The organism is Mangrovibacillus sp. Mu-81 (assembly GCF_036867415.1).
GTDB lineage: Bacteria > Bacillota > Bacilli > Bacillales > Bacillaceae_B > Rossellomorea.
Genome location: NZ_JBAJHU010000003.1, coordinates 519044 through 576714 on the forward strand (window position 1 = coordinate 519044; position 57671 = coordinate 576714).

Here is a 57671-nt window from a genome sequence, read left to right on the forward strand (position 1 = left end):
GTCAAATGTCTATACAATACGCCTATTTTTTGATAGTTTTCAAAAAACTATTAATCCGCCTAGTAATTTTTTTTGAAAAAATAGGTATTTATTCTATACCAAATTCATTCTCGTCCATAGGATATAGTGTGATATAAATATTCATTTAGAAGAAAGGAAGATTTGTTTGAAAAATCGTAAACAAATTAGGGGTTCCCAGACTCCGACACCATCACCGTCACCGATTCCTCTAGACCCGAACGACCTTGCTCCAGAATGTATTCGCGTTGACAAAGTTTATGACTGGGTGTTCTTTGCAAACAAGTATGAGAACAAGAACTTCATTCCGGATGAAGCTTGCCGGGCAGCAGTGAGTGCAGCATTGGCAGCAGGTCAAAGAGTAGAGGTGCAAACAGCTCCAGTGGATCCTGCTGATGTCAGCGTAAGCGGTACAATCATTGAAAATGGCAATCCTGGAAGAGTACTGATTGTCTGGACAGTCCCTGTTGAAGTAACCATTCTTATTGACGGAGTTGCTGAGTGCTCATTTACTGTACGGACTCAATTCACTGATGAAATCGCACTTTGTGTACCTACAGGTATCACAAACGCAAACCTTAACATCAGAGCAACTCAAGTCATTGCTACATCAACTGGTGGAGTCTTAATGGGACCAGACCCATTCGGACCGATGATTCCATTGCGTGTCGTACTTTGTAAAGATGTTCAAGTAGAATATCCTGTAAAGCTTGAAGTCCTGGCCAAGTTCTGTTTCCCTCGTCCAAATAACATTCCTCTACCTAAAGAAAGACTTGAATGTGACTTAAGCCTGCTTGAATTCCCTCGTCAATGCCCTGGCTTATTCCCTGTAGACAACTGTGAATGTCAGGCAACTGCCCTAGCTAGAAACGAAGATACGGATGCTACATTCGGAACTGGCGGGGATGCAGAGGTCGTTACCGGTCTATCAACATTAAGAGCAGAAATTTGTCAAGAGTGTTCATTGGCTGACAGCACATGGTCATACTCATTCACAGATACTGAAGTTGGTCCAACACCAGCTCCGACTGCTACTGGATTCCAGCCTGATTTCAGCTTCTCTTTCAATCCGTCAACCATTGACAGAGTGACTTGTGGAGAAGATGCATTGACTGCTGTAGGTGAAGGTGTCCGTTACTTTGACGGCGTGCCTGAACAATTATTCTATGAACTGCAAATCTTTACTGGTTTAGTGGGCATCGTTACTGAAGGCTTCCGCTTAATCTTAAGAAACTCAGCAAATGCTGTAATCTTTGACAGTGGTGTCGTAGAAGCACTAGTAGAATTTGGTGAGTGTGACACATTCGCTGACTTACTAGGAGAAATTGATGACTAATTGAATTAGGAGAGAGGCAACTCTCTCCTTTTTTTAACATGTGAACAAACTGTACATATGATATTACAAAATAAGATGGTGGAGGTGAATCTAATGTTGAATCCTGAAGAGCGGGAGAGTATCCAAGAGGACCAGTACCACGATGTATTGAATGATTTTCATCAGATTTCAGATGAGATACAGTCTCTATATCATAACTATTCAAAAAGGATAAAAAGTGCTTCCGAAGAATTATCCAAACAAAAATCAAAGCATCATCTTTATGAGATGGAGATTTCTGAAAACCACAATACGATTGAAGTATTAACTGCACAGATCGAGCACTTATTACATGACCGGGTTACAAGCAGACAGATGATTACTCAATTTAGAACTGAACTTAATAATGACAATAAAGAACATCACGGAATTGAGGGCATTCTTGACAACGAGTCCAAAACTGTACCTGAGGAGTGTTTTCCCGAGGAACCTGTCGAGTATGATCCAGGAGATTTTCCTTCAGTAAATATCCTTCCGACATCCATCCCGGATATAAGAATTATTTATGAAAGTACACTGGATGAGAAAAAAAAGCTATTGGAACAAATGACAAAGCGTCTACTGACATTAATCATTCAATCACATGAACATTTAGCTATCTCAAACAGCGAGCTGGATCTGACTCCTTATATAAAGGCTATTAATAATGAATTGGAGCTGATCAGACTGTACAAGAAATACTCTGTAAAAAAAGAAAGGTGGTATATGAAAGTGTGGAAATTTCTATGGGGTAAACAAGAGGAAGATAATAATCCTGAAGTATTAAAGAAACTTGAAGAAATAGAAAGGCATTTGACGGACTATGCTGACAAATTCAAAGAAGTGAATGAAATGCTGAAACTGGGCAGTGAGCAGGACGAGACAACAAGAAGCTATCTGGGTAAGATGAATTCTCTTCATACTGAATTGAAAAAAATTGAAGGATATTATGAAGAGGAAATTGAAACGTTAAAAACACAGTTGGATGAATATAAACAAAGAGAATCCGAGCTTGAATCAAAGCTGTCCATTCTGGACGAAAAGTATAAAGATAAATCAAAAACCCCCAGTGTGCGGGAGTCCCAACTGGAAGAAGAATTAAAGAAACTTCGCAGTGAAATACAGGCGCAGTCAAACAAGAAAAATGATCTCTACAAAAAAATCAAACATCCATCCACCCCTTCAAAGCCGAAAGTTGCTCAAAATAATCCTGAATTTGATCAGTTTGGGAGCGGCTCTATCCCGTTCGCGGCAGAATCGAAAAAAACGATGTTCAATCCAAATAATTATTTACGCTAATTGAAAGGAGGGGAGAAAATGCAGCATAATGATTTAAATAAAATTTATAAGAAAAGTAAAAGTATGCCCATTGGAATCAAAAAAGAAGAACGTCAAAAGATTGCCGTACAGAGAACGAAATTTAAATTTAAAGGGTGCGGGTGCAACGCATAAGGTAGACTGCGTTTTACTGCCTAAACAACTATATCATTCGCTGATGGGTGAATTGAATAAAGAACTCCCGAATGAAGCTTGCGGTTTGATTTCAGGGATTGCCAATAGGTGCATGACACTGTGGCCGATGAAAAACATCGAACCTTCACCATATTCCTTTGCGATGGACGTCGATGAACAGGAAACAGCCGTGAAAAATATGAAGGCTAAAAAGGAAGCATTCGTAGGTATCTATCATTCCCATCCATATGGCGTTCCTGTGCCCTCAAGGGATGACGTGGCATTTGCCAGCCATGAGGCCTATTATTTCATTGCTTCGGTCGGGATGAAGAGAGAAGAACTTAGATGTTACAAAATAATTGACGGCAAAGTCAGACCCATTGAAATAGTCATCTTGTAAAGGAGTGCTTGAGGCACTCTTTTACTATTTGAGCAGCCCGGCAGCAACTTATGCCACCAGCACAAAATTGTCGGGAATGATAATTTCAGCAGGTAGTACCGGATAAGGATTACTAACAATATAGAATAAAAGAAAGGGGGAAGAAGATGAAAGTTTCAATAATCATACCTTTTTACAATTGTCCTTTTATAGGACAGGCAATCAAAAGCGCTATTAATCAAACGTACAAAAATATTGAAATCATTGTGGTAGATGACGGATCGACGAAGTATGTAGAAAAAATAGCACCTTTTAAAGACAAGATCATTTATTTAAGGAAGCAGAATGGCGGGACGGCGTCTGCGTTAAACCGGGGGCTGCAGCATGCAACCGGCAAGTATTTTGCATGGTTGAGTTCAGATGACATGTTTATTCATAATAAAATTGAAAAACAGCTGGGTTTCATGCAGTCGGTTCAGTCCAAATTATCATATACTGCATTTAAAACGATCGATTCGACTAATAATATCGTGAACGAAATCCGTTCCAGAAGGATGGGAGTGAAAGCTTTTCAAAAAGTTTTAGTAAAAGGATGTCCTGTAAATGGCTGTACCGTGATGGCTGAAACCGACTTGATCAAAAAGGCAGGCTGGTTCGATGAAAAGCTGAAATACACACAGGATTATGAGATGTGGTGCAGGCTAAGTCTTCATACAACCATGCATTATCTGGATGAAACACTCGTCTTATATCGTGTCCATCAAAATATGGGTTCAGCCAAATATGGAAATGCTCAACAATTGGAAGTGATGGCCGTCAGAAAAAAATACAGCAGGTTATTCGCCCTTGACCATAAGAAAAAATAATGAAAAAAGAAGGTATTCTCTATATTCAAGCTAATAGAAAATACCTTCTTTGCTAATGGAAAGATTGATATGTCTTTCTGATTCCTTCTTCGATCTCGTGGGCGGGTTTCCAGTTTAACGTTTTCATGGCTAATCTGTTATCCAGGCAACTGTGCTTAATGTCACCAAACCTGTCGTTTGTATGATAATACTCAATCGGAACAGGGTGAATTTGCTGGATTAAGTCAATCAACTGGAGAATCGTGGTAGTGCATCCAGTACTGACTTGTACGGTTGCATTCACCTCGGTCTGGCAGGCGGCGATGTTCGCCGTGACAACATCACCGACATATATAAAGTCGCGGGTTTGAAGTCCATCCCCATTCACCTTTAGTTTTTCATTATTCTTAAGTTTTTCCAGAAATACAGCAATGACCCCGCCTTCCCCTTTTGAAGTCTGTCTCGGTCCATATACATTTCCGTAACGGAGTATGGTATAAGGTATTGAGAAGGAGTCATGGAATAGTTTAATGTAATATTCAGCTGTCAGCTTTGACAATCCGTAAAACGAGATAGGGGAGGCAATAGTCTCTTCGTTAATCATCTCACCACCGGTATTTCCGTAGATTGCCGAAGTAGATGAAAAGATGAATTTTTTCACTCCTGATACCCTGCAGGCTTCCAATAGATTGACCGTTCCCGCCACGTTTGCTCTCAAATCCTCTGCAGGAAATGCCGTCGATTTTGATACATCAGCCTGGGCAGCAAGGTGAAAAATATAATCTGGCTTCACCTTGACGATCAAATCAATGACTTTCTGGGAAGTTAACTCAATTTCATGAAATTTGGCAGCGGGGTTTACATCACGAAGTTTACCGCTGGATAGATTATCGATTACATGTACACAATCCCCTTTATCAATCAACGCATCTACCAAATGGGAGCCGATGAATCCGGCTCCGCCCGTAACAATCACTTTCACTGTTATGATCACCTTTTCGCTATTTTTAATAGCTTATGCCCCGTATGATGATTTTGATAGAACAGTTACCTATTATTTGTAAGAAACCCACCGATTATATGCCCAATCTTTTTAACATAGCAGTGAAATTTCTGCGATATTGGTCATGGCTGAATTGTGTTTTAAGATGGAGCAGGGCATTTTCGATAATGTACTCTCTCAATTTCTTATTATTCATGAGTTCCTCTGCCTGAGTCACGGCATGTTGAATACTGCCGATTTGATAATATTTACCGGATTGATTATGAAGGATCGAACTTCTCACCCCATCTGAGTCTGTGGTAAGGACCGGGCATCTGCAGCTCATTGCCTCCAGTAAGGAATAAGGGGCTCCCTCGACCTTGGATGTTGAACATAAGAAACCGCCAGAGTCCCCTATCATTGAAAAATAAGTTTGCATCTGCTGATGCGGGACGTTTTGGAAAAGAGAGAGATGACCGTCTAAATTGAGCAAGCGTTTTAACTGAGTGAAGTCATTTCGTTCCTTGGTTGTGGAAAGACTTGGATCTTCAAACATATAAAGTTCAATTGCTGAATTTCTTTTTACAAGTTCATGTCCGATATGCAGAAACTCCTTCCAGTTTTTATTATCTTCCAATCTGCCGATCCAAGCGACGATCGGTCTATCTTTTTGGGGAAGAGATTTATAGGTGAATGCAAGATGATTGAAACAGTTATTAAAGGCGAACTTTGGGGTGGAAGGGAAAAATTCATCAAAAATCATCTTAATATGGGGGGTTTTAGGATATAACAGTCCATTACAATATTTTGTGACATATGGAATCGCTTTTTGCATTTCAGTCCTTGCAACATGTTTAGGGCCAAATCCTTGAATCTCCAGGATGATTTTTCCCTTATACCCTAATTTCCTTAACCTCTCCATTCCTGAGTAATCCGATGTGATGATGATGGCATCATATTTTCCTTTAATCAATATTCTGCTTATTTCTTCATCATTATTGGAAATGAAGACATTCGCATCCTCATGATTGATCAATTCCCTTCGCTTACTATAATATAAAAAATCACATGTGATTCCAGCTTGCCTTAGGGCGGCTGCCCTCTCCCTATTCAGGGTCTCGACACCGCCGCTCGGTACATAAAACACAAATAGCAGCTTCAAATTCAAATCCCTCCAAGTAGTCATAAAGTGTATTCCTATTACTTTATATATGTAAACATAATTGATTTGTAGAGGGCACGGTTACTAATAGATGGAATAAACCCCTAAATTTAGTATATATGATGTCAAATGAAACAAGCTTTACATAGAATATGTAGAAAGATATTCAGTCTAAGGCAGGTGAAAATATGGTTTCAAAAGTATCAATCATCATTCCGTTCTATAATTGTGAATATGTCGATCAAGCAATCAATAGTGCCCTTGGCCAAACGCATCCCAATATTGAAGTAATAGTAGTAGATGACGGTTCTTCAAGATACCAGGACAGGATCACTCCATTTAAAGATCGGATCACTTATCTATACAAACAAAATGGCGGTACTGCAACGGCGGTCAATTGGGGTATAGATGCTTCTACGGGAGATTATTTCGCCTGGTTAAGCTCAGATGATCTCCTGCTTCCTGATAAAATATCACTCCAAATGGAAGATATGTTGAAGCATGGGGCAGATCTGTCTTTTACTGATTTTGATGTAATCGATGAAAATAACCATATCGTTTACGAAAGCATCAGTTTAAAATTTTTAAATGATGAAGACATATATGAAGAAATCTTCAATCGTAATCCGATCAATGGATCGACTGTGATCATGAAGAAATCATTAATCCGCGAAGTTGGTTTCTTCGATCCGAAATATAAGTTTACCCATGATTACGACATGTGGTTAAGGCTGATAACGAGGAATTACAGACTGCATTATTTTAATAAAGTGTTAACAAGGTTCAGGACACACCCAAACTCGGGTACAAACAATAACCAACGGAAAATGAAAGAAGAGATCGCTAACCTTCGCGCATATTATAAACGATTTAAAAGGTAACATCGATTGAACGATGCAGCGGAGTCCTGACTTTCTCAAGAATAACCTGGAATTGACTTATAAAAAGTGAGGTGAATAAAATGAACGAATTCTATCTTGTCGGAGCTGAACAAAACTCAGAACACATGAAGGAATGGCAAAAATATAAAAAAGGTGTGGTTTTTAAACTAGATATTCAAACGCAGCTGTTACAAAAAGTATTGGATTATGAATCTCCAAAGGAAGTCTGTCCAGAAGAACCCTCCATTCAGTTTACAGCTGCCACAATGAAAGAAGGGAAATTGTTTGTGGGGACCCAGACAGAAGTGCTGGTTTATAACATCGCCTCTGCAATCCGTGAGAATTATATCTCCCTTCCCGTAATGAACGATATCCATCACGTTAAACCGAGGGTGAATGGGAATTTGCTTATTGTAAACACTGGATTGGACATGGTCATTGAATGTACATCTTCAGGAGAAATCGAGACCTTATGGAATGTACTGGGTGATCCACCATGGAGCCGATTTGATCCCAAGAATGATTATAGGAAGGTGGGAAGTACGAAACCGCATCAATCCCACCCGAACTTTGTATTTGAGCTTCATGACCAAGTATGGGTAACGAGATGTCTGCAAAAAGATGCCGTCTGTTTAACGGATCCATCGAAACAGATAAACATTGGAAGACAGCTCATCCATGACGGGGTTGTATATAAAGACCAAATTTACTTCACACAAGTGGATGGAAGGATCGTGATCGTAAATACATCTACATTAAAAGTGGAGAGGGAAGTCAATCTGGTTCATATCAGCGGTCACAAAGAAAATATTGGTTGGTGCCGGGGGATCAGGCCGCTCTCGAAAGAAGTTATGCTCGTCGGATTTTCCAGGATCAGGCCGAAAAGCAGAAAAGCCGAAAATGGATCGATCAGCTATGAAGGGGATTATGGGGTACTGCCGACACGAGTCGCCTGCTTCAATATCAAAGAGAACAAGTTAATGTGGGAGAAAAATGTTGAGGGTGCCGGCCTGAATGCAATTTACTCAATCAACTGAGGTTTATGATAAAACTAGAATGAATGATGGAGTGAAGAATATGCTGCCAAGAAAGAATTACTACTTACGGGGGTATCAAACGAAATCTATTCCGATCAATAAGAAAGTTGGGGTGGAACCGGTCATAACAAGAAGATCAAATCTTGTCATCCCGGACCCGCGTATAAAAAGCGTACTCGATCATTTTACAAGGGTGGATAATGATGAAGATACTGATCGCGACCGCATTTAAACTGCCCGGGGGAGGGATCTGGTCTTTCGTCTCCAATTTGGAAAAAAGCTTGAGGAAATTCGGGCATGTAGTAGATATTTTATGTTTTGACCAGGAAAATTCTAAAATGATCATCTTGAATGAAAATAAATCTGAAGACCTATCTCCGTATAGTCCACATGTGGTGCAGCAGTTGAACATATCATGTCCGGGGCTGGGGGGGCATCCCTGGATATACAATGCTGAAAAGAATAGATATCTCTTTGAACAGGGTCTGTCACGCTTTGATTTAAGCAAGTATGATATCATCCACGCCCAGGATGTCATTTCAGCGCTTGCTATAAGCCGCATCAAGAATTCTGCTACACCGCTTATTACAAGTGTCCATGGTTTCCTCTCCGGTGCAGTCTTTCATCAATTACAAACATCCTCCACAGCCGGCAGCCTTCAACTCTGGAACACATTTCTCCTTCAATATTATTCGAGGATCGAGAAGGTAGGTTATCAATCAAGTGATTTCATTCATACGTCCAGCAACTGGATGCGGGGGATCATTGAAAAAGAGTTTCAAATTCCTTCCTTTAAGATAAATACTTTTCAATATGGGGTGGACTTGTCTGATTTCGTCCAAGGGCCGGACCAAAATAGAAACCGGGATAGAAAAATTATTTTATCCATAGCCAGGTTAGTCTATTTAAAAGGTCTGGATTACTTAATCGATGCGTTGTCACTTCTGAAAAAGGATCAGGATAATTGGGAGTGCTGGATATTGGGAGAAGGGGAGATGGAGCATAGTCTGAAAATGAAAGTGAAAAAAATGGGTCTGGAGGATAAGGTGATATTCTGGGGGAAAACGTCCAAAGTCAAAAATATCCTTCTGCAGGCAGAAATGCTTGTCCTTCCAAGTCTACAGGAAAATCAGCCTTTTGCTGTAATCGAATCGCAATTGATGGGAGTTCCTGCAATAGTCAGTAATGCGGGGGGACTGCCTGAGATAGTGGAAGACGGAAAAAATGGATATGTCGTTCCAAAAGAAAACAGCTATGAATTGTACAGGAAAATACAGTATTTGTTGTCAAATCCCAATGTGCGCGAACAAATGAGCCAATATGGAAGGATGCAAGGAAGACGAAATTGGAATATCAACAGGACAAGAAAAAACATGATCGAGTTGTATTCTTCAGCACTTAATGCAAAATCAGGAACAAACATTAGATGAAAAAGAGGTGATTTTTGTTGAGTGTAAATTATGCGGTAGATAAGCTGAAAAAACTTCACAGGGCGCCTTTATATCATCCGGCGCTGCCTGTTGTTCTGTTATGGAGTCCAAAAGCAGGCTGTACTGTGTTGACGAAATGGTTCTTTTTTCAGATTGGTCTTCTGGACAAGGCGCTTCGTTATCATACATCTATCCACATATATAAAGGGCTCTATCTTCATAAAAGAAATTATTTGCATGCTTATGCAAGCGGGAACCCTGGCAAGAGAACGATTAAATTAGTAAGAGATCCGTATAAAAGAGCGGTAAGCAGCTACTTCACGATAGCCAATTACTGTTACAACAAAGGGTTGCCAAACAATCCCATGAACAAGGATAAAGAACGGATCATGGCTAAATTCTTTCCACATTCCCCTTATGAAGGCATTTCCTTTAAACAATTTTTATATTATTTATCAGACCTGGGAGCAGACTATACCATGGTGGATGGCCATATATCCAAACAGTATTGTCAGGAAGAAGAATACTTGTCGCCCAGAATAATGAAACTTGAAAACTTCAATAAAGAAATTAGAAGACTTGAAGAAAAATATAATTTAAAACGATCTCCCCAAGAGATATTGTCTGCTCCTCATTCTTATGCCTCTTATTCTGTAGCAATTGATTTCAACTCAGATTCCATTATGACCCCCGTACAATTCCGAAATGGACCAATGCCACAATATGAAAGCTTTTTTGACAAAGAAACGATCCAATTGTGCAACCATGTCTTTAAAGATGACTTTACGAAGTACAACTATTTAAGAAGGAAGCCGTAAGTATTGGGCGACCTGACTAACAGAAAAAGGAGGGTAGATTATGAAAGATGATTTGACGATATTTTTGCATATTCCCAAAACAGGAGGGACTACGTTAAATAAAATTTTTCAGAAGCAATTTTCCCAAGAAGAATTATTCGACCATAACAGATTCAATGGGGAAATTACGAAGTTGGAATTATTGACATTAGAAGAAAAAGAGAAAGTGAAAGCTGTTTCGGGTCATTATATATTCGGGATCCATCGACACTTCTCATTACCTTTTAATTACTTTACGATGTTAAGGGATCCTGTGGAAAGGGTTGTATCTTCTTTTTACTTTTTACGTGATTTTAAGGGTTATGAGCATCTGAAAAATTCATCTCTAGAAGAATTTGTAAAATTTGATCCGCAGGCGCACAACCTGCAAACTCTTATGGTAAGCGGGATTCATAATAGTCCTGATTTACCCCTGGCTATCCAGAATCTTAAGACATTTAAATCAGTCGGCATAACCGAAAGATTCGATGATTCCCTATTTCTGCTGAAAAACGTATATGGATGGAAAGATATTCACTACACGAAGCAGAATATTACGAAACAACGCCCTTCCATAAACGAAGTTCCCGAACACATCATAGAGCTTATCAAGAAAAATAATGACTTGGATTTCGAACTCTATAAGGTTGCCAATAAACTGTTGGACGACCAGTTAAAAAAGCTTACAGCTGTTGAACGTTCACAACTGGACAAATATAAAAACGAAAGAAATAGTTATTAACGAATTTATTCAAACAGTGAAATTGATTGAGCTTATGGCCTTCTATCAAATTGTATAGAAGGCTGTTTTTCATTTTATTGCTTCCAAAAGGCTATAGCCTTTTTTGAAAACAGGGAGAGTAGTCTAGGACAGCTTATCCGAGTTGGCATAAATATAATAAGAGCAGGAAAAAGGAGAGGTGAACATGAAAATCGTAACAGTTCTGGGAACGAGACCAGAAATAATCAGATTAAGTCTGATCATGAAAAAGCTGGATCAACTAGCAGACAAACATATAGTCGTCCATTCTGGTCAAAATTTCACCCATACATTGAATGGGGTCTTTTTTAAAGAACTGGGAATCAGGAAACCGGATTACATCCTGGCGAGTGAGCAGCAATCACTCGGGGAACAACTTTCTTCCCTGTTTGTAGAATTAGAAAAGATCCTGATAAAAGAAAAACCAGATAAATTATTGGTCCTTGGAGATACCAATAGCGGATTAAGTGCAATACTTGCAGAAAGATTAATGATCCCGGTCGTCCATATGGAAGCTGGAAACCGCTGCTTTGACCTGAATGTTCCGGAAGAGAAAAACAGGAAAATCATCGATGCTGTATCCTCATTCAATCTCGTTTACACTCCATACAGTAAAAACAATCTGTTAATGGAAGGAATGACACCAAGCAAGATCATCATCACGGGCAATCCCATTTATGAAGTACTCACACACTACGAACAACAAATTAATGAAAGTTCCATTCTTGATGAATTAAGACTGAAACAACAGGATTTTTTCCTCGCTACCATTCACCGCGCAGAAAACGTAGACAATCCTTCACACCTTTCATCCATCATAAATGCTTTGAATATGGTTGCCGAACAATACAAAAAAAGGATCATTTTCAGTACACATCCACGCACAAGGTCAAAGCTTGCAGCGGGGATTCATTTGAATCCTTTGATAGAGCTGCATGAGCCCTTCGGTTTCTTCGACTTTATTTCGCTTGAGAAGAACGCTTTCTGTGTTTTGACAGACAGTGGGACCGTTCAGGAAGAATGTTGTATCTTCCACGTACCTGCCATTACTGTCCGAAAGACGACCGAGCGGCCTGAAACGGTGGATTGCGGGAGTAATTTCATCTCTGGTCTGAATGAAAACACCATATTAAATGGGGTGAAAGTCATGTGTTCAAAACCGGCAAACTGGATCCGTCCAGTGGAGTATCTTGATGAAAATGTTTCAGATAAAGTGATTAATATTCTATTAGGGGGTTCGGAAATTGTTTATTGATAAGACAATTCTAGTGACAGGGGGTACCGGTTCCTGGGGAAATGAACTTGTATCTCAATTGCTTGAAAAAAACCCAAAAGAAATCCGTGTTTTTTCAAGGAATGAAACGAGTCAGGTATTGATGAAACAGAAGTTTGAGAATCATGAAAAGTTGAAGTTCGTCATCGGCGATGTACGGGATAAAGAAGCATTGATGGAAGCAAGTGAGGGAGTGAATTACGTCTTTCATCTTGCAGCCCTTAAACATGTACCTGTATGCGAATTTCAACCACTGGAAGCGTTGAAGACCAATGTGATCGGTACACAGAATGTGATAGAATCGGCGATTGAGAACGGCGTTGAAAAAGTAATCAACATTTCAACAGATAAAGCAGCCAATCCATCGAACTTCTATGGATTTACGAAAGCAATGGGAGAGAAACTGATCATTAATGCAAATGTATTGACTGATAAAACCAAATTTGTCTGTGTACGTGGAGGCAATGTCCTCGGAACGAACGGAAGTGTGATTCATGTGTTCAAACATGGAATTAGAAGTAAAGCGAAGATCGGCATCACAGACAAAAAAATGACCAGGTTCTTCCTGACCATTAAAGATGCAATCAACTTATTATTTAAAGCGACATACGAAAGTCACGGCGGTGAGATATTTGTCATGAAGATGCCGACATGCAAGATCATTGATCTGGCACAAGTGCTGATTGACGTATACTCACCCGATAAAGAAGTAATTGTAGAGGAATCAGGTGTACGTCCGGGAGAGAAATTACACGAATTGCTTCTCACCGAATTTGAAAGCCACAACACAATCGTATATGACAATGAATACTTTGTCATTTTACCGACCATACCGATCGATGGCTTGAATGACTTCTATAAGGATTATCCGATGGTGGACCTGGACACCTATTCATCAAGCGATAATATCATTGACTATGATGAGATCAAAACCATGTTGAAGGATGGAGGTTTTCTGGAATGAAGATTCTCGTTCTGGGAGGCAGTGGAATGGCTGGACATGTGATCGCAAGTTATTTAAAGCAAAAAGGACATGACATTATGTACACGGTTCGAAAAGAAGACCCTGAAGGAATAAGACTCGATGTTAGGAACCTTGAACGCGTGAGAGAACTTATATTAAAGGAGAAGCCCGAAATCCTTATCAATGGTGTCGGACTGCTGAACGACCAAGCAGAGAAACATGTTATGGATGCCATTAAAGTAAACAGCTTACTCCCACATGTACTGACAGAAATCCTGGATGAATATGGAGGGAAATTGATCCACATCAGTACCGACTGTGTGTTCTCTGGGGAAAAGGGCGGCTATATGGAACAATCTGAAAGAGATGGAACCACTGTCTACTCTAAATCCAAAGCATTGGGTGAAGTGGACAGACCCCCTCACCTTACTGTCAGAACTTCCATAATCGGCCCCGAATTAAAGGAAGATGGAATCGGTCTTCTGGGGTGGTTCTTAAAACAGTCTGGTACCATCAATGGCTATGAGAATGTTTATTGGAATGGTGTGACGACGTTGGAATTGGCAAAAGCAATCAATCATTTCATCATGGATGGAGTAACTGGACTGTATCACTTATGTGCAAACGAGAAAATATCAAAATTCGAATTGCTGAAACTGTTTCAGGAAATCTTCAATGCAAAAAATAGTAAGGTAGTACCAGTGAAAGAGCCTGCCCATGACCGGACTCTCATTCAAACCAGAAAGGATTATTCTTACTCCGTAAAAGGATATAGGGACATGCTTGAGGAACTGAATGAATGGATGAAAGGCTGATGAAGAAAATCTTCATTACGGGTGCAACCGGTTTTACAGGTATGCATGCTTGTGAATACTTTCTTCAAAAAGGGTTTGATGTATACGGCGGAGTAAGGCAGAAAAACCACCCATGCAATAAGGTGAAAAGCATCCAGTATGATTTGACTGATGCAAAAGGGCTTGAAAGGATAATGGAATCCATCCTTCCCGATTTCATATTGCATTTAGCTGCTCAAAATCATGCAGGTATGTCAAGTATTGACCCGGCTGCAACTTTTCAAGTTAATTTGTTTGGTACGTTAAATCTGTTGGAAGCAGTGAGAAAAAAAGCACCAAAGACGATTACGCTCGTAACAGGTTCTGTCATCGACTTTAAGCCTTGTGGTCCAGAAATTCCTGAACACCCGTATGGTCTTTCTAAATATATGCAGATTCTCTTGTCATCAAGCTGGTCTTCAATGTATGGGCTGGATATCAGAATAGCGAGACCGTCGAATTTAATCGGACCGGGACCTTCAAATGGGATATGTTCACTCCTTGCACAGAAGTGTTTAACAAGTGGCAAAAATGAAAAAGGGAGATTCCACTTTACTAACATCCTCGATCAAAGGGATTTTATCGATGTAAGAGATGTCCTGCGGGCGTATGATTCCATCTTGACTTATGGAAAACAAGGTTTTCCGTATACGGTTGCCAGCGGCAATAACAGGACGTTTCTAGAGGCAGCCAGGGCAATAAGGGCATTAGCGAAAAGTGATATCAGTCTTACTACAGATCGTTTTGAACAAACGAAGAGCGAGTCTTTCGATATTACCGAGATCAAATCTTTAGGGTGGGAGCCTTCCATTCCATTCGAACAAAGCCTGAAGGATATCATACAGTATGTTAATGACGAAACGTACTCAGAAGAAAAGAAGGCAGAGTAAAGGGGCGATATTATGAAAAGCCAGCCTCCAAAGGTATCGGTCATTTTTCCGGTACGCAATGAAGGTAAAAATGTGAAAATGACACTTGATTCTTTGTTTTCCGTAAAAACGAATATTGAGATTGAAGCTATCATAGTCGATGATGCTTCAACCGATAATTGCTGCAAGTTTTTATCTCTCTACCGATTCAAGGAAAAGGTCACCTATATCAGAACAGAGGGGGTCGGCCCGGCCAATGCGAGAAATTTAGGAGCATCCAGAGCTTCATTTCCATATCTGGCATTTTGCGATGCACATATGACCTTCGAGAATTTTTGGCTGGACCGGCTTGTATTTTATTTAGCCAGCGGTGCATCGGATGCAATCTGTCCTGCCATCGGTTCGATTGATGATCCGGGAGTAATCGGATATGGACAATCTTTAACCCCTTCATTGAAAATCAGGTGGCATCAAAAGAAAAAAAGACTATTTGAAACCGCCATACTCCCAGGAGCATGTATCGTTACCTCGAAAAAAGCCTTTCAGGATATAGAAGGGTTTGAAAACGGATTCTCCTCCTGGGGACATGAAGATGTGGAGTTATCCTTGAAATTATGGCTGTTCGGCTACCGGTGCCATTGTGAACCAAATGTTAAAGTTCTGCATTTATTCAGGGTCTCTCATCCATATAAAGTCAACTATGAAGGAATCTATTACAATTTAATGAGGATGGCATACTTGCATTTTGATGATAACAGAGTAAAGAAGGCTAGAACCCTTATTCATTATGCAGCACCATCTAAAATAGAGAAAAATGTAATCAATGATGGAGTATTAATAAAAAGGGCTCATTATTTTAAAAAACGGAAAAGGGATATTGAAGAGGTATTCAATAAATTCAATATTTACTTTTGATGAACAACTAAAAGAGAATCACATGACAATCTAATTCGGTTGTCATGTGATTCTCTTTTAAATGCTTTTAGACGATATATTGCAAGTGCAAAGAAAGGAAGGATTGATCAGAATTTCTTTATTATATGTGAGCGGATTGAGGGTGGAAAAGTTCACTACTTTGCCGCCTGCTTCCTCTACAATTATCTGTCCTGCAGCGGTATCCCATTCCATCGTAGGTGCGAGTCGGGGATAGCAGTGAGCTGCTCCTTCGGCAATCAAACAGAACTTCAATGAACTCCCGATTGATATATAATCCATTCTTCCTTCATAAACTTCCAATTCACTTACATATTTCCTTGTTTCCTCTGTTAAGTGAGATCGGCTGATCACAACCTTTTTCCTGTCTGCTTGAGTGTCGACGTACAGTCTTTTCGGCTGTTGTCCATGGAGGTCATTTGCATTTAACTGTTTATATGCCCCCTTCTTTTCCTCAGCATAATAGAGAATATCCAATGCTGGGGCATAAATTACGCCAAGGACAGGGGAGCCTTTGTGAATCAGGGCGATATTGACGGTGAATTCATCATTCTTTTTGATGAATTCCTTAGTGCCATCCAGAGGATCCACTATCCAGAACGTTTCCCAAGCTGATCTTTCGTTATAAGGAATTACTGCCCCTTCTTCACTGAGTATCGGAAAGTGGGTGGGGAGATTTGATAACTCATCATGAATACAGGTATGTGATAGTTGATCGGCAATCGTCAGAGGGGAAGCATCTTTTTTGAAATCCACTTGAAAATCTTTTTTATAGATGTCCATTATACAGTGTCCTGCATTCTGCGCAATTTCTATTATCTTATTAATCATTTCTGCACCCCTTTTATGAAAAGAAATCATGATCGTGTAAATAGGCCAGTATTGTTTCAACTGATTCATCAACGGTGAGCGATTCGGTATCAATGACGATTTCCGGGGAATCAGGTGCCTCATAAGGGGAATCAATTCCAGTAAAACCCTTAATTTTACCCTCCCTGGCTTTTTTATAAAGTCCTTTGGGGTCCCGGCTTTCACAAGCTTCGATACTGGCATCTACATGAATCTCGATGAATTCTCCATCATCCATCATCTCCCGAACTGATTGGCGGTCAAGTTTGAAAGGGGAAATAAAAGCACTGAGCGTCAATATTCCTGCATCGACCATCAGCTTGGAGACTTCACCGATTCTCCTGATGTTTTCGTTTCGTTCCTTTTCAGAAAATCCAAGATCTTTATTTAAGCCGTGACGTATATTATCACCGTCCAGCCTATACGTTTTAAATCCTATTTCATACAGTTTCTTTTCAAGTTCGACAGAGATAGTCGATTTACCTGAACCCGATAAGCCGGTAAACCAGAGTATTGCACTTTTATGGCGGTTTAATGCTTGTCTATGTTGCTTTGTCACTTTTCCTTCGTGCCAGGTAATGTTCTTGTTATCCATCACATTCACCTCCTTGCATCCATGCTGAAGAATAGAAAAAGTACACAGTGGAGAACTTGCATAGAGCCCCAGAGTATCTTTCCATTCCAAATCGTGAAATTTTCCCCTATGAATCTTTATTTTTCATTTCATTAATTAATACCTCAATCACTTCTGGTCTTGAGAATTCCTTAGGGGGTACTTGTCCTTTATTTAACATGGAACGAACTTTGGTTCCGCTCAGGTGGATGTGAACATCATCACCGTGAGGACAAGATTTCGATGTTGCCATTGAAGCACATTTGGTACAGTAGAAAGCATGCTCGAACTTGAGAATTTCAATTTCCAGCTCTTCCTTCAAGAATTGGTTGAAGATTTCCTGTGCTTCGTAGGTACCATAATAGTCGCCAACCCCTGCATGATCCCTCCCGACTATGAAATGGGTACAACCAAAATTCTTGCGTACAATGCTATGGAAAACAGCTTCCCTTGGACCGGCATACCTCATGGCAGCAGGAAAGACAGAGAGACGTACACGGTCTTGTGGATAATAGTTTTCCATCAGGACTTTATAACTTTTCATCCTGATATCTGCTGGGATATCATCTGACTTCGTGTCACCTACCAAAGGATGGATCAATAACCCGTCAACATTCTCCAGAGCTGTTTTTTGAAGGTACTCGTGCGCCCTGTGGATGGGGTTGCGTGTCTGAAATGCGACAATTGTTTTCCACCCAAGTGATTGAAATGTACTTCTTACTTGCTGTGGAGTTTGAAAGTGGTCTGTGAAGATGGTTTCAGGCTTATTCAGTAACGTCACTGGTCCTGCCAGATAATAATCGCCTTTATCGAACGTCTTTTTAACCCCCGGATGATTTGGATCAGTTGTCTTATAGACAAATAAAGCTTCTGTCTTTTTACTGTATTCATAGATTTCTTCAATATCCATTAATCCATAAACGACCCCATCTTCCCCTGTTAAGGAAATGGTCTGCCCTATAGAAAGCTGTTCTTTTATTTCTTTCGAAACTGATAAGTTGATAGGCAGGCTCCAGATTTCGCCGCTGCTTAACCTCATCTCTTTAAGAACTTGCAGATAATCTTTCTGTTTCATAAATCCCTTCAGCGGACTGAATGCCCCGATTGAAATCAGAACCAGGTCCGAGAGACTCCAAGTATCCAGCTTTATTGAGTAAAGAGATTCCGAGATTTTCAATAAATGAGTCCTTTTTTCATCCACTGCAACCCGGTCGATGAGGATTCCTCCATGTGGAGTGATCATGTGAACATTTCTCCTTTCTTTATGAAATGCAAATATACTCTTTAATATTTTATGATGCGAACAATATTAGGAGAGGGCATCCGGTAAAAACAATCAAATACCTATACCAGTGAAAGGTTCATAAATAAAAAAGAAGAGTCATAAGATGGAAAGATACTAAATTAAAGAAGCAGGGTGATAATCTTGAACGTGAAGCTAGTACTGAATGGTGAAGAATGTGGGGAGTTTCCCTATGATTCAATCCCTGCACTGCAATACTATTGTGCAGAAAATAATCTGAAATTCAATTTGACCGAACATACACAAACGGTTGACATAAGCAGCAGCCTTATCGGGAAAAAAGTCTGGTTGAATGTACAGAATGATACATTTCCTGTTAAAGATCGTTTAAGCGAATTTGTAGATACCTATTTACTACCATATGGAATCAGTGTTTTAACAGACGCTGGAAAAAACCTGAACAAGAAAGAAGGGGACTTATATCTGGAGGTTTCTCTTTCGAAAGCGGAAAGGGTGAAACCTGCCATTAATATTGGGTTAAATAGCAAGTTGAATTCAATTGACTATTCAAAAATACTGAATATCTACAAAGACCATATTGAATTTAATGGTTATAAATTATTATCGGATACCGGGCAAGTTCCTCACCTCAAATGCACAGTACAGTTATCAGATACGAATGATGAGCTGTTGAAGCAGTTAGGTTTCTTATTAACAAATTGTGTAATTAAATCTTTTATTCAGAACAGGACGGCACATCAGTTAGATTTGAATTTAAGCAGCTTATTTAGTGCAGAAGCTATGAAAAAGCCAAACAACCCCCTCAATCATGAAAAAGAAAAAGTACTGGATAAAAAGGAAGTGGAGGTTAGCGAAAGTGAGTACGAACAAGCAAAAATAAGAAGAAAAAATAAAATGAATCCGCCGAAGCAGCCACAGGCAGAAGTTTATTTTGACTTTAATCTGATGCCAAACCGGAAAACTGAAAAATATTCAATAAAAGCCGATTTCATCATCAAAAACACTGGTAATACAATATTGTACAATCCAAAAATCTGTTTCAGGGTAAACCCTGCCGAGAAAATTGAAATAGGGGGACAGATCCTCCCTCCTGAAATGAGTGAGATCTTTTCCGTTCAAGGGGAGACGGGAGCAGAAGGGTGGAAGTACAGCGGAAAAGACTGGCTGGAAAAAGCCTATGCGACGGGAGAGTATTGGATTGAACCCATCCAAGGTCTAGAAATCCATCCTGCAGAAACAACCGGAATTGAAGGAATTCACTTTACATTGGAAAATCTGAATGAACAGGAGGTGTCGACAATCATTGGGTTCGTGTATTTCGAAGAGGGGAATTTTCAGCTAAGTTCAAATAACAAGATCATGATAACATTTTGAAAAACAGAAGGTGCCGTATCAGTGAATTCACCGATACGGCACGATTTGTTTAGCTTTCTTCTTTTGATTGCACTGCATTGTGTTCAGAAGTGGTCCGCACTGGCCGGTTCTGAATGATATGAGTCCCGCTTCTTTTCTGTTTCTCTACCATATGTTTCAGTTCAAAAAGCTGATCGGTCATTTTTTGATTTGAGTCCCTGATACAATCAATTTCATCTATGAATTCCATGAATTTACTTTCTACATCTTCAAATTGATTAATGATTTTCTTATTTTGTTCTGTGAATTGAACTTCTTGTTCGTATTCGATTGAATCAAGCCGTTCTTCCTGTTTCTTGGTCCGATGATCGATGTCGGCAAACTGAGTTGAGAACCACCATTCATTATCTTCAATTGTTTTCTTGTATTGATCCAGCATATCTCTTATATACTGCATCTTTTCTTTTTCTGCTCTAATCAGCTGTTCTTTAGCTTCTTCCAGTGATTGCAAAGTGTGTTCACGTTCTACTAAAAGTTTCTCTAATTCTTCCGTTTTAGATAAGAGGTCGAAAAATACTTCTTTTTTCGTATCCTCAGACTTTGCCAATGCCTTGTTTAGATCACTGATATGAGTTTTCTGGCTTTTGATTTGAGATTTCATCCCTTCGGATTTGATTATCAGGTTTTTGTTATCTTTCATCAGCTGATCATTTTGTGAAGATAGTTTTTTATTGATGTCTTCCAACTGAGTCAAAGTATTTACCAGGTTCGTATTGTTCAGTTCAGATTTAAGAAGGTCTTTTTCAAGGCTGTGTATCGATTCAGTTTGAGATTCGATCACAGCATCTTTATCATGAAGTGTTTGATGAAGCGTCAAGACCTCCCCTTCCATTCTTTCTTTTCCTTCCTTAAACCTGTTCCTTTCCAGGATAAGTTCTTTTTCAGTGTTATCATTCAATCTAATAAGACTGTATAAATTCTCGATCTCCTTTTCGTTCTTTTCAATGATCCCTTTATAGTGCTTGGCCTCCGCAAATAAAATGCTATCTTTTAAGTTCTGGATGTTATTTTTCAATTGGTGTATCTGAGATTGAAGATAATACTTCTCCTGATTCTCGATAGTATACATGGGAGACTTAATATGTTCCTCGATTAGAATCTCCTCCTTGGGTATTTGTCTTACTTTACGTTATGCGTTCATTTTACGTCAAGTTCCTCAATTTAAGCCCATTTTTGGAGGGTGTGATGAAGTTGGGAATAAATTTCGACAGTTCTGCCTCTCTATTGTATAAGCCTTGAAAAACCTTTATACTGTTATAATGTGCAAGTGTGATGCAATGCTTTAATAATACGAATTTTATAATAGAAGAAATCGATTTATTATTCGTTTGTTATAGAGTTGGAAAGGGGAATTTTCATGAACGAAGAACAACGTAAACATGGACAGCAAGCGAAGTCGGATACTCCAGCGGACAAAAAATCCGAGAAGGATTACAGTAAGTACTTCCAAAGCGTCTACATTCCGCCATCTTTGAAAGATGCAAAGAAACGGGGAAAAGAAGAAGTAAAGTATCATAATGATTTTACAATCGATGAACAATATAGAGGTTTGGGAAAAGGAAGGAAATTCTACATCCGGACCTATGGTTGTCAAATGAATGAACACGACACCGAAGTGATGGCCGGGATATTCATGGCACTTGGTTACGAAGCGACCGATTCAACGCAGGATGCTGATGTTATTCTCTTGAACACCTGTGCGATTCGCGAAAATGCTGAAAATAAGGTTTTCGGGGAGTTAGGTCACTTAAAGCATCTAAAGCGCGAGAAGCCTGATCTGCTGATCGGGGTGTGCGGCTGTATGTCCCAGGAAGAAGCGGTAGTAAATAAGATATTGAAAACGTATCAACAGGTTGATATGATTTTCGGAACCCATAATATCCACCGGATCCCTCAAATATTATCGGACGCATATATGTCTAAAGCAATGGTAGTCGAAGTATGGTCGAAAGAGGGGGACGTCATTGAAAACCTCCCGAAAGTCCGCCGCGGCAATATTAAAGCATGGGTGAACATCATGTATGGATGTGATAAGTTCTGTACATATTGCATCGTACCTTATACCCGGGGGAAAGAGCGCAGCAGGCGTCCTGAAGAGATTATCGCAGAGGTTCGTCATCTTGCTGCACAGGGCTATCAGGAAATCACGCTTCTTGGACAAAATGTCAATGCTTACGGAAAAGATATCGAAGACATTGAGAATTATGGTCTTGGCGATTTAATGGAAGAACTCCGGAAAATTGATATCCCGCGCATACGTTTTACAACGAGTCACCCAAGGGACTTTGATGATCACTTAATCGAAGTTCTCGCTACGAAGGGAAATCTTGTAGAGCATATCCATCTGCCTGTTCAATCAGGGTCTACCCCGGTATTGAAAATCATGGCAAGAAAATATACCAGGGAACAGTTCCTTGAATTGGTCAGGAAAATAAAAATCGCTATGCCTGATGTTGCACTGACAACCGACATCATTGTAGGCTATCCGAATGAAACAGATGAGCAATTTGAAGAAACCCTTTCACTATACAGGGAAGTAGGGTTCGAATCTGCATACACCTACATTTACTCTCCTCGAGAGGGTACGCCGGCAGCGAAGATGAATGATAATGTACCGATGGAAGTGAAAAAAGACCGTTTAAGACGCCTGAATGAAGTAGTACGAGAGAATTCTGCAAAAGCACTTAAGAAATATGAAGGAACTACCGTCGAGGTCCTTGTTGATGGAGAAAGTAAGAAAAATCCTGAAGTATTAGCAGGATACACCCGTAGAAATAAACTGGTAAATTTCAAAGCACCAAAAACAGCAATCGGCAAAATTGTCAAAGTGAAAATTTTGGATGCTAAGTCCTGGTCTTTGGATGGGGAAATAATCGAAGTGGGCCGAATTGGTTCAGAATTTCTAGAAGCAGCAGAGGTGAAATAATATGGCAAAATATACAAAAGACGATATTATGAAAAGAGCAGAAGAGTTGGCGGGAATGATCGCTGAAACGGAAGAAGTAGATTTCTTTAAGCGTGCCGAAGCGCAGATTCACGAAAATCAAAAAGTGCGTGAGATGATTGCAAGCATAAAGAGCTTACAAAAGCAGGCTGTCAATTTCCAACATTATGGAAAATCCGAAGCCTTAAAAATGGTCGAGGCAAAAATCGAAAATCTTGAAAAAGAAATCGATGAAATCCCAGTCGTGCAGCAATTCAAAGAGTCCCAGACTGATGTGAATGACTTACTCCAAATCGTGGCATCCGTCATTTCTAATAACGTAACTGATCACATCATCGATTCAACAGGAGGAGATCTCCTTCGTGGAGAAACAGGTTCCCAAGTAAAAAACTCCACTCCGGGCAGCTGTTCATAATTTTATACTAGAAAGACACTTAAGACCTGTGCCATGAAGACAATCATCTTCATGGCACAGGTCTTTTTTAGAATTATCCTGACGAACTCCCCAAAATAGCTTTTAGGGAACATTCAATGGGTATTCGCATACAATACATTATCTCGCAACAATTCCATTATGCAATAAAATTTTCTCGCACAAACACCTAGACAGTCGCATAAGATGAATTGAAAATGAATGAGGAGGTTCGCTCGAATGGCAGAATATAGAGAGATTATCACGAAAGCGGTCGTAGCGAAGGGACGCAAATTCACACAGTCCCATCATACGATTAGCCCGCCGCATAATCCATCGAGCATTTTAGGCTGCTGGATCATCAATCATAAGTATGAAGCACGTAAAGTTGGGAAGAAGGTAGAAATACACGGTTCATTTGACGTTAACGTATGGTACTCTCACAGTGATAATACAAAAACATCCGTCGTAACGGAAAGAGTCGATTACTGTGATGAAATCAAACTGAAATACCGTGATCCGGACGCCCTAGATGACATTGAAGTATGTGCTCGCGTACTCCAACAGCCGAATTGCTGTGAAGCGGTGATTTCACCAAACGGTAACAGAATCATTGTTCATGTAGAACGTGAATTCCTTGTGGAAGTTATCGGGGAAACCAAAGTATGTGTACTCGTAAATCCGGAAGGCTGCGAAGAAGACGACTGGGATTGCGACTTAGACGATGAAGAATTCGAAGAGCTTGATGCAGACTTCTTAGAGGGAGTAGAAGAATAGTCTTTACTAGGAAGACGGCCTCTTCCTAGTTTTTTTCTTCTGTCTTATAAGCTGTTTCAGAAATGACTCAGTATGAGAAAACGGAAGCTATACATGTTGAAACATTATAACGAATATCTTACAGGAGCGTCTCCATGATGCTCTTTTTTAGCATTTTCCATTAACAAGGAAAATGCGCGCCTTTACTATAAAATGAGTAATAGACTGATGGCTGCGCATGAAACAGATGCAATCATGCCTGTGAGCAATGGCTTGAAACCGAGCCTTGAAAGGTCTTTCAAGTTGACCTGAAGTCCCACGGCCGCCATGACCATGATGATCATGAATTTCGATATGGATTGCAAGGATTCTTCAATGATGCCGGGTATTACACCGAAGGTATGAAGCACTGAAAACCCCAGGAACAAAAGGGTGAACCATGGAAACGCTTGTTTATAAGAGGATCCTTTCGGAGGTAGATCATTCTTCAAAATGAACGGCAATATAAACATGACAGGTATCAGAAACAGAGTGCGGGCCAGTTTGACCGTAGTCGCTATTTCTCCTGCTTGTTCACCATATCTGTAACCTACTGCAACAGCAGAAGAGGTATCATGTACTGCTGTACCCGACCATATACCAAAAGAAGTCTGTGGTAAACCAATCAAGTGTCCGATAACTGGAAAGGAAATGAAAGCAATAAGATTAAAGAAAACGATGGTTGATAACGCATAAGCTGTTTCGTTCTCTTCTGCCCCGATGATTCCCTTGACTGCAGAAATGGCGGTAGCCCCGCAAATACTTGTCCCTATACCGATCAGCAAGCTTAACCTTGGTTGGACTCCAAGTGTTTTTCCAACCAAATAGGTCACGCTAATACCGACTGAGACCGATATAAAAATGATCCAAAGCGCAGACTGGCCGATATTCAATATTTCAAAAAGGCTCAACCCCGCGCCCAAAAAGACAATGGCCACTTTCAAAAGTTTTTTCAATGTGAATTGAATGCCTGGAGTCCACGATGCAGGTAGAGCAGCAGCATTCCTCAACAGAACTCCTATGAGGATTGCAAACAAAAGGCTTCCTACTAAAGAAAACCATGAACCCAATTCTTTCGCTGTCACACTGATGATTAAGATGATTAAGAGCCCCGTTGCTTCTTTGGGGATATAATTTTCATGATGCTCGGTCACGACATTTTAGCTCCTTTAATATAAATTTCTAAGTATAATATATTATGAGAACGAAGGGACTCATTCCCGTTTTCTATTGTATGTTAGAATAGAACAATATGTACAGACTACCCGCGAAAGGATTTTTTTATGAAAAAAACATTAGTATTGGCAGAAAAACCTTCTGTCGGAAGAGACATTGCCCGGGTGCTTCAATGCACTAATAAAGGGAATGGATATTTAGAAGGAAAAGAATTCATCGTAACGTGGGCTCTTGGACATCTTGTCACTCTGGCAGATCCTGAAACTTATGACGACAAATATAAAACCTGGAAGCTTGAAGACCTGCCAATGATGCCCTCATCATTAAAGCTCGTGGTGATCAAGAAAACGGGTAAACAGTTTAACTCAGTGAAAACCCAGATGACCCGTCCTGATGTCGGAACCATTGTTATTGCAACAGACGCGGGGAGGGAAGGAGAACTTGTTGCACGCTGGATCATCGAGAAGGCAAGGGTTAATAAGCCTCTCAAACGCTTATGGATCTCTTCAGTTACCGACAAAGCCATCAGGGATGGATTTCAGAATTTGAAAGATGCAAAGAACTACGAGAATCTTTACGAAGCTGCACAGGCAAGGTCTGAAGCCGACTGGTATGTCGGTATGAATGCAACAAGAGCATTGACCACTAAACATAATGCCCAGTTATCATGCGGACGGGTCCAGACTCCGACGTTAAGCATCATTGCACAGCGTGAAGAAGAGATAAAGCAGTTTAAACCCAAACCATACTATGGTATCAAAGCGGCGACCGAAAATGGAAACTTTCTATGGACAAACTCCAATGGGGACACGAAAACCTATTCAAAGGATGAAATCGACAGAATAATGTTATCCATCAAAAAGGAGAAAACAGCAGAAATCAAGTCAGTTAAAAAGACTTTAAAGAAACAATTTGCCCCTTCTCTTTATGATCTTACAGAATTACAGAGGGATGCACACAAAATATATGGATTCAGTGCCAAGGAAACACTTTCGATCATGCAAAAATTATATGAGCAGCATAAACTTGTAACGTATCCGCGTACAGACAGCAAACATTTGTCATCGGATATTACAGATACGCTCAAAGTACGACTAAAAGCGATCAATATTCAGCCCTATCGCATGGCTGCCAATAAGGCACTGAACCGCCCGTTATCCTTGTCAAATGCATATGTAGATGATCGGAAGGTCAGTGATCACCATGCGATCATCCCGACTGAGGAAACCCCTTTTCTTCAGCGGTTGCAAGACAGGGAAGTAAAAATATATGATCTGATTGTAAAACGCTTCCTGGCGGTTTTCTTACCTCCTTTTCAATTTGAACAAACGAAGGTTGAATTGACAATCGGCAATGAGATTTTCCATGCAAAAGGAAAACGGATTACAGATAGAGGCTGGAAAGAGGTATATGGGGTTGATAATGAGGAAGATCAATTATTAGGCAAAATGGAAGAAGGTATGAAAATAAGCGTTCTTTCCATTATGGGAACGGAAGGCAAGACCACTCCTCCCAGCCGGTTTAATGAAGGTTCTTTACTATCAGCCATGGAGAATCCGGGAAAATATATGAAAGAAAGCAAAAAGGAGTTACTGGAAACAATAGGAGAAACAGGGGGTCTCGGGACTGTAGCAACGAGAGCGGATATTATAGAAAAGCTTTTTAACTCCGGAGTCATGGAGCTTAATGGCAAAGAAATAAATCTTACTTCTAAAGGAAAGCAATTATTGGATCTTGCCCCGGATGAATTGCGGTCTCCTTCACTCACAGCAGAGTGGGAGTTAAAGCTCGATAAAATTGCGAAAGGATCTATGAAAAAACAGGCATTCATTAAAGAAATTAAAGATTACACTAATAAATCGGTTCACGAAATTAAAAATTCCGATCAAAAATATTCCCATGATAATCTCACAGGAACAAAATGTCCTGATTGCGGGAACCTGATGTTGGAGATTAAGAACAAAAATGGAAAGAAACTGGTTTGCCAAGACCGAGAATGCGGACACAGAAAAAATATCAGCAAAAAAACAAATGCTCGATGCCCGAACTGCCATAAGCGATTAGAGCTGCGTGGGGAAGGCGGTGGGCAGCTGTTCGTATGCGTTTGCGGACATAAAGAGAAACTATCAACTTTTAATGATCGCAGAAAGAAAGAGAAGCATAATAAACCCAGTAAGCGGGATGTAAACAAGTACTTGAAATCACAGCAAAAAGAGGAACCGGTGAACACAGCATTGGCTGATGCGTTGGCAAAATTAAAACTGGATCAATAATTATTTCAGAAAAGATAGGGACCACATAAAAAGTCCCTATCTTTTTTCGGGGTATATTGATAGAATATTCTTAATAATCATGTAATCGAGGTGAAAAAAATGACACCGGTAACAGTAAAAGGTTTTTTCACGGCCATTCAAACCGGCAATAGGGACGTGGTGGAACAGACTTTACAAGCGGATACAAATTTGTGTAACGCTGAAGATGAAAATGGTTTAATCGCATTGGGCGTCGCAGCACATTATGGACAAATCGAGATCGTCCGGCTCTTATTGAATTACGGTGCAGACCTTAACTCGGTATCAGATTCCAAGGTTTCCTATATACCATCCAACAGTGCGCTGCATGCCGCAATAGCAGGAAAGGCACCGAGAAACCTGGTAGAGTTTTTATTAACAGAAGGAGCAGATATTCACTGCGTTGACTCTTCGGGATATACGCCTCTCCACATCGCCGCATTTGACGGGAATGAAGAAATCGTCACCCTGCTTCTTGAATACAGGGCCGACCCTGATTTTGAAAATACAGCTGACCAATTGACTCCTCACGACATCGCCAGAGAACAAGGCAATACTGCCTTTATTAAAGCTTATGAACAATACTCAGCCAAGTGATGATCATTTTATTGGAAGAAGCATATCCAATTTACTTAGGGATATGCTTCTTTTTTTGAAAAAAAGCGGTCCAATGAATGTAACCTCTTACATGGTTGCTGCCAAAGGAATGATAGGAAAAACAATCAGAGAATATTATCTGAAAAAATAATCTTTTTAGAAAATTCTGTTGTTATTTGTCGTATTACATATTAAAATGAATCTTAATTTCATCTGAAGGGAGGACATCATGATGCTGACATTTCTTGCATCAGTCTGTATATTAGTAGCAGGTTACATTATCTATTCAAAGGTGGTAGAGAAGATTTTCGGCATCGACGATTCGAATATTACGCCTGCCTACGCAAGTAAAGACAATTTTGATTACATGCCGATGAGCTGGTGGAAGGCAAGCTTAGTTCAATTACTGAATATCGCGGGCCTCGGTCCGATTTTCGGGGCAATCCTGGGAGCTTTATACGGTCCGGTTGCATTCATTTGGATCGTTGTCGGCACATTATTCGCAGGTGCCGTCCATGATTATTTTTCCGGGATGCTGTCCCTCAGGCATAATGGAGCTCAATTTCCTTCTCTGGTTGGCAAATACCTAGGAAGACACGTCAGGTCCGTGATGAATATTCTATCAATCATCCTGATGATCCTGGTGGCTGCTGCGTTTACTTCAGGCCCTGCCCAATTGATGGCAGAAGTGACGCCGTTATCCTTCATGGCATCATTGCTGATTATTTTTACATATTTTATTCTTGCAACCGTCTTACCGATCAATAAGATCATCGGAAAGATTTATCCGATATTCGGTGCGGTACTAGTGTTTATGGCATTAGCAATTGGGATTGGATTATTTTTCTACGAACACCCGGTACCTAATCTGACCATTGCTAATTTACATCCTCAGGAACTTCCCTTGTGGCCATTGCTGATGGTGACTGTTTCTTGCGGAGCAATATCAGGATTCCATTCCACCCAAAGTCCGATCCTTGCTAGAACCTTGAAGAAGGAAAGCGAAGGAAGGAAAGTGTTTTATGGGGCGATGGTTGCCGAAGGTATCATCGCATTAATCTGGGCTGCTGCAGGAATGGCATTCTTCAATGGCACCGGGGGGCTGCAGGAAGCACTTGCTGCAGGCGGACCTGCGGGAGTTGTCAATGAAATCAGTAAAACGACACTGGGTACCCTTGGAGGAATTCTTGCCGTGCTGGGGGTCATCATCCTGCCGATCACAACTGGCGACACAGCTCTCAGGTCCTCAAGAATGATGCTGGTCGATTTATTGTCTGATTTGAAAAAAGAAAAACTGAAAGGAAAATGGCTTCCGGGTCTTTTAGTGATCCCGGTCGCTCTCCCGACTTTCTTTCTGACTCAAATTGACTATACCTTCCTTTGGAGATACGTAGGCTGGTCGAACCAGGTGGTTGCAACTGTCATGTTATGGACTGCTGCCGTTTATCTGCTGCAGCAACATAAGTTCCACTGGATTTGCAGTATACCGGCTTTATTCATGACAGCTGTAGTCAGTTCCTATATCTTTTATGCCCCGGAAGGATTTCATCTTCCCTACACTGAGTCGATGATTATAGGGGCAGTCATTTGGTCCGCCGTGCTGATCTGGTTCATCCGCCAAGTCCTTAAATACCGTCCAGTCAGGCAGAAAGCATTAAACCCCGAATCAGTAAACTCATAAAACCTTGGTTGGGACAAAAGTGTTTTAGTCTATGTAAAACCCGAACTAATTTGAATTCATGGATTCAAGTAAGTTCGGGTTTTTCATTATATTATTCAACTGTTCATTTAGTTTTCAGCTTGTTCCAGCGGTTGATTGGAGTGTAAGACGAAGACTCCTGCGGGAGAAGTGGCCAATGTGAGACCTGTCCAGCTCCGGGGCTTAGAGGCACATGTCATAAGTCGACTCGTCCAAGAAGGCAAAGAACGCCTTCGTGGCCGATTCGCCTTATGCCACCCGCCTCTGTGCAAAGCCCCTCCGCTTTTCTATCCCGCAGGAGCGCAGCGACGAGGAGGCTCACGGGTCACCCGCGGAAAGCGAAGTCTTGTACGGAAATCATTAGCCGTATTTAGAGTCAAGATTGAAAATGTTCTTCTTTAGGAAGTTGTTTTTTTGTTTTGTTTTGTCCCAGCCTTGTTTTAATCGATTTTGCAATTTGTTATTAGAAGTATCGAAAAAAATGTCGATAAAAAACGAGCTATTTTAAAGAATAACTCCAATTTTTTTACAATATCTGCAAGTTTCATATGCTAACGTTAATTCAACTCCGATAAATAGTACATTCTATTTTAGAATTTACATAGTGACCAATAGTCAAAGGAGCTGATTTTACATAATGTATAATGCAATTCAATTGAGTACGAGTTAAAATGAGTTGAAAAGACAAAATATTCAGACAACATTAACTTCATGAAATTTAGTAGGTGTCATCAGAAATAACAGAATATGAAAGCGCTTACTATTTATTTAAATCTAATAGTCTAGGAGGAACAGGGATGTCAGACAAGGTGAAAATCGGTCTTATTCAGGCTTCACATGATGTAGACGGCAGCGAGGCGGTAGAAGTTCACAAAGAACAATCAATCAAGAAACACATCGAATTGGTAAAGGGTGCCGCCAAGAAGGGAGCACAAATCATATGTTTACAGGAAATCTTCTATGGTCCATATTTTTGCTCCGAACAAAATCCTAAATGGTATGATTCAGCCGAAGAAATTCCGAATGGCCCGACAACCAGGCGCTTTCAGGAATTAGCCAAAGAGCTGAATGTCGTCATCATTCTCCCGATCTATGAAAGGGAAGGGATTGCGACTTATTACAATACAGCAGCTGTAATCGATGCTGATGGATCATATCTTGGCAAATACCGAAAACAGCATATCCCTCATGTCGCGGTCGGCAGTGAAGGGTATGGCTTTTGGGAGAAATATTACTTTAAACCGGGAAATCTGGGTTATCCGGTATTTGATACAGCTTATGCAAAAGTGGGAGTGTATATCTGCTATGATCGACACTTCCCGGAGGGTGCAAGATTGTTAGGGTTGAAAGGTGCGGAAGTGGTATTTAATCCATCTGCAACCGTTGCCGGGCTGTCTGAATATTTATGGAAGCTCGAGCAGCCGGCTCATGCTGTTGCAAACGGCTATTATCTGGGAGCGATTAACCGGGTTGGTTATGAAGGGCCGTGGAACATGGGGGAATTTTATGGTCAATCATACCTGGTAGATCCACGCGGAGGCTTTGTTTCAATCGGAAGCAGAGACAAGGATGAGGTGATCATCGGTGAGATGGACAAGAAGCTGATTCGTGAAGTACGGGATACATGGCAGTTCTATCGTGACCGCAGACCTGAAACTTATAACGAAATGACAGCACTGTTGCCTTAATTGTATAGGCTGATATCGATTTGCTTATGTAGGAAGCACTCTTTATCATTCCGAATCAATTTGACTCTATGAATTTATTAGCAGGGGAAAAGGGGGAAGCCAGTTTGTCCAAGCCACTTTCACTATCGAATCTAGAGGAGAATTTTCAGGAGGCCCATAATGGGTTGTCCAACAGGGATGCTTTGGAAGAAGCCAACCGGTGTTTATATTGCTATGATGCACCTTGTATTCAAGCGTGTCCCACAGGTATAGACATCCCTTCTTTCATAAAGAAGATTGCATCGGGAAACTTGAAGGGGTCGGCAAAAACGATTATGAGTTCCAATCCGGTAGGTGCAAGTTGTTCAAGAGTATGTCCGACAGAAGAACTATGCGAAGGGGCATGCGTACTCAATCACTCGACGAAACCGATCATGATTGGAAATCTGCAGCGCTATGCTACCGATTGGGCAAGGCATAATGAAACGGTGTTATTTGAAGCGGGGGAGCCTAACGGCAAGAAAGTCGGCATAATCGGAGGTGGGCCGGCAGGTCTTTCCGCAGCCAGGGAATTAGCACGATTTGGTTATGAAGTGACCATATATGAAGCAGCCAAAGAAGCAGGAGGCTTGAATACTTATGGCATCGTTTCTTTCCGTCTTCCACAAAGCATCTCTTTTTGGGAAGTAGACCAAGTCAAGAGGATGAATGTAGATATTCGTACCAATACGAGGGTAGGGAAGGATATTACTGCGGAAGAAGTCCTCGAAAGCCATGATTTTATCATTCTTGCTGCAGGTATGTCCCATGTACCTCCATTGAATATTGATGGGGAACAACTTGATGGAGTTCATGATGCCATTGAATTTGTGAAAGCTACCAAAGGCGGCGAAATATCCAAAGAGTACGTGGGCAAGAAAGTGGTGGTGATCGGTGCCGGAAATACTGCCATTGATGGTGCCACTTGTTCCGTTCGTTTAGGAGCAGAAAATGTGAAAATACTGTACCGGAGAACATTGAAAGAGATGACAGCCTATGATTTTGAATATGAATTTGCTAAGCAGGACGGAGTGGAATTTCGTTGGCTTACAGCACCAAAGAGAATCATAGGGAACGAAGACGGCAGGGTAGTAGGAATAGAGTGCTTCAAAATGAAGCTTGGCGAACCGGGTGTTGATGGAAGGCGACGTCCTGTACCGGTGGAAGGTTCAGAATTCACATTGCCTGTTGATGCAGTCATTAAGGCTATTGGTCAAACAAGGCATCATACTTTAATCGATCAGTTTCAATTAGAACATAAAGACGGGGTTGTCCAAGTTGACAGGGAAACACTTCAAACGTCCAATCCAAGGGTGCTGGCATGTGGAGATGTAATCTTCGGCAAAGGAATTGGGGAAGCGATGGTCGTTACAGCCGCTGAACAGGGAAAGCAGGCGGCATATTATCTTCATAGGCAGCTGACTTCACTTCAAATGAATTAAGTTCTGTTAGAGGGGGGAACAACATGGCAGATTTAAATATCGATTTAGCAGGAATAAAATCTCCAAATCCATTTTGGCTTGCATCCGCGCCGCCGACCAATTCGGGTTATCAGGTTCAGAGAGCGTTCGAAGCGGGTTGGGGGGGCGCAGTCTGGAAAACATTAGGGGAACCGATAATCAACGTATCTTCCAGGTTTGCTGCTGTAAGCTTTAATGGCCAGCGCGTGGCAGGCTTTAATAACATCGAACTGATAACGGATCGACCTTTAGAAGTGAATCTAAAGGAAATCTATGAGACAAAGAAGCGTTTTCCTCATCATGCAATAATTGCTTCTTTGATGGTGGAACCAAAGCAGGAGAAATGGCATGAGATTGTCAAAAAGGTAGAAGACGTCGGTGTCGACGGATTGGAACTTAATTTCGGCTGTCCCCACGGAATGGCTGAAAGGGGAATGGGTGCTGCATCTGGACAGGTACCTGAATTAGTAGAAAAACAAACGTTTTGGGCGAAAGAAGTCGCAAAAACACCAGTAATCGTGAAATTGACACCAAACATAACGGATATCACCGTGACAGCAGAATCCGCTGTGAGAGGCGGAGCCGATGCCGTCAGTATGATTAATACGATCAATAGTTTGGCAGGGGTCGATATCGACTCCTGGAACACGATCCCTCATGTTGCCGGCAAGGGAGCGCATGGAGGCTATTGCGGACCGGCAGTCAAACCCATTGCTTTGAACATGGTGGCGGAATGTGCACGTAATCCGAGAATAAATGTTCCGATATCAGGCATGGGTGGAGTGTCTAACTGGCAGGACGCAGTAGAGTACATGCTTATGGGAGCATCGGGGGTTCAGGTTTGTACAGCGGCCATGCATCATGGATTCAGAATCGTTGAAGATATGCTGGACGGACTGAACAATTATCTTGATGAAAAAGGAATTGCTTCTGTACAGGACTTGGTCGGTAAATCAGTTTCGAGATATTCCGACTGGGGGAATTTAGATCTTAACTACAGCGTGGTTGCAAAAATAAATAACGATGTTTGCATTAATTGCAATAAGTGCCATATAGCTTGTGAAGATACTTCTCATCAATGTATCGATATGCTTAGAGATCCCGAAGGTAATAGTTACCTGAAAGTTCGTGAAGAGGATTGTGTCGGGTGTAATTTATGTTCGATCGTCTGCCCGGTTGATGGAGCGATTGAAATGATCGAGGTTCCGAGCGGACATATGCCGATGACATGGAATGAACGTCAGGCTGCGGTCGGTAAGTTGGCACAATGTGAAATTGATACAGTGAAATAAATCTGGAGGGTGAAGAATGAAAAAAATAATACAGAACGGGACAATTGTTACAGCAGCTGATACGTATAAAGCGGATATACTCATTGAAGATGGAAAAATAAGCAGTATCGGAAAGGACTTTGATATCAGTGAAGCAGAAGTAATCGATGCAGACGGAAAGTATATATTTCCGGGAGGGATAGATCCGCATACACATCTGGAAATGCCTTTCGGTGGTACCGTTTCAAAGGATGATTTCGAAACAGGGACGATTGCTGCCGCATTTGGAGGAACAACCACTTTGATCGATTTTTGTTTGACCAATAAGGGAGAGCCTCTCCAAAATGCAATCGATACTTGGCATGCGAAATCCAAGGATAAAGCAGTGATTGATTACAGCTTTCATCTAATGATTGGGGAAATCAATCAGGAAGTGTTAAGTCAGCTTCCTGAAGTCATCGAAAATGAGGGCATAACTTCGTTTAAAGTTTTTATGGCATATAAAAATGTATTCCAGGCTGATGATGAGACACTTTTCAGAACATTGATCGCAGCCAAAAAATTAGGTGCACTGGTTATGGTGCATGCCGAAAATGGAGATGTCATTGAGTACATGACTGAACAAGCTTTGGCTGAAGGTAAAACAGATCCAATATACCATGCTTTGACACGACCTCCCGAACTTGAAGGGGAAGCTACAGGCAGGGCTGCGAAGTTGACGGGTCTTGCTGATTCTCAGTTATACGTGGTGCATGTTTCCTGCCAAGAGGCTGTGAAACAAATAGCCGAAGCAAGAAGCAAGGGACTTAATGTCTGGGGTGAAACCTGTCCTCAGTATTTGGTGCTTGACCAAACTTACTTGGAGCGTCCAAACTTTGAAGGTGCCAAGTACGTCTGGTCACCGCCGCTGCGTGAAAAGTGGAACCAGGAAGTATTATGGAATGCACTGAAAAGCGGAGAACTCCAGACACTGGGTTCTGATCAGTGCTCATTTGATTTTAAAGGACAGAAAGACCTTGGCTTGGAAGACTTCACCAAAATCCCGAATGGCGGGCCGATCATTGAGGACCGTGTATCCATATTATTCTCAGAAGGAGTTGAAAAGGGCAGAATTACCTTGAATCAGTTTGTTGATATTATGTCTACACGAAGTGCCAAGTTGTTTGGGCTTTATCCTCAGAAAGGAACCATTGCATCAGGATCGGATGCAGACGTTGTGATTTTTGATCCGAATGCAGAAAGGGTCATATCCGCAGAGAGTCACCATATGGCTGCAGACTATAACCCTTTTGAGGGGATGAAAATCAAAGGGGAACCTGTCTCCGTTTTGTCAAGGGGTGAATACGTCATTAAAGATAAGCAATTCGTGGGCAAATTGGGGAAAGGGAAGTATGTCAAGAGAGCGAGATACGGTAAACATCTTTCACGAGAAGAGAGCGAATCATTACAGCCTTCTAAATCCTGATCATATTCGACTTATGAAAACCGCTTAATTTTAGAACAGCTCCTGCATGTAGAGCGGAAGGTATCTTCTGCTCTACATGCCTCTCTTAGTTCAAGTTTGGTTTTGCCATTTGGAACAAACAAAAAGGAGTGTTCATGTTGAAAACAAGCTATTTAAAGTCACCGGATTTATTACCTATTAAAGAAAGTGAAAGAAAAATTACGAAAATCGGATATTCGTTTATGTGGATAGGGATGGTGGTCGTTCTTGCTACCTTTGCTATCGGCGGGTCGGGAGTTATGTCATTACCGCTTCCTCTTGTTCTGCTGGCAACCCTGATCGGTTCAGTGGCAATCGGTTTTTTCATCTCCCTTACAGGCGATATAGGGGTAGAACACGGATTATCTTTTCCGGTCTATATGAGGGCTCCTTTCGGAACATTGGGTACCCATATTCCTTCGGTTGTCCGTGGTATTGCCGCTTCCATGTGGTTTGGGATCAACACGTATTTCGGAGCGACGGCAATGAATGGCATCCTGAATATTCTATATGGTTTTGACAATTGGTTTGTATGTTTTATCATATTTGCTCTACTTCAATTAGTTAACACTGCTTTAGGGATAAAGGCGGTAGAACGGTTTGCCGACCTGGCAGCTCCGGTGATCATCATCATATCAGTTTGGATGTACTCCTCCCTGTCCGACTCGGCTGCAGCACAGGGACGGGATATTTGGAGCTGGGTGGAAAGTCCGGTCACTGGCGGGGCCGCCGTTACAGCGTTTCTGGTAGTCATCTTCAGCAATATGGGATTTTGGGCGACGTTGGCTGCCGATATTCCATCGATTTCACGTTTCATGAAAGCCCCCCGGCATGAGAAGAATTGGTTTAAACGAAATAAAAGTTCCTTAATCGGCAACCTGATCACTTTGCCTCTGACACAGACATTCATGGTATTAATCGGAGCGGTTTCATATATTGCCGTGTTGAACTATGATCCAGTAATTGCATTACAGGAAGCAGCAAGCGGTCTTATTCTAGGTATTTTACTGCTCATGATTGTCCTGGCTCAATGGTCTACGAATATCGCAGCCAATGTTGTCCCTGCTGCTACGATATTCTCAAATGTAGGAGGTCCAAAGTTTCCTTTCTGGGCGGGTGTTTTAACTGCCGGAGTGGTAGGAACAATCGTTCAGCCTTGGAACCTGTTTGGAGTGATCATTCCTGTCCTGCTTTTTGTAGGGGGTATTTTATCAGCGATTGTCGGGATATTGGTGGCTGATTATTACATCATAAGAAAACGAAGAGTGAATGTACCGGCACTTTATGAAAATGAAGGACAATACAAGTACATGAACGGGGTCAATCTTGCCGGCTTCATTTCATGGATCATCGGTGCTGTTGCTTCTTATTACGTTCCAAGCTTTTCATTCATTGTCGGATTCGGAGCAGGTGCCATATGTTATTATTTCCTTGCAAAGTACTGGTGGTTCAAGAAATATGAACAGGCGGAATTGCTTGATCCAGATGATGAAAAGTATCTGGGTATATCAGTCGGCCGGGATTGGGAAATCGAAATAAATGAAGAAACAGTGAAGGAAGCGCCTACGGGTACAAGCCTTACGATTTAGAGCAGAAGGCTTCTATAGACGTTCGGAAATGTTCTATAGAAGTCTTGCAATCTCATAATAAAGAAATGAAGTGGGGGTATGCACATGTCGGAATATCGGGAGTTTTTAAGTGAAAGGGATAAGATTGATTTTCTTCTTCAAAAAGGATTTAAGATTGTAAGAGTGACCGAGAATTTAAGCGGGGCATTTGTACTCTTTAAACACTCAGAAAACAAACGAAGTGCAACACTCCATGTGAAAACGGCAAATGCAAGGAAGTACTTTTCCAATCTATTGATACATTCATAAGGGGAGGGGGGATGTAAATGAAGAACCAGGCTGAACTGGACGATGAAAATATAAACGAGATGAGGGAGCACCAATCCTATCCAACCATCATGGACACTCCGGAGGATCTGGTCGAATGGATGTTATCCTTCCTGTCTTCAGATGAAATTTCAGATGAAGAATGGTTGAAGACCTGCCATTCCGAGGTTCACATTATTATCCCCGCAGAAAAAGAGTAAAGGATTGGTTATGCCAATCCTTTTTATCTATTTTTCTTATCACATTCACATCTATTACGCCTTAAGAAGGAGAGTATGATGAAGAATCTTTATTATCATTCAGTTGAATCGATTCTTTCAAGGAGATATTTTGAACATTCAAGAGTTATAGCCGGTCAAAGCGGATTGCAGCGCCAGGTGAAATGGGTACATGTCGTTGAAGTCACTTCAATCAAAAATTTACTTAATGGCCATGAATTAATTTTGACGACTGGATTGGCACTAAAAGAAGAATCAGCTTTCCTTTACCTTTTGAACCAGCTTATTGAAAGTGATGCTGCAGCATTGTGCATTGAACTTGATACGAATATTTCAAGGATTCCTCAACGGATTTTGGAGTTGGCAAATCAACATGACTTCCCGGTCATTGTATTTGATAAAGAGGTGCCTTTTGTGAGTATCACTCATGATATTCATTCTGTGATCATTAATCAACAGTATGAAATGATTAAAAAATTAGACGATTATGCCCAGTTACTCAATAAGAAGTTGCTTAGTGTCAATGAATTGCAGGGAATACTGAATATCCTACATAAAGAGCTGGAAGTACCCGTGATCTTCCGGGTGAAAGAACAAGAACCGGAAATACATCCTCCATTGAAGCGTTCAGAAGAAATGAAAATCAGAAAATGGTATGAAGCACATGTAGAAGAAGGACAAGGATACTTTACCTCAGCAAAGGTGATCCTGTTTGATCAGGAATATGCAGAGCTATCCATCTACAGAAATGATCATCCCTTTAGCGAATATGAAACTTTAATATTGGACAGGACTTCCACTGCATTGGCACAATTTATCATGAGAGAACTCTATTTTGATGAAAAAAAGAGAATGGAAGACTCCAAATGGATAATGTCCTGGCTGAAAGGAGAGCAATCCAATGAGCAGCTGGAGGGATATCTAAGGGAGTTGAAACTGGATATTAATGGAGGAGTCGTTTGTGTTTTTAGTGATGAGAAAGAACGAGAGCCACAGGATTTAACCTATTTCAATTTAGTGGCAAGAAGTATTTTCGAACAGCAGGGATTTCATGGGCTGACTGAGAAATGCGGCAGCGACCAACTGTTCATTCTGTTGGATACGCGCGGGCGGATCGATTGGAAGAAAAGGTTGAAAACAGCACTGGAAAAGATTCAGCAGTCCCATTTCTTATCACACAAAAAAGATTCGGTCATCTCGGTTGGAAAGTATCAAGAAGAGATGATGAACATCAGCGTGAGCTATAAAACTGCTCAGGAAAGCTTATTATTCCGTTCAAAAATAGACGGTGGCAACCGTTTCTTTTTCTTTGACGATTTACATCTGTATCGTTTGATATCAATTGTAAATAACAATGTGAACCTATCCGAGATGATAGAGGAATATTTACACCCCCTCTTACTCTACGATAATGAGAATGAGGGCAGCCTGCTATTGACACTGAAGGTTTTCTTAAGCTGCCAAGGTTCTAAACAGGAAACTGCCAAAAAATTGTTTATTGTAAGGCAAACGCTTTACCATCGATTGAGAAAAATTGAAGAGCTTCTAGGTGAAGATTTCATGAGTGCGGATAAGAGGCTGGCTATCGAATTCCTATTGTCTGCCCATGATTATCTCAATCCATTAAAGTTCGTGAAAAAACAAGCTGCCAAATGATGAGCAGGAATGTCTAATGTACAAACATGGTTACTTTACACTTTGTCTAATGAAAGCCTTTGTGATATCTCTCATAATGGACTTATATACATCATAGCGCCTTGTAAAACTCAGAGTGAATTATTCGTATTTAAGGAGGATTAATATGACAATCATTAAGAAAGACGTAGCAGTGTTAAAAAACTTTATTGGTGGAAAGTGGATTGATTCCGAAAGTTCGCAGACGATGGATGTGTTGAACCCGGCGACCAACGAAGAGCTTGCGAGAGTGCCTATTTCAACTAAAGGAGATGTTGATCTAGCTGTGAAAGCAGCAAAAGAAGCTTCGGAAACATGGAAAAAAACTCCTGTACCAAAAAGAGCAAGACTCTTTTATAAGTATCATACACTGTTATCTGAAAATCACGAACAATTAGCGAAACTCGTGGTTCAAGAAAATGGGAAGTCATATAAAGAAGCATATGGGGAAGTTCAGCGCGGACTGGAATGTGTCGAGTTTGCATGCGGTGCCCCTACGCTGATGATGGGTGAGACGCTAAGCGGAATTGCAGAAGATATTGATTCCGAAATGTTCCGTTATCCTCTTGGGGTTGTGGGTGGAATTACGCCATTCAACTTCCCGATGATGGTGCCGCTTTGGATGTTCCCACTCGCAGTGGCATGCGGTAACAGCTTCGTCCTCAAGCCATCTGAAAGAACACCGATGCTTGCAAATCGACTTGCTGAATTGTTTACGGAAGCCGGTTTTCCTCAAGGAGTATTGAATGTAGTCCACGGTGCGCATGATGTTGTGAACGGATTGATCGAACATAAGGATATTGCAGCCATTTCCTTTGTAGGCTCACAGCCTGTAGCGAAATACGTTTATGAAAAATCTGCCCAGCAAGGAAAGCGTGTCCAGGCTCTTTCCGGTGCGAAAAATCATCATGTTGTGATGCCGGATGCTGATCTGGAAAAAGCAGCAGAACACATTATCAGCTCTGCATTTGGAAGTGCCGGCCAGCGTTGCATGGCTTGCAGTGCGGTCGTTGTAGTGGGGGAAAATGAACCGTTCATCAATGCTCTCACAAAGAAGGCGGATGACCTTTGTATTGGTAATGGGATGGACGATGAAGTCCTGCTGACTCCTGTGATTAGAAGTGAGCATCGGAACCGTACCCTTAAGTATATTGAAAAAGGTATGGAGGAAGGGGCAACACTGATTCGCGATGGAAGAAAAGAAATGGGTGACCTGAAGGATGGAAACTTTTTAGGAGCCACGATCTTTGATCATGTATCTCCTGATATGACGATTGCAAAAGAAGAGATGTTCGCACCTGTATTGAGTCTCCTTAGAGCGAAGGACTTGGATGAAGGGCTGGAGTATATTAGAAAATCACGTTTTGGAAATGGAGCGACCCTATATACTAAAGATGCCAAAGCGGTGAGACAGTTCAGGGAAGAAGCCGATGCAGGCATGCTTGGGATCAACGTAGGTGTTCCCGCTACCATGGCATTTTTTCCATTTTCAGGTTGGAAAGACTCTTTCTATGGAGACATGCATGTTAACGGTAAAGACGGAGTAAATTTCTTTACTAGGAAGAAAATGATCACTTCACGATTTGATTTCTAAAAGAAGAAAACAAGGAGGGGAACCCAATGGTGAAAACAGGTCAAGACATGTGGCTTAAACAGGATGAACAATACCTTTGGCATTCCATGAAACCGTACAATCCTGATGGAACGATGGTGGTTACAGAATCCAAAGGGTCGTGGGTAACTGATAATGAAGGAAAGAAATATCTGGACGGAATGGCTGGATTATGGTGTGTCAACATTGGTTATGGAAGACATGAATTAGCTGAAGCTGCTTATGAACAATTGAAAAAAATGGCTTACTTTCCTTTGACACAGAGTCATCAGCCTGCCATTCAACTTGCGGAGAGATTAAACGGGTTATTAGGAGAAGAATATGTCATATTTTTCTCAAACAGCGGGTCTGAAGCCAATGAAACAGCATTCAAAATCGCTCGTCAATATCATCAGCAAAAAGGAGAGGGAGACCGTTACAAGATCATTTCCAGGTATCGGTCCTATCATGGAAACTCTATGGGAGCCTTGGCTGCTACAGGACAGGCGCAGCGAAAGTACAAATACGAACCACTGGCTCCCGGATTTGTCCATGTTGCACCGCCTGACTCATACAGGGACGAAGCAGAAGGCAAATCGCCACACGATTTGCCAGGGGTTAAAGCGATCGACCAGGCCATGACTTGGGAACTCAGTGAAACAATCGCTGCCCTCATCATGGAGCCGATTATTACGGGCGGGGGAATATTGATCCCGCAAGAAGATTACATGAAAGCTGCAAAGGAAGTGTGTGAAAAACATGGTGCTTTAATGATTGTCGATGAAGTGATTTGTGGTTTCGGGCGCACCGGCAAGCCTTTCGGTTACATGAATTATGATGTGAAACCGGATATCATTACAATGGCGAAAGGGATTACTTCCGCTTACCTGCCGTTATCGGCTACCGCAGTTAAACGTGAAATATATGAAGCATTTAAAGGCACTGAGGAATATGATTACTTCCGCCATATCAATACCTTTGGAGGTAATCCTGCAGCTTGTGCACTTGCATTGAAGAACATTGAGATAATGGAGAATGAAGGTCTATTCACAAGGTCTGAGGAGCTTGGGGAAACAGCCTTGAATACTCTGAAAAATCAGCTGCAGAAGCATAAACTAGTAGGTGATATCAGAGGTAAAGGGCTTCTTATTGGTATTGAGATGGTAAAGGATCAACAAACAAAAGAACCTTTGGCTGTGGAAAAAGTGAATGGTGTGATTTCCTATTGCAAACAACACGGGGTTATTATTGGAAAGAACGGGGCAACTGTCGCCGGATTCAATAATGTACTGACTCTTTCCCCCCCGCTTACTATCGAAGTGGAAGATCTTGAATTATTAATTAATACAGTCATTGACGGAATCAATTCTATACAATAAAAGAAAGCCGGAAGATTTGGATAAATGTGTCTTATCCGAATAATAATCCGAACTTTAATTCAAATTCTTTAATGAGAATTCGAATTAGTTCGGATTTTTTATTAGGTTCTGAGACTCTTTCTGATAACTGAATTTTAGAAAAAGATGGTAAAATGAGGAGAACGTACATCACATTTAAGGAGAGAGAATATGTCAGTATTATTTAAAGGAATAGATCATGTACAACTGGCAGCACCTGAAAGTTGTGAAACAGAAGCAAGGAAATTTTATGGTGATATACTAGGTTTACATGAAATCTCTAAACCGGAAAATTTAAAAGCGAGTGGCGGGTGCTGGTTTCAGTTTGGCGCCCAGGAAATTCATATCGGTGTACAATCGGACTTTCTACCCGCCACGAAAGCTCATCCCGGATTACTTGTAGAAGGTTTGGAGACTTACCGGAACAGCTTGGTCGAGAAGGGAATTCAGGTTAAAGAAGATACTCCCATTAATGGGAGGAGCCGATTTTTTGTTTCTGATCCCTTTGGAAATCGGATCGAATTTTTGGAATATCATGAATGATTATCTGAAACGATGTAGAGGCTCGGACAAAAGTGTTTTAGTCTGAATAAAACCCGAACTAATTTGAATTCTAAGTTCAAATAAGTTTTGGTTTATTATTAGCTCAGTTCAAATGCCCATTTAGTATCTTGCTTGTTCAGCGGTTGATTGGAGTGCAAGACGAAGACTCCTGCAGGACAAGTAGCTTATTAGAAAAGCGGAAGGGCTTTGCTCAGAGGCGTGTGGCATAAGACGAATCGGCCTGGAAGGCGCTCTTTGCCTTCTTGGCCGGTTTAGCTTATGACTTGTTCCTCTAAGCCCTGCAGCTAGACAAGTGAGACCCCGCAGGCTTGCCGAGAAGGTTCACGGGCTACCCGCGGAAAGCGAAGTCTTGCACGGAAATCATTAGCGGTATTTAGAGTCTAACACTGATAATGTTCCCCTTTAGGTAGGTGTTTTTTGTTTTGTCCCAGTCTCAGTTTTAATAAATGGATTTCTTAATCCCCTGGGGCACATGTTTCGCTGATGGTGGTACATTTCTATTCTTAACATTGATAAATTCAGAAGAATGGATAGTTATACTTATCTGTCCACCATATATATGTGTACGGATCAACAGAGGCTGATCATAAGTATTGCGGAATATGAAATCGGGTCCGTACCAACTTACTGTAGCATCCCTCCCCTTTGGAACATAGGGCACTCGTTTACTGTGATGATATCGTTCCACGATTTCAACACCTGCAAGGTCGACTGCATTATATAGTGTAGATGAGACTTGGCATATCCCTCCGCCGATATCTTCGGACAACTCCCCCCTTACAATGACAGGAGCTTTCTTATATCCTTTATCTTTCGTCCGTCTGCCCACTGTTTTATTAAATGAAAACAATTCGCCAGGAAAAACGACCTTATTATTGATTTCATTTGCAGCTAGAGAAATATTATGAGACCGTTCATTGTTATTACGGTTGAAATAGGTAACATAATGGCCGATTTGGCGGTTACGTATGTTCGAAAGAAGTTCACTGTCGACTCTTGGATGCAGTGTCTGCAGTGGTACCTCAATTCTGACTGTGCCTTTTGAGAACAGGGCACCCAACAATTGTTGGTTGAATTTTCTTACATGAAGTTTATACCCGCTTTCATGCTCCTTGATGTTATTGTTCTTATCCAGATAAGCATCACGCGGGGGAACGGAGACTTTTTTATTTATTTCCTCTGTTATTTTTTCAGTCACGGCAGGATTAAGAAGTGGTTCATCGATGCCTTCAAATGTGAGTTCCTCAGGGATATATGAAGATAGGAGGTCTCCTTGGAAGTATATTTGAATCTGTGTATCTTGAGTGTCATGTATAACAGGCAATGAAAGAAGGCTGATTAATGTTAATTTTGTCATCAGCTGCATCGGACATCAACTCCTTCCATTATAGTATTGGTTGGAAAATTCCATTCATGTAGGAAATCTGAAGATGGAGATTTCCAATAATTACACCTTATTCATTATCCATTCATTCAGAAACTAAAGAAAAAAGGTTTGGTTCGTTATGAGTTATGTAAGGATGATCTTTATATTTTTTCTTTTCCTGATTGTGGTTGGTAAAGCAGAAGCAGAGATGATAATAGATGAAAGGGCAAAGAATGATCCGAGACCGTCTTTTTCGATAGAGATTCTGCCGTGGGACATTGTGAACGATGTGATCCCGAATAAATCATTTTTCACGATTATTGATGTGGAGACAGGACTCAGTTTCAATGTACAGCGCAGGGCAGGTAGTAAACATGCCGATGTACAACCATTAACCAAAAAAGATACAAAAATCATGAAAACCATCTATAACGATAAATGGAGCTGGGACAGAAGAGCAATCCTTGTTCAATACAATGACCGGTTGATTCCTGCTTCAATGAATGGGATGCCCCATGGCGCAGGAGCGCTCCAAAATGGGTTCCCAGGGCACTTTTGTGTCCACTTTTATGGCAGTACCACCCATAAAACACCGACGCCGGATCTTGCCCATAAATTGATGATTCTAAAAGCAGGCGGCAAGCTTCAAAGGTATTTATACAATATGGACCCTTATGAAAGCATCAGAATAATGGAGATAGCGATTAATCAGCATGATGAAAACCTTCTTTCTCTAATCCTTTCAGAACAGGAGGAAGGCATTGCCCAACGACTCATTCAGGAAATCAATCATATAGAGATTACTGAATTGTCCTTGCTTCCATCAGAGGATATTCATGCCTTCTTTGGACTGGAGGTGAAAGCTAAGCTGAATTGGATTTCCAGTGAACAAACTCAATCTGTGACCAGGGGCAGTCTCCTCATCCGGAAAAGCAGTCCTGAAGGACAGTGGGGAATTGATGGGAAAGAACTAGCTGGATTGGTGAAGTAGGAATTCATATTTGCAACTATCATAAAATGTAAAAAGAAAATCAATCATGTGAAGTTTCTTCTCGTTCAAATAGGGAAAAGAACATTTAAACAAACCGTGGAGGTTAGGGACTCATGCTGGAGTTTATCATAAATGTCATTAGAGAACTGGGGATGTGGGGGTTGTTTGCTGGAAATGCAATAGAGGCCTCTTCACTGCCTTTTCCCGGGGTTTTGGTCACGTTGACCTATGGATACCTGCTTGATCCTTCATGGGGAAAGCTGATCAGTCTTGCTGTTTTCAGCAGTCTGATCTATACTGTTTTCAGCTATATCCCGTATGCCATAGGTTTTAAAATCAAGCATACGATAAAGGATAAGACCAGTACTAAAAACACCAAAAAAGTAGAAAAAGCACAGAGGTGGTTCAGGAAGTATGGAGTTTGGAGTATCGCACTTTCCCGACCACTGGGAATAGGCAATTACATTTCGTATGCCTCGGGTATAAGTAAAGTCAGTAAGTTGAAATTTGGTTCCCTTACATTCATCGGCATCTTCCCGGTTACCTTTATCATGCTCATAGTCGGAAAAAACGGTCATTTGGAATCCGTACAGTCGTTAATAAGCAGTATCCAGAATTATATTTTCATAGGTGGTGCTCTGCTATTGATCATCTTCATCGGATACAAATTCCTGTATCCCACCAGGAAGAAGAAAAGTGAATGTCCATCGAGTAAAGAAGTTCCGTCCAAGATCGTTAAACAAAATGATTCATAGTTCCGATTGATAAACTCTTACCGTAACGTCCCTTCTATATTTTGAGGGACGATTTTTTTGACCATTATGATATAATAAATAGTCTAGATTTGTAGAATTTGCATGAAAGGTTTGATTCGGAACATGACTCAATATACGCCGATGATCAGGCAGTATTTACAGGTGAAGGCAGATTATCAGGATGCCTTTTTATTTTTTCGTTTAGGTGATTTTTATGAAATGTTCTTCGAAGATGCAATTTCTGCATCTCAGGAGCTTGAAATAACGTTAACGAGCCGTGACGGCGGTGGAGAAGAGAGAATTCCTATGTGCGGGGTTCCGTATCATTCTGCACCCAATTACATAGAACGATTGATTGATAAAGGCTATAAGGTTGCCATATGTGAACAGACGGAGGACCCGAAGCAGGCAAAAGGAGTTGTACGCAGGGAAGTGGTGCAGCTCATCACTCCCGGTACTGTGATGGACGGAAAAGGGCTGAACGACAAGGAAAACAATTATATTGCTTCCGTGACACCTTTTGATGACCATACTTACGGTCTCGCTTATAGTGACCTCACTACCGGGGAGTCAAAAGTAACCCTTGTGACAGAAGGAATGCAAGCATTAATAAATGAATTATCCACCGTAGAAGCAAAAGAAGTCATCCTTCCAGGCAATATTAACGAAGACATCCAAAGAATGATCAATGAAAGAAATGAGCTAACGCTTTCATTTGAAACAGAAAGCAGAATTGATCCTTCGTTCTCCCACCTGCTTCTAAATCTTGAACAGGATAAACTGAGAGAGGCAGCCGCCCGGCTCTTTCAGTATCTGTTCAGGACACAGAAAAGGAGTCTCGATCATTTGCAGAAAGTGGAGACCTATCAAATTCATCAATACATGAAGATGGATTATTACTCGAAACGAAATCTTGAACTAACTGAAACGATCCGGTCAAAAGGTAAAAAAGGTTCACTTCTGTGGCTTTTGGATGAAACCATGACTGCCATGGGAGCACGTCTCCTAAAACAATGGATTGATCGTCCTCTCATTCAGTTAGATGATATTCATAAGAGACAGTCGGTTGTCGAAGTCTTATTGGAAAGATTCTTTGAGAGAACGGATCTCAGGGAACGCCTTAAAGAAGTATATGATTTAGAACGATTAGCAGGAAGGGTAGCTTTCGGTAATGTAAACGCACGGGATCTTATCCAGTTGAAAAAATCACTGCAGCAGGTACCCGTACTGAGACACCTAGTAGAGACAATGGAAAATGAAGTGACTGATGAACTAGTTGCTGAACTGGATCCCTGTGAAGAATTAACTGATATTCTGGAGCTGGCGTTGGTGGAAAATCCTCCACTTACAATTAAGGAAGGAAGCATAATCAGGGATGGATATCATGAAGAGCTTGACCGGTACCGGGATGCAAGTAGAAACGGCAAAAGCTGGATTGCAGAACTGGAACGGAAAGAAAGGGAGCGAACGGGTATCCGCTCATTGAAAGTCGGTTTTAATCGAGTCTTTGGATATTATATTGAAGTGACAAAAGCCAATCTCATTCATTTAGACGAAGGGCGTTATGAAAGGAAACAAACATTAACTAATGCAGAACGCTTCATTACTCCGGAGTTAAAGGAAAAGGAGGCACTTATTCTGCAAGCGGATGAGAAGTCCGTAGATCTCGAGTATGAACTATTTACCGGGATCCGCGAAACTGTAAAAGAGTTCATACCGCGTTTACAGAAATTAGCAAGGCTGGTAAGTGAACTCGACGTCCTGCAATGCTTTGCAACGGTAAGTGAGAAAAGGCATTACAATAAGCCTTCTTTCAATGATGACCGAAAGATTATTCTAAAAGATGGACGTCATCCGGTTGTAGAAAAAGTCATGGGAGCACAGGAATATGTGCCGAACGACTGCATAATGGATGCAGAACGCGAAATGTTGTTGGTCACAGGTCCCAACATGTCTGGTAAAAGTACGTATATGCGCCAAATCGCCTTGACATCGATTCTAGCCCAAATCGGTTGTTACGTGCCTGCAGGGTCAGCAGATCTGCCAATTTTTGACCAGGTATTCACACGTATCGGAGCTGCAGATGATCTTATTTCAGGACAAAGTACTTTCATGGTTGAAATGCTTGAAGCGAAGAACGCGATTGTCAATGCAACCCAGCAGAGTTTGATCTTATTTGATGAAATAGGCCGTGGGACCTCTACTTATGATGGGATGGCGCTTGCTCAGGCAATCATTGAATATATTCATGAGAATATAGGTGCAAAAACTCTGTTCTCCACTCATTATCATGAATTGACCATTCTCGAAGATGAATTGAATAAAGTGAAAAATGTTCATGTAAGTGCTATGGAGCAAAATGGAAAACTTGTTTTCCTGCACAAAATCAAAGAAGGGGCAGCAGATAAGAGTTATGGCATCCATGTAGCTGAACTTGCCGACCTGCCACGTGAATTGATCAAGCGCGCTAATGAAATATTAGTTCAACTTGAAGATAAAGAAGAGAAGTTTACACTAAACAATCAGGAAACGGCAGCCGCCAAAGAGCAAGAGCCTGACAGGCAGGGGGTCAACGACGAGCTCGCTCAGCTATCCTTCTTCCAAACAGAAAAAACCGGAGTAAAAGAACCAGCATTGACTTCTAAGGAAAAGAAATTACTGGACGAACTTAAAAAGCTCGATATCCTTGAAATGACCCCACTGGATGCGTTGAACACTCTTTATGGAATCCAAAAAAAGTTGAAAAATTAAAGGAGGTGTAAACGTGGCAAAAATCTTTCAACTTGATGACTCGCTTTCAAACAAAATAGCTGCAGGCGAGGTTGTTGAAAGGCCGGCCTCAGTTGTTAAAGAACTGTTGGAAAATAGTATCGATGCCAATGGAAATGTGATTGAAATACACATCGAAGAAGCTGGTCTTCATTCGATCCGCATCATCGATAATGGGGATGGAATCGAGGAAGAAGATGTAAAAACTGCTTTCAGGCGGCATGCCACCAGCAAGATAAAAGATGAGAATGATCTGTTCCGCATCCGCACCCTCGGGTTCAGGGGGGAAGCACTGCCAAGTATCGCATCAGTTTCGCACTTTACTTTGAGAACAAGCACAGGTGATGGGCCCGGCACGTCCATTGAACTTCAAGGCGGTGTGATAAAAACATTTGAGAAATATTCATCCAGAAAAGGCACAGACATTACGGTATCACAAATCTTCTATAATACACCTGCACGTTTAAAGTATTTGAAGACCATTCATACTGAGCTGGGAAATATTAGTGATGTTGTAAATCGTATTGCCCTGGCCCACCCGGAAGTATCTATTAAACTTCTGCATAATGGAAAGTCACTTCTTCATACGACGGGAAACGGTGATGTCCTTCAAGTGTTGGCGGCAATTTATGGAGTAGGGATCGCCAGGAAGATGGTTCCCATTGAGGTGAGTACACTTGATTTTCGAATAAGCGGATTTGTTTCCCTACCGGAGATTACCCGAGCATCAAGAAATTATATATCCACCATGATCAATGGAAGGTTCATTAAAAATTATGCACTGGCAAAAGCTATAGGCGAGGGGTATCATACGCTGCTTCCGATCGGCAGGCATCCAATTGTATTACTGAATATTGAAATGGATCCAGTGCTTGTAGATGTAAACGTGCATCCTTCCAAAATGGAAGTCCGAATCAGCAAGGAAAATGAATTAAATGCACTTGTGACAGAAGGAATAAAAAGTGTCTTTCGGCAAAAAGAACTGATTCCTTCAGGAGTCACCATTCCAAAAGTTTCAAAGTCAAAAACAGAGCAGACGTTTATGGAATTGGATCATAATGCATTACAAGAAAAACGAGAGCAGCCTGCTACTGGATGGTCCATGAGGAAAACAGATCTTCCGAAACAGGAAAGGCAAACTCTATATGAGCCTTATGGGAAAGTAAAAGAAACGGATAACCTTACTTCGAAAGAGATAAAGAAAACATACGGAACAAACGAGAGCAGCAAGAAGGAAGAAGCTTCTGAGTTTCAATTCGAAGAAGCTCAAGGGCATCTTTCTGATACACAGAGGGTTCCGCCATTGTATCCTGTAGGGCAGATGCACGGGACATACATTCTTGCCCAGAACGAACGGGGGTTGTATATCATTGACCAGCATGCTGCACAGGAACGCATCAAGTATGAGTTCTTTAAAGAAAAAGTAGGACAGGTGGCCAAGGAACTTCAAGAGCTGCTTGTTCCGCTTACATTGGAATATTCGACGGATGAGTATTTAAAAATAATTGAAAATCGAAGGGCACTTGAAGATGTCGGCGTCTTCCTTGAAGAGTTTGGCCATAACAGCTTCATTGTGCGTGCCCATCCACAATGGTTCCCTCAAGGCGAAGAAAAAGAAACAATTGAAGATATGATTCAACAAGTACTTAAGGTTAGTACTGTGGATATAAGGAAATTGAGAGAGGAAGCAGCGATTATGATGAGCTGTAAAGGGTCGATTAAAGCGAACCATCATTTGCGTAATGATGAAATCCTTGCCCTGCTGGATGAATTGAGGAGGACGAGCGATCCTTTCACCTGTCCGCATGGACGTCCCATCATAATTCATTACTCTACTTATGAAATGGAAAAAATGTTCAAACGAATCATGTAAGTGAAAATAAACGAAGTCCGGAATTTCATTTTGGGCTTCGTTTATTTTTGTCTTTTAATAGAGTTACGATAATAATATTATGTAAATTAGTTTTAATAATAATTTCTTTAATTTTTCAACCAAAAATCATATTGAATTATTTCAACTTTAGTGTAAAATTACACTAAAAGGGATTAGCTGGGGGAGATGGAAATGTTTATTAAAGTTGTAAATAGTAAAAGTTTCTTTATTGTTCTACTGTTACTACTTGTATACTCAACTGCATTTACATTGTTACTTAAAGACAAGCAAGATGAAAACGTCATTACAGATGTGGCGCGATTGATGCCGACTAAAATCAAAAAACTGATAAAGGACAAGGAAGAATGGAGTTTGATTGAAACAATCAAGGAGGCGAACCAAAGTGATCTAAAGGTATCGATTGCAGGAAAACGTCACAGTCAGGGAGGACATACCTATTATCCCGACGCTATTGTATTGGATATGACAGAATTTAATCAAGTACTTCATGTTGATCCTGATAAAAAGACAAGCTACATGGGATGATATCCAAAAGGCGGTCAATCCTCATGGATTAGCGGTGAAAGTGATGCAGTCTCAAAATATATTCACCATCGGAGGTTCCCTATCCGTAAATGTGCATGGCAGGGACATTCGGAATGGATCTTTAATAGAAACAGTCAACTGGTTCAGATTGTTGAAACCCGATGGAACGGTGATAAAAGTATCCAGGCAAGAAAATAAAGAGTATTTTCCTTTAGTAATAGGAGGCTATGGCCTCTTTGGTGTCATATTGGATGTAGAGCTTCAATTAACGAAAGATGAGTTATATAAGATGAGAACAGATGAAATCTCATACGAAAAATACCCTGAATATTTTAATAATCATGTTTTGGCAAATGATAAAGTGAAGATGCATCTAGCCAGGTTATCGACAGCACCGCGAACCTTTCTGACAGAAATGTATGTTACTGACTATTATTCCAGTGGAAATCAACAGAATTACATTGAATACAGTGAGCTTAAAGAAGATCGATTTACATTTCTGACTAAATTTCTCCTCGGTATATCCCGCGATTTTGATTGGGGAAAAGATGTATTCTGGACAATGCAGAAGGCTTTCTTTCTAGAACAAAATGAGAAACTGGTGACAAGGAATAATGTCATGCGCTCTGAATCTGAATTCCTTGAATATGAAGCGGGAAATGATACGGATATATTGCAGGAATATTTTGTTCCCGTCACAGAATATGAAGAGTATATTGACGATTTAAGAATATTTCTTGAGGGCAGGGATTTAAACCTGGTCAATATAACGGTTCGATATGTTGATCGGAACAACGAGGCACTCATGTCCTTTGCTAAAAAGGATATGTTCGCACTAGTCCTTCTCATCAATCAAGGTATGGGCGATGAGGATATTTATGAAACAGGCGAGACAGTGAGGGGTATGATAGATATTACCTTGAAGCACGGTGGTACTTATTATTTGCCTTACTACGAGTATCCGACGAAATCTCAGATGAAAAGTGCCTATCCGAAGAGTGATGAATTCTTCCAAATGAAAAGGAAACTTGATCCTGAAGAACGGTTCACTAACCGATTTTATCAGGAGTATGGCTCATGAAATGGTTCATATACTCACAAAGTTTCGCGATGACCGCAGCCAGTGTCTCATTTCCTTTCTATCTGTTGTTTATACAAAATCTTGGCAGGTCGTTTTCATCTTTCGGTTTTGCCTATGGACTATTTACTCTGAGTGCAGCGGTCAGCCACCGCCTGATTGGAAAATGGGCAGACAAATCCGGCGGCTACGGACTTCTGGTTGTATATGCTATTGGAATGAGTTTCTTGTTCCTGCTTATTCCATCTGTTACATCCATTAAAATGGTCTATTTTCTGCAGATTTTTCTTGGTGTGCTTGGAGCAGTGCAAAAAACGAGTGAAAAAGTGGTACTTAGTGAAATGCCGTACAATGGCGGCAGGGGTAAGATGATCGGAAACTACCATTTTTGGACTTCGTTATGCTCTAGTTTTGCTGTTATGGGAACCGGGCTTCTGTTGAATTACTTTACCATCCATTTCATTTTTTACGGGAGTTCCATATTTTTCCTAGCCAGCAGCATTTGCCTGGTCATCAGTCATACTGATTATATACGGACACACAGACAGTGTGAAAAAGGAAATAAAGCGAACTGAATTCCCTTATGTGAATTTGATTTTTCCATTTTTTGAAAATAAGAAGGATTTCATAAATGAAAAGCCAATATCTATAAAGAAACTATTTCTGAATTTTCAATAAATATATCAGGGGGAGTCAGATGAATGGGGGAATCGAGCTACAGACGTTAAAAAGGAAAAAACGGTTCACTATTTTACTATGGTCTGGCGGGGAATGTGCTCTTGTATTAGCTGCATGTTTAATGGGGTTGTATTTTTTCGTTGAACGGTCAATCCCCAAGACTTCGGGATCAAACGTGTTGCGTACATTAACCAGAGATGTGGAAGTGATCAGGGACAAACAAGGAGTACCTCATATATCCGCAGCGAATGAAAAAGATTTGTTCATTGCTCAGGGATATGTTCAGGCTCAGGACCGGCTATTCCAAATGGATCTGAGCAGAAGGCAGGCATCGGGGCGGTTAAGTGAAGTAATCGGAGGGAATACAGTGGAACGTGACAAATTCTTCCGTACTTTGGGACTGCGCAGAGCTGCAGAAGTGTCCTATACAGCCTATCCGGATGAAACAAAGCAAATCCTGGAATGGTACGCAGAAGGAGTCAATGCATTCATGGATGAAATGAAAGAGGATGGCAGCGTTCCGGTCGAGTTTATGCTGCTTGGATACAAGCCGGAAAAGTGGACGCCAATTGATTCCTTGACTATCGGCAAATATATGGCATTCGATCTGGGAGGGCACTGGCAGGGGCAAGCCTTCCGGTATTGGGCTTTGAAGAATCTGGGGGAAGAAAAGGCGTTTGATCTGTTTCCTTCCTATCCGGAAGATGCCACTGAGATCTTATCGTCCATCGGCAACCTTACAATCGACATAGAAGATTCATTTGCTGCAGCGGTCATACCTCCTGAATTCAACGGAAGTAACAACTGGGTAGTAAGCGGGGAAAAAACGGCAAATGGAAAACCTTTACTGGCTGATGATCCTCACTTGTCATTAGGGACACCCTCGATATGGTATCAGATGCACTTAAAAGCTCCGGAATTAAATGTCAGCGGTGTTATTTTCGCCGGTATTCCCGGCATCATCCTCGGGCATAACGAAGAAATTGCATGGGGAGTTACGAATACAGGTCCGGATGTTCAAGACTTATATATAGAACAACGGCACGGTCAAGATCCTTCACTTTTTAAATATAACGATAATTGGGAGAAAGCAACTATTATTGAAGAGCCAATCCGTGTAAAAGGAGAGGAAGTAATTCCATATGAGGTGGTCATCACGAGACACGGACCGATTATATCGGAATTTGCCAATCAAGCTGATGACAGGCAAGCATTATCACTCAGGTGGACAGCCTTAGACCCGAGTCTAGAACTGCAGGCGATTCTCAATATTAATAAAGCAGGCAATTGGCTGGAGTTTGAGACAGCACTAGAAGATTTCCATACTCCAACTCAAAATTTCGTCTTCGCAGCAAAAGACGGGACCATAGCTTATAAAGCAAATGGGAAAATACCAATTCGGAAAAAAGGTGACGGTCTGCTGCCGGTTCCTGGTTGGGATCCTGAGTATGAGTGGGAAGGATTTATTCCTTTTGGCGAACTTCCTTCAGTTGTTAATCCCGAGAAAGGGTTTGCAGCTACTGCAAACAACAAAGTTATTGATGACAGCTACCCTTATCATATAAGTCATCATTGGGCACAGCCATACAGATATATGAGGATTTCTCAGTACCTTGAGGAGAATGATGATTTAACGATTGAGGATATGAAAAAGCTTCAAATGGACCAGGTCAATTTACAGGCTTCTGAATTTGTACCGCTTTTCATTGAGGCTTTGAAAGATAAAGAACTAACATCAGAAGAGGACCAAGCTATCAAGCTCCTTCAAAGGTGGGAATATAAAGATGATAAATCAGAAGCAGCACCGCTGCTGTTTCATTTTTGGATGAATACCTTATCTGAGGAAATGTTTAAGAATAAAATCCCACCAGATATGATGAAGCTCTTTGAAAGCCGGCAAATGATTGTGGATGAAATGTTAAGAAAAGCCCGCAGGGGAGAAGTATCTAGCTGGTTTGACCCTTTTGGCGGCTATGAGGGTTATCTGCAAATTACGTTGAATAAGGCGTTGGAAGACCTGCAGGCTGCATATGGTCCTGACATGAATGAATGGCAATGGGGGGATTATCATAAAGTATATTTCGAGCACCCTATTTCCAGCGCCTCCCCTATATTGGAAAGGTTTTTCAACAAGAAAGATCCGGTTTCCGTTGGAGGAAGCAGGGTCACAGTCCAGGCAGCCAGTTACAACAAGGAAGGGCTTGTAAACCACGGAGCTTCCTGGAGGTTTGTGATCGATGTTGCAAATCTCTACGAAGGATATCATATCGTGGGACCCGGTCAAGCTGGGCACTTTAAAAGTAAATGGTACGACGACCAAATCGATGCCTGGGTACAGGGTGATTATCATAGAACTTCTTTGAGTGAAGTAGAAGGAAACGAAAGATTGTTGCTAAAGGCTGAATGAACATGCGTCTGTTACTCATTATCAAAATTAGGTGATGTGTATCAGGCGTTACTTTATAATTCAGATTTTAATTTCGTTTAATAATTTTTATAAAGGGTATACTTACAAGATGTGATTTTATAAACAATTATGGTACGATAATATGTAACAGAAGAATTACATAGAAAGCAGTGAAAGTATGCCTCCCAACACCAAGCAAAAATTGATCGTGCTTATCGGTCCGACTGCTGTAGGAAAAACCAAAACAAGTATTCATCTCGCTCAAACATTCAATGCGGAAATCATTAGCGGGGATTCCATGCAAATTTACAAAGGAATGGACATCGGAACTGCGAAAATAACCCAGGCAGAGATGGAAGGCATTCCACACCATTTAATTGATATTAAAAACCCGCAAGAATCCTTTTCTTCCGCAGAATTTCAACAGATAGTCAGAGAAAAAATCTCGGATATTCACTCACGCGGAAAAATCCCGATGATAGTCGGAGGCACAGGTTTGTATATTCAATCCGTCATATTTGATTATCAGTTTACAGATGCTCCCGGTGACGCTGAATATCGATCCTTCCTGGAAGAAAAGGTAGAAGAGACGGGGATTGCTCCCTTATTCGAACAACTTCAAAGCATCGACCCGGAAGCGGCAAAAAATATTCATCCAAACAATACGCGCAGGGTAATACGTGCTTTGGAAATTTTTCATGTTACCGGTAAAACAATGACCGGCTACAAGGAGAGACAATCGGATGAACTGCTATATGACCTTGCCTTAATAGGGCTGAGCATGGATCGTGAAAAGCTTTACGACAGAATTAATATGAGGGTAGATCTCATGATCGAAAATGGTCTTATTGAAGAGGTGGACTCTCTTTATAGGAGTGGGGTGCACGATGTTCAATCCATTCAAGCAATCGGGTATAAAGAGATTTATGAATATTTGGATGGAAAGATAAGTCTTGACCGTGCAATCGAGAAGTTAAAACAGAATTCCCGAAGATATGCAAAGAGGCAGTTAACATGGTTTCGAAATAAAATGGAAGTCAGATGGTTTGACATGTCCGATAAAACGTATCACCAAAAAATTATTGAAGAGATTTCAGAATTTATTGCAGGAAAGCTTCAACTAAAGTCGAATAAGTAAGTAGAGATAGAAGAGGAGGACTAGACATGAAACAATCAATTAATATCCAAGATCAATTCCTAAACCAATTGCGTAAAGACAATTCATTATGTACGGTGTTCCTATTGAATGGTTTTCAAATCCGAGGTCATGTGAAAGGGTTTGACAATTTCACCGTTCTGTTCGAATGTGAAGGAAAACAGCAGCTTGTTTATAAGCATGCCATTTCGACATTCGCTCCTCAGCGGAATGTTCAAATAAATTTTGAAGAGAGTAACTAAACGTTTAGTTCTGATGATAGTAAACTGACAAAGCTGCCTGATATATTCGGGCAGTTTTTTTAATCTCCCGTTTTATTCATGATTACTTAATATCGATAACTGTTTTCATTAAAGCTCAATATATTTCTTTGAAATTTATACTTTTAATTAATGAAAAGCTTGGTCATTGAATAGAATGATATGAGCATCTATCCACTTAGAAAAACAAAGTATAATATAGCATGGGCTTTTTCATTCTTAAGGTCCGCTCCAGTGTTTGTATATTTCTCGGGAAAGCGCAAGATATGACAGAATTCTGCGTTTTTTTCATTCGCATTATTAGATAACAGGGGATGTCGAAATATAGGATGAAACAATAGGCATTTGTCACCCAATAGGCCTCTAAGCGTATACTGTTTGTAGAATGGTGAGGTGAAATTTTTGGAACAACAACCAATGAGAATGAAAAATAATGGACAAATCAGCATAGTACTTAATTCACAAAAGCGAA

General features: G+C 41.0%; 50 protein-coding genes and 1 pseudogene (1 of these 51 cut by a window edge). 43 read left to right on the forward strand and 8 right to left on the reverse strand.

Going from position 1 to position 57671, the window contains the following annotated elements; all coding sequences use genetic code 11:
* Positions 1 to 166 precede the first annotated feature (166 nt).
* The 4 genes from V6B33_RS09735 to V6B33_RS09750 all read left to right on the forward strand — a co-directional run bounded on the left by V6B33_RS09735 (position 167) and on the right by V6B33_RS09750 (position 4069).
* A complete protein-coding gene (locus V6B33_RS09735) occupies positions 167 to 1354 on the forward strand; it encodes a hypothetical protein (RefSeq protein ID WP_334217546.1) in 1188 nt (395 codons plus the stop codon).
* Positions 1355 to 1447: 93 nt separating this feature from the next.
* Complete coding sequence (locus V6B33_RS09740; RefSeq protein ID WP_334217547.1) at positions 1448 to 2671, forward strand: hypothetical protein; 1224 nt, start codon at positions 1448 to 1450, stop codon at positions 2669 to 2671.
* A gap of 70 nt (positions 2672 to 2741) precedes the next feature.
* Entirely contained in the window at positions 2742 to 3224 is a 483-nt protein-coding gene (locus V6B33_RS09745) for a M67 family metallopeptidase (protein WP_334217548.1), read from the forward strand.
* Positions 3225 to 3370: 146 nt separating this feature from the next.
* Positions 3371 to 4069 carry a glycosyltransferase gene (locus V6B33_RS09750; protein ID WP_334217549.1) on the forward strand — a complete coding sequence of 233 codons (699 nt, stop codon included), beginning with the start codon at positions 3371 to 3373 and terminating at the stop codon, positions 4067 to 4069.
* Positions 4070 to 4121: 52 nt separating this feature from the next.
* On the opposite strand, the gene V6B33_RS09755 is transcribed toward V6B33_RS09750, so the two are convergent.
* A complete protein-coding gene (locus V6B33_RS09755) occupies positions 4122 to 5030 on the reverse strand; it encodes an NAD-dependent epimerase/dehydratase family protein (protein WP_334217550.1) in 909 nt (302 codons plus the stop codon).
* 94 nt (positions 5031 to 5124) lie between these two features.
* On the reverse strand, positions 5125 to 6216 hold the full coding sequence (locus V6B33_RS09760) for a glycosyltransferase family 4 protein (protein ID WP_334217551.1): 1092 nt from the start codon (positions 6214 to 6216) through the stop codon (positions 5125 to 5127).
* Between the two features lie 164 nt (positions 6217 to 6380).
* Between V6B33_RS09760 and V6B33_RS09765 the strand changes: the two genes are divergently transcribed.
* From V6B33_RS09765 to V6B33_RS09815, 11 genes are all read left to right on the forward strand, one after another.
* Positions 6381 to 7073: a glycosyltransferase gene (locus V6B33_RS09765; protein ID WP_334217552.1), complete on the forward strand. Its 693-nt coding sequence runs from the start codon at positions 6381 to 6383 to the stop codon at positions 7071 to 7073.
* Between the two features lie 80 nt (positions 7074 to 7153).
* Positions 7154 to 8110, forward strand: a complete 957-nt coding sequence (locus V6B33_RS09770) for a hypothetical protein (RefSeq protein ID WP_334217553.1) — start codon at positions 7154 to 7156, stop codon at positions 8108 to 8110.
* Entirely contained in the window at positions 8088 to 8342 is a 255-nt protein-coding gene (locus V6B33_RS09775; protein WP_334217554.1) for a hypothetical protein, read from the forward strand. The genes V6B33_RS09770 and V6B33_RS09775 overlap by 23 nt, the downstream gene beginning before the upstream one ends.
* Positions 8311 to 9540 carry a glycosyltransferase family 4 protein gene (locus V6B33_RS09780; protein WP_334217555.1) on the forward strand — a complete coding sequence of 410 codons (1230 nt, stop codon included), beginning with the start codon at positions 8311 to 8313 and terminating at the stop codon, positions 9538 to 9540. The genes V6B33_RS09775 and V6B33_RS09780 overlap by 32 nt, the downstream gene beginning before the upstream one ends.
* Before the next feature lie 17 nt (positions 9541 to 9557).
* Positions 9558 to 10358, forward strand: coding sequence for a sulfotransferase family 2 domain-containing protein (locus V6B33_RS09785; protein WP_334217556.1), 801 nt, complete (start codon positions 9558 to 9560; stop codon positions 10356 to 10358).
* A gap of 40 nt (positions 10359 to 10398) precedes the next feature.
* Positions 10399 to 11118: a sulfotransferase family 2 domain-containing protein gene (locus V6B33_RS09790; RefSeq protein WP_334217557.1), complete on the forward strand. Its 720-nt coding sequence runs from the start codon at positions 10399 to 10401 to the stop codon at positions 11116 to 11118.
* 184 nt (positions 11119 to 11302) lie between these two features.
* Positions 11303 to 12391: a non-hydrolyzing UDP-N-acetylglucosamine 2-epimerase gene (wecB, locus tag V6B33_RS09795; protein ID WP_334217558.1), complete on the forward strand. Its 1089-nt coding sequence runs from the start codon at positions 11303 to 11305 to the stop codon at positions 12389 to 12391.
* Positions 12381 to 13373: a polysaccharide biosynthesis protein gene (locus V6B33_RS09800; protein WP_334217559.1), complete on the forward strand. Its 993-nt coding sequence runs from the start codon at positions 12381 to 12383 to the stop codon at positions 13371 to 13373. The genes wecB and V6B33_RS09800 overlap by 11 nt, the downstream gene beginning before the upstream one ends.
* Positions 13370 to 14188, forward strand: coding sequence for a dTDP-4-dehydrorhamnose reductase family protein (locus V6B33_RS09805; RefSeq protein ID WP_334217560.1), 819 nt, complete (start codon positions 13370 to 13372; stop codon positions 14186 to 14188). The genes V6B33_RS09800 and V6B33_RS09805 overlap by 4 nt, the downstream gene beginning before the upstream one ends.
* Positions 14188 to 15096 (forward strand): NAD-dependent epimerase/dehydratase family protein, encoded by a 909-nt coding sequence (locus V6B33_RS09810; RefSeq protein WP_334217561.1) that lies wholly within the window; start codon positions 14188 to 14190, stop codon positions 15094 to 15096. The genes V6B33_RS09805 and V6B33_RS09810 overlap by 1 nt, the downstream gene beginning before the upstream one ends.
* A gap of 12 nt (positions 15097 to 15108) precedes the next feature.
* Entirely contained in the window at positions 15109 to 15990 is an 882-nt protein-coding gene (locus tag V6B33_RS09815; protein WP_334217562.1) for a glycosyltransferase family 2 protein, read from the forward strand.
* A 57-nt stretch (positions 15991 to 16047) separates the two neighbouring features.
* Here the strand turns inward: V6B33_RS09815 and cysQ are convergent, their stop codons facing one another.
* The 3 genes from cysQ to sat all read right to left on the reverse strand — a co-directional run bounded on the left by cysQ (position 16048) and on the right by sat (position 18713).
* Entirely contained in the window at positions 16048 to 16839 is a 792-nt protein-coding gene (gene cysQ, locus V6B33_RS09820) for a 3'(2'),5'-bisphosphate nucleotidase CysQ (RefSeq protein ID WP_334217563.1), read from the reverse strand.
* A 13-nt stretch (positions 16840 to 16852) separates the two neighbouring features.
* Positions 16853 to 17455 carry an adenylyl-sulfate kinase gene (gene cysC / locus V6B33_RS09825; RefSeq protein ID WP_334217564.1) on the reverse strand — a complete coding sequence of 201 codons (603 nt, stop codon included), beginning with the start codon at positions 17453 to 17455 and terminating at the stop codon, positions 16853 to 16855.
* A 103-nt stretch (positions 17456 to 17558) separates the two neighbouring features.
* Positions 17559 to 18713 (reverse strand): sulfate adenylyltransferase, encoded by a 1155-nt coding sequence (sat, locus tag V6B33_RS09830; protein WP_334217565.1) that lies wholly within the window; start codon positions 18711 to 18713, stop codon positions 17559 to 17561.
* Positions 18714 to 18896: 183 nt separating this feature from the next.
* Here sat and V6B33_RS09835 point away from each other — a divergent pair, with 183 nt between their 5' ends.
* Positions 18897 to 20108 carry a hypothetical protein gene (locus V6B33_RS09835; RefSeq protein WP_334217566.1) on the forward strand — a complete coding sequence of 404 codons (1212 nt, stop codon included), beginning with the start codon at positions 18897 to 18899 and terminating at the stop codon, positions 20106 to 20108.
* A gap of 49 nt (positions 20109 to 20157) precedes the next feature.
* On the opposite strand, the gene V6B33_RS09840 is transcribed toward V6B33_RS09835, so the two are convergent.
* A complete protein-coding gene (locus V6B33_RS09840; RefSeq protein WP_334217567.1) occupies positions 20158 to 21216 on the reverse strand; it encodes a hypothetical protein in 1059 nt (352 codons plus the stop codon).
* 288 nt (positions 21217 to 21504) lie between these two features.
* On the opposite strand from V6B33_RS09840, the gene miaB reads away from it, so the two are divergent.
* The 3 genes from miaB (at position 21505) to V6B33_RS09855 (ending at position 24280) form a co-directional block, all read left to right on the forward strand.
* Positions 21505 to 23073, forward strand: a complete 1569-nt coding sequence (gene miaB / locus V6B33_RS09845) for a tRNA (N6-isopentenyl adenosine(37)-C2)-methylthiotransferase MiaB (RefSeq protein WP_334217568.1) — start codon at positions 21505 to 21507, stop codon at positions 23071 to 23073.
* A gap of 1 nt (position 23074) precedes the next feature.
* Positions 23075 to 23506 carry a RicAFT regulatory complex protein RicA family protein gene (locus V6B33_RS09850; RefSeq protein WP_334217569.1) on the forward strand — a complete coding sequence of 144 codons (432 nt, stop codon included), beginning with the start codon at positions 23075 to 23077 and terminating at the stop codon, positions 23504 to 23506.
* A gap of 237 nt (positions 23507 to 23743) precedes the next feature.
* The gene (locus V6B33_RS09855; protein ID WP_334217570.1) at positions 23744 to 24280 is read left to right on the forward strand and encodes an outer spore coat protein CotE; all 537 of its coding nucleotides are present in this window, start codon (positions 23744 to 23746) and stop codon (positions 24278 to 24280) included.
* 185 nt (positions 24281 to 24465) lie between these two features.
* Here V6B33_RS09855 and V6B33_RS09860 read toward each other — a convergent pair whose 3' ends face one another.
* Positions 24466 to 25452: a YeiH family protein gene (locus tag V6B33_RS09860; protein ID WP_334217571.1), complete on the reverse strand. Its 987-nt coding sequence runs from the start codon at positions 25450 to 25452 to the stop codon at positions 24466 to 24468.
* 129 nt (positions 25453 to 25581) lie between these two features.
* Here V6B33_RS09860 and V6B33_RS09865 point away from each other — a divergent pair, with 129 nt between their 5' ends.
* The 14 genes from V6B33_RS09865 to V6B33_RS09930 all read left to right on the forward strand — a co-directional run bounded on the left by V6B33_RS09865 (position 25582) and on the right by V6B33_RS09930 (position 43299).
* Positions 25582 to 27747, forward strand: a complete 2166-nt coding sequence (locus tag V6B33_RS09865; protein ID WP_334217572.1) for a DNA topoisomerase III — start codon at positions 25582 to 25584, stop codon at positions 27745 to 27747.
* Between the two features lie 99 nt (positions 27748 to 27846).
* Positions 27847 to 28362 (forward strand): ankyrin repeat domain-containing protein, encoded by a 516-nt coding sequence (locus tag V6B33_RS09870; RefSeq protein WP_334217573.1) that lies wholly within the window; start codon positions 27847 to 27849, stop codon positions 28360 to 28362.
* A 232-nt stretch (positions 28363 to 28594) separates the two neighbouring features.
* Positions 28595 to 30043, forward strand: a complete 1449-nt coding sequence (locus V6B33_RS09875) for a carbon starvation CstA family protein (RefSeq protein ID WP_334217717.1) — start codon at positions 28595 to 28597, stop codon at positions 30041 to 30043.
* A gap of 815 nt (positions 30044 to 30858) precedes the next feature.
* Complete coding sequence (locus tag V6B33_RS09880; protein WP_334217574.1) at positions 30859 to 31749, forward strand: nitrilase-related carbon-nitrogen hydrolase; 891 nt, start codon at positions 30859 to 30861, stop codon at positions 31747 to 31749.
* Positions 31750 to 31817: 68 nt separating this feature from the next.
* Positions 31818 to 33209: an NAD(P)-dependent oxidoreductase gene (locus V6B33_RS09885; protein WP_334217575.1), complete on the forward strand. Its 1392-nt coding sequence runs from the start codon at positions 31818 to 31820 to the stop codon at positions 33207 to 33209.
* Between the two features lie 23 nt (positions 33210 to 33232).
* Positions 33233 to 34519 carry an NAD-dependent dihydropyrimidine dehydrogenase subunit PreA gene (gene preA, locus V6B33_RS09890; protein ID WP_334217576.1) on the forward strand — a complete coding sequence of 429 codons (1287 nt, stop codon included), beginning with the start codon at positions 33233 to 33235 and terminating at the stop codon, positions 34517 to 34519.
* 16 nt (positions 34520 to 34535) lie between these two features.
* The gene (hydA, locus tag V6B33_RS09895; protein ID WP_334217577.1) at positions 34536 to 35963 is read left to right on the forward strand and encodes a dihydropyrimidinase; all 1428 of its coding nucleotides are present in this window, start codon (positions 34536 to 34538) and stop codon (positions 35961 to 35963) included.
* A 137-nt stretch (positions 35964 to 36100) separates the two neighbouring features.
* Complete coding sequence (locus V6B33_RS09900) at positions 36101 to 37570, forward strand: NCS1 family transporter (RefSeq protein ID WP_442915513.1); 1470 nt, start codon at positions 36101 to 36103, stop codon at positions 37568 to 37570.
* An 84-nt stretch (positions 37571 to 37654) separates the two neighbouring features.
* A complete protein-coding gene (locus V6B33_RS09905) occupies positions 37655 to 37858 on the forward strand; it encodes a hypothetical protein (RefSeq protein WP_334217579.1) in 204 nt (67 codons plus the stop codon).
* Between the two features lie 17 nt (positions 37859 to 37875).
* On the forward strand, positions 37876 to 38076 hold the full coding sequence (locus V6B33_RS09910; RefSeq protein WP_334217580.1) for a hypothetical protein: 201 nt from the start codon (positions 37876 to 37878) through the stop codon (positions 38074 to 38076).
* A 75-nt stretch (positions 38077 to 38151) separates the two neighbouring features.
* Positions 38152 to 39750 (forward strand): PucR family transcriptional regulator, encoded by a 1599-nt coding sequence (locus V6B33_RS09915; protein ID WP_334217581.1) that lies wholly within the window; start codon positions 38152 to 38154, stop codon positions 39748 to 39750.
* Positions 39751 to 39895: 145 nt separating this feature from the next.
* Positions 39896 to 41362 carry a CoA-acylating methylmalonate-semialdehyde dehydrogenase gene (locus tag V6B33_RS09920; RefSeq protein WP_334217582.1) on the forward strand — a complete coding sequence of 489 codons (1467 nt, stop codon included), beginning with the start codon at positions 39896 to 39898 and terminating at the stop codon, positions 41360 to 41362.
* A gap of 26 nt (positions 41363 to 41388) precedes the next feature.
* Positions 41389 to 42738 (forward strand): aspartate aminotransferase family protein, encoded by a 1350-nt coding sequence (locus tag V6B33_RS09925; protein ID WP_334217583.1) that lies wholly within the window; start codon positions 41389 to 41391, stop codon positions 42736 to 42738.
* Positions 42739 to 42927: 189 nt separating this feature from the next.
* A complete protein-coding gene (locus V6B33_RS09930) occupies positions 42928 to 43299 on the forward strand; it encodes a VOC family protein (RefSeq protein WP_334217584.1) in 372 nt (123 codons plus the stop codon).
* Positions 43300 to 43759: 460 nt separating this feature from the next.
* On the opposite strand, the gene V6B33_RS09935 is transcribed toward V6B33_RS09930, so the two are convergent.
* Positions 43760 to 44686 carry a VanW family protein gene (locus V6B33_RS09935; RefSeq protein ID WP_334217585.1) on the reverse strand — a complete coding sequence of 309 codons (927 nt, stop codon included), beginning with the start codon at positions 44684 to 44686 and terminating at the stop codon, positions 43760 to 43762.
* A 154-nt stretch (positions 44687 to 44840) separates the two neighbouring features.
* Between V6B33_RS09935 and V6B33_RS09940 the strand changes: the two genes are divergently transcribed.
* From V6B33_RS09940 to spoVK, 10 genes and pseudogenes are all read left to right on the forward strand, one after another.
* Complete coding sequence (locus V6B33_RS09940) at positions 44841 to 45677, forward strand: hypothetical protein (RefSeq protein ID WP_334217586.1); 837 nt, start codon at positions 44841 to 44843, stop codon at positions 45675 to 45677.
* A gap of 113 nt (positions 45678 to 45790) precedes the next feature.
* A complete protein-coding gene (locus tag V6B33_RS09945; RefSeq protein ID WP_334217587.1) occupies positions 45791 to 46432 on the forward strand; it encodes a DedA family protein in 642 nt (213 codons plus the stop codon).
* 123 nt (positions 46433 to 46555) lie between these two features.
* A complete protein-coding gene (gene mutS, locus V6B33_RS09950; RefSeq protein WP_334217588.1) occupies positions 46556 to 49183 on the forward strand; it encodes a DNA mismatch repair protein MutS in 2628 nt (875 codons plus the stop codon).
* Positions 49184 to 49196: 13 nt separating this feature from the next.
* Positions 49197 to 51074: a DNA mismatch repair endonuclease MutL gene (gene mutL / locus V6B33_RS09955; protein WP_334217589.1), complete on the forward strand. Its 1878-nt coding sequence runs from the start codon at positions 49197 to 49199 to the stop codon at positions 51072 to 51074.
* A 192-nt stretch (positions 51075 to 51266) separates the two neighbouring features.
* Positions 51267 to 52701: pseudogene (locus V6B33_RS09960) on the forward strand (FAD-binding oxidoreductase).
* On the forward strand, positions 52698 to 53273 hold the full coding sequence (locus V6B33_RS09965; protein ID WP_334217590.1) for an MFS transporter: 576 nt from the start codon (positions 52698 to 52700) through the stop codon (positions 53271 to 53273). The pseudogene V6B33_RS09960 and the gene V6B33_RS09965 overlap by 4 nt, the downstream one beginning before the upstream one ends.
* 122 nt (positions 53274 to 53395) lie before the next feature.
* Positions 53396 to 55783 carry a penicillin acylase family protein gene (locus V6B33_RS09970; RefSeq protein ID WP_442915495.1) on the forward strand — a complete coding sequence of 796 codons (2388 nt, stop codon included), beginning with the start codon at positions 53396 to 53398 and terminating at the stop codon, positions 55781 to 55783.
* A 178-nt stretch (positions 55784 to 55961) separates the two neighbouring features.
* A complete protein-coding gene (miaA, locus tag V6B33_RS09975; RefSeq protein ID WP_334217591.1) occupies positions 55962 to 56921 on the forward strand; it encodes a tRNA (adenosine(37)-N6)-dimethylallyltransferase MiaA in 960 nt (319 codons plus the stop codon).
* A gap of 26 nt (positions 56922 to 56947) precedes the next feature.
* Positions 56948 to 57181, forward strand: coding sequence for an RNA chaperone Hfq (hfq, locus tag V6B33_RS09980; RefSeq protein ID WP_032088707.1), 234 nt, complete (start codon positions 56948 to 56950; stop codon positions 57179 to 57181).
* Between the two features lie 435 nt (positions 57182 to 57616).
* A protein-coding gene (gene spoVK / locus V6B33_RS09985) for a stage V sporulation protein K (protein ID WP_334217719.1) crosses the window boundary here: on the forward strand, positions 57617 to 57671 show its start. 887 nt of this gene lie beyond the right edge of the window; the window shows 55 of its 942 coding nt (coding positions 1–55); its start codon is at positions 57617 to 57619; the stop codon falls past the right edge of the window.

Bases quoted from the DNA above. Each gene is read 5' to 3' on its own strand.
- V6B33_RS09740 (WP_334217547.1), top strand. From the start codon at position 1,448: ATGTTGAATCCTGAAGAGCGGGAGAGTATCCAAGAGGACCAGTACCAC.
- V6B33_RS09750 (WP_334217549.1), top strand. From the start codon at position 3,371: ATGAAAGTTTCAATAATCATACCTTTTTACAATTGTCCTTTTATAGGA.
- V6B33_RS09760 (WP_334217551.1), bottom strand. From the start codon at position 6,216: ATGACTACTTGGAGGGATTTGAATTTGAAGCTGCTATTTGTGTTTTAT.
- V6B33_RS09765 (WP_334217552.1), top strand. From the start codon at position 6,381: ATGGTTTCAAAAGTATCAATCATCATTCCGTTCTATAATTGTGAATAT.
- V6B33_RS09770 (WP_334217553.1), top strand. From the start codon at position 7,154: ATGAACGAATTCTATCTTGTCGGAGCTGAACAAAACTCAGAACACATG.
- V6B33_RS09775 (WP_334217554.1), top strand. From the start codon at position 8,088: ATGCAATTTACTCAATCAACTGAGGTTTATGATAAAACTAGAATGAAT.
- V6B33_RS09780 (WP_334217555.1), top strand. From the start codon at position 8,311: ATGATGAAGATACTGATCGCGACCGCATTTAAACTGCCCGGGGGAGGG.
- V6B33_RS09790 (WP_334217557.1), top strand. From the start codon at position 10,399: ATGAAAGATGATTTGACGATATTTTTGCATATTCCCAAAACAGGAGGG.
- wecB (WP_334217558.1), top strand. From the start codon at position 11,303: ATGAAAATCGTAACAGTTCTGGGAACGAGACCAGAAATAATCAGATTA.
- V6B33_RS09805 (WP_334217560.1), top strand. From the start codon at position 13,370: ATGAAGATTCTCGTTCTGGGAGGCAGTGGAATGGCTGGACATGTGATC.
- V6B33_RS09810 (WP_334217561.1), top strand. From the start codon at position 14,188: ATGAAGAAAATCTTCATTACGGGTGCAACCGGTTTTACAGGTATGCAT.
- V6B33_RS09815 (WP_334217562.1), top strand. From the start codon at position 15,109: ATGAAAAGCCAGCCTCCAAAGGTATCGGTCATTTTTCCGGTACGCAAT.
- cysQ (WP_334217563.1), bottom strand. From the start codon at position 16,839: ATGATTAATAAGATAATAGAAATTGCGCAGAATGCAGGACACTGTATA.
- sat (WP_334217565.1), bottom strand. From the start codon at position 18,713: ATGATCACTCCACATGGAGGAATCCTCATCGACCGGGTTGCAGTGGAT.
- V6B33_RS09840 (WP_334217567.1), bottom strand. From the start codon at position 21,216: ATGTATACTATCGAGAATCAGGAGAAGTATTATCTTCAATCTCAGATA.
- miaB (WP_334217568.1), top strand. From the start codon at position 21,505: ATGAACGAAGAACAACGTAAACATGGACAGCAAGCGAAGTCGGATACT.
- V6B33_RS09850 (WP_334217569.1), top strand. From the start codon at position 23,075: ATGGCAAAATATACAAAAGACGATATTATGAAAAGAGCAGAAGAGTTG.
- V6B33_RS09855 (WP_334217570.1), top strand. From the start codon at position 23,744: ATGGCAGAATATAGAGAGATTATCACGAAAGCGGTCGTAGCGAAGGGA.
- V6B33_RS09865 (WP_334217572.1), top strand. From the start codon at position 25,582: ATGAAAAAAACATTAGTATTGGCAGAAAAACCTTCTGTCGGAAGAGAC.
- V6B33_RS09870 (WP_334217573.1), top strand. From the start codon at position 27,847: ATGACACCGGTAACAGTAAAAGGTTTTTTCACGGCCATTCAAACCGGC.
- V6B33_RS09875 (WP_334217717.1), top strand. From the start codon at position 28,595: ATGCTGACATTTCTTGCATCAGTCTGTATATTAGTAGCAGGTTACATT.
- V6B33_RS09880 (WP_334217574.1), top strand. From the start codon at position 30,859: ATGTCAGACAAGGTGAAAATCGGTCTTATTCAGGCTTCACATGATGTA.
- V6B33_RS09885 (WP_334217575.1), top strand. From the start codon at position 31,818: ATGAATTTATTAGCAGGGGAAAAGGGGGAAGCCAGTTTGTCCAAGCCA.
- preA (WP_334217576.1), top strand. From the start codon at position 33,233: ATGGCAGATTTAAATATCGATTTAGCAGGAATAAAATCTCCAAATCCA.
- hydA (WP_334217577.1), top strand. From the start codon at position 34,536: ATGAAAAAAATAATACAGAACGGGACAATTGTTACAGCAGCTGATACG.
- V6B33_RS09905 (WP_334217579.1), top strand. From the start codon at position 37,655: ATGTCGGAATATCGGGAGTTTTTAAGTGAAAGGGATAAGATTGATTTT.
- V6B33_RS09910 (WP_334217580.1), top strand. From the start codon at position 37,876: ATGAAGAACCAGGCTGAACTGGACGATGAAAATATAAACGAGATGAGG.
- V6B33_RS09915 (WP_334217581.1), top strand. From the start codon at position 38,152: ATGATGAAGAATCTTTATTATCATTCAGTTGAATCGATTCTTTCAAGG.
- V6B33_RS09920 (WP_334217582.1), top strand. From the start codon at position 39,896: ATGACAATCATTAAGAAAGACGTAGCAGTGTTAAAAAACTTTATTGGT.
- V6B33_RS09925 (WP_334217583.1), top strand. From the start codon at position 41,389: ATGGTGAAAACAGGTCAAGACATGTGGCTTAAACAGGATGAACAATAC.
- V6B33_RS09930 (WP_334217584.1), top strand. From the start codon at position 42,928: ATGTCAGTATTATTTAAAGGAATAGATCATGTACAACTGGCAGCACCT.
- V6B33_RS09935 (WP_334217585.1), bottom strand. From the start codon at position 44,686: ATGCAGCTGATGACAAAATTAACATTAATCAGCCTTCTTTCATTGCCT.
- V6B33_RS09940 (WP_334217586.1), top strand. From the start codon at position 44,841: ATGATCTTTATATTTTTTCTTTTCCTGATTGTGGTTGGTAAAGCAGAA.
- V6B33_RS09945 (WP_334217587.1), top strand. From the start codon at position 45,791: ATGCTGGAGTTTATCATAAATGTCATTAGAGAACTGGGGATGTGGGGG.
- mutS (WP_334217588.1), top strand. From the start codon at position 46,556: ATGACTCAATATACGCCGATGATCAGGCAGTATTTACAGGTGAAGGCA.
- V6B33_RS09965 (WP_334217590.1), top strand. From the start codon at position 52,698: ATGAAATGGTTCATATACTCACAAAGTTTCGCGATGACCGCAGCCAGT.
- V6B33_RS09970 (WP_442915495.1), top strand. From the start codon at position 53,396: ATGAATGGGGGAATCGAGCTACAGACGTTAAAAAGGAAAAAACGGTTC.
- miaA (WP_334217591.1), top strand. From the start codon at position 55,962: ATGCCTCCCAACACCAAGCAAAAATTGATCGTGCTTATCGGTCCGACT.
- hfq (WP_032088707.1), top strand. From the start codon at position 56,948: ATGAAACAATCAATTAATATCCAAGATCAATTCCTAAACCAATTGCGT.